The sequence below is a fragment of the Bacteroides salyersiae WAL 10018 = DSM 18765 = JCM 12988 genome (assembly GCF_000381365.1).
GTDB lineage: Bacteria > Bacteroidota > Bacteroidia > Bacteroidales > Bacteroidaceae > Bacteroides > Bacteroides salyersiae.
On sequence record NZ_KB905466.1, the window covers coordinates 1509207 to 1566877 of the forward strand.

Genomic DNA, 57671 nt, shown 5'->3' on the forward strand with positions numbered 1-57671 from the left:
AATCAGATTTTAATATTACCTTTACAGTTGGTTTGATCGTTACCTCCTGTGTCTGCATTCCGATGTAAGAAATCTGCAAAGTCTTTGCAGAACTAATCTTATTTTAAATTGCTTATAATTAGTTGTTTATAGAAAAACATCAGTACTTTGCTGTATTTATTAATCCATATATTATTTTATTATAAATCAGTGTATTATATATAAAATATATGAATATTATTGTACAATATGTATACCTTATTTTCGCCTAAATAGAGATTTAATCATCTTATAATCAATAATTAATAATGTATATATATATTATACAGAAATACCACTTTGATACTATTTAGTTATTAACACATCGTAAAGTCAATAATTATTATAGTATTTAATATAATTAGTTATAGTAATTTATGAAACCATTGCGCTGAATCAATATTTCAAAATCCTGTAAGAATATAGCGAATGTATCTGATATTTTCCCGGTCAAACTATCTGTCGATTGAAAGGTCATCTGATGATGTTGAAATAACAACCTTTTATAAACAGAATTATGTATAAATTAAATAAATGAAAAAATCAATAGTATATATAATAATCTTAGTAATCGCAAAAAATAAGTTGTGACAGCGTCAACCCAAACCCATATACATCAGTACCTCCTGTCTGCTTGAAAAGACGTAACATCTTTTTCAAAAAGACATAGCACCTTTCAAAAAAAGACGTAGTATCTCTCAAAAAAAGATGTAACAGGTTGCAACGGAAAGATGTGCAGGTTTCAAAAAAAGATGTAGCATCTTTTTTCTGATGAATGTTTTTATTCTTCAGGATATCTTTTCTGTCTATTTTTTCCCCTTTCACCGGCTTTACCTTTTTTGCTTCACTGCTTTGTTCATCGGCGATACAGGGTGAAGGGGCCCTGCTGCTTTCCAGTCTCTGTACAAATACCCCCCCCAAGTATCGGGCATACGGGGCGTAAGCACCGAGCATACGGATGGTGATTACCGGGCATACGGACGGTGGGCACGATACCCGGAAAGGATATTTCCTGATTTTACACCGGAGAACGTTTGGTACTTTTAGCTTTTTCCAGATCTCTGACAATAGTCATATCCATAACATTCGTATATACTTGTGTTGTTTTTACGCTCTTATGTCCCAATAGTTTTTGTACAGTAGTAATGTTCACTCCATTGTATATTAATAAGGTGGCATTAGTATGTCTTGCGGTATGAAAAGATATTTTTTTATGTATTCCTGCAAGCCTTGATATAATAATCAGTTCTTTATTCACATTCGAATTATCTCTGAGATTAAAAAAATCCGAAAGATTATTCTGATATTTATTCAATATTTCAAGACCTTTTCCTTTAAATAATAGATAGAGAGGGAGTCTCACTTCTATTCTGGTTTTTATTGTTTTATATATCAACCAAGTGTCTTTTTGAATTATGACGATATTTTCGGAAGACAGATTCACAAAATCTGAATAACGTAGCCCCGCATAACAGCAAAACAAAAAAGCATCTTTAGTCTTTTCCAGCCTGGTATATCTATCTCCCAAATCAAGTTTCTCTATTTTATTAAGTTCATCCGGCGAAAGGTGAGTATGGTTATTTTCTACACTTTTAATTTTATATTTCCTAAAAGCGTATTTTTGTATTTCCATATACTCCTTGTTTATTGCTGTATTTATATGACGTTTCAGGTGTTTCATGTGTTTGGCTATGGTATTCACATGATATCCTTTGGCTTGCAAGTATTGATCAAAAGAAGATATGAACTCAAAAGTCAGTTCGGTAAATGAAACATTTTTCTTATACTCCCTCAGTAATTCAAGCGTTGAAAGATGATTTTGCTTTGTACTCTCCTTCAATCTGGAATTGATGATTTCCTTACGGAAAAAAGCCAGAAAAGACTCCTCCTCCTCTTGCACGCTTACCAATGCCTCTTTTAAAGCATCCAATGTAACCGTTTTCCTTTGCTGCCATAACCCCAATTCTTTCTTTTCTATCTCAGCCATATACTCATAAATCATCCGATTTATTGCATCTGCATTCGGATGATTCCTTACTCTTCTTCTTTTTGCATCCCACTGTTCCGGTTTCAAATAGACCTTAGTCGAAAAGTACTTTTTCTTTCTATTCAAATAGGCTTCTATTTGAACTAAAGCCATGCCTTTTTTATTCAGGCTTTTTTTTCTGTTGAATACTAAATTGTAGATAATTTTTTCCATTAGGTTAATTTTGAATTAATACTATAAACAAATAAGACGTATATATGGCCTATATAAGAACTGAATAAGTTTTAATATCTGCTAAAAGCGTAAAAACATATATTATAACTAATGAATTTCTTTTAAAAAAAATGCGGAATTTTTGTTTATAAAGCTTTTCCATTAGTCAAAATGGAGAGCTTTTTGCCAAAATTTGCAGTGAAAAACAGAAAATGAACGATAAAATCGTACTTTTCGTCAATACAACATGTTATTATTTGATACTCTGTTTAGGTTTTTTAAGCTATGATTATATGCTGTTGAGCATAAACAAGCTCATTTTGATAACAATTTGTTATTAACACAAGCTTTTTTCGCAAAAATAATTGCTCGTTTCATATTTATTAATATATTTGCATTTTGTTAGAGTAAAGAAACAATTAATGTAAAGTTAAACTTTAAGAGAGAATTTATGAAAAGAAAATTAATGCTGTTATTGACCTGCCTTTTTGTAAGTATAGGTCTAGTAACTGCCCAGACTCAGAAGGTTACAGGTGTTGTGATTTCTGAAGAAGATGGGCAACCAGTTGTTGGGGCCTCTGTATTAGTAAAAGGTACCAATTTAGGTACTATAACTGATGTAGATGGTAATTTTACTTTGTCGAGCGTACCAAGTTCTGCAAAGACTTTGCAGATTTCTTACATCGGAATGCAGACACAGGAAGTGGCGATCAAACCGACTGTAAAGGTGATATTAAAGTCTGATTCACAAGTAATTGACGAAGTAATGGTAGTAGCTTACGGTACTGCCAAAAAATCTTCATTCACAGGTTCTGCCGGTACTGTGAAAAAAGACAAGATCGAAAAGATGCAAGTTTCCAACCTTTCTAAAGCATTAGAAGGCGCTGTAGCTGGCGTACAGACCACTTCATCTTCGGGTCAGCCCGGATCTTCATCTTCAATTTATGTACGTGGAGTAGGCTCCATATCAGCATCCAAGGCCCCGCTTATCGTAGTAGACGGTGTTCCTTATGAAGGCTCTCTAAACTCCATAAATAATCAGGATATCGAGTCCATGACTGTATTGAAAGATGCAGCAGCAAACTCTATGTATGGTGCTCGTGGTGCCAACGGAGTTATCATTGTCACAACAAAAAAAGGTAATTCTGGTAAAACAAAAATATCATTAGAAGCTAAATGGGGTATTAATTCAAGAGCCGTAAAACCATATAACACTATCAGGGATGAAGGTGAGTATTATGAGATGTTTTGGGAAGCTATCAAGCATGAAGCAATGTACGGAACCTTAGGATTAGAGCCACTCCAAGCTGGTATCTACGCATCAAAAACTCTTATAGATCGTTTAGGATACAATAGTTATAATGTAGCCAATGATATGTTAATAGATCCGGTGACAGGACGTTTGAATCCAAGTGCCCAACTACTATATCATGACGACTGGCAGAAAGATCCATTCAAAAATGGCTTACGCCAAGAGTACAATCTATCACTTAGCGGAGGTAATGAGAAAACAACATTCTTTGCTTCATTAAACTATTTGGATGACGAATCATATCTTCGTAATTCCGATTTCAGACGTTATTCAGGACGTATCAACTTAGACCATCAGGCTAACGACTGGTTAAAAACAGGATTTAATGTAGCTTATGGTCAAACATCAACGAATGCAACTATTGCAAGCTCATACGCTTCAAGCATGTTTTCTTTTGCACAAGGTATTGCACCTATTTATCCGATCTGGGAACGTGATGCGCAGGGAAATATCATGACCAACCCAACGACGGGAGAAAACCTGTTAGACTGGGGTGACGGAGATCGTAAAAGACCGTACAATACAGGTACAAACCCGTATAATACGATGATAAACGATATTCGTGAAACAACTGTAGACAATTTAAGCGCACGTGTATATGGCGAGGTTAAATTCCTCAAAGATTTCAAATTCACAGCCAATTTGAGTATTGATAATTTCACTACTAATAAAATTGTATTCCAAACACCGATTGCAGGTGATGCAAAAGATGTAAACGGACGTTCCACAAAAGAATCTCAAAGATATTTTGTACTCAATACCAATCAATTATTGTCTTGGATTCATAGATTTAACAGCCACAATGTAGACGTGTTGCTGGGACATGAAGTTAAAGCAGATAACGTAAATTATCTTGGAGCCAGAAAAGAACAATTTTATATGCCCGGAAATCCGGAGTTAAACAACGGTGCGGATATAAAATCAGCCTCTTCATATAAAAACGATTATCGTCTGGAAGGTTTCTTCGGTCGCGTTCAATATGACTATAATGATAAATATTATCTAAGTGGAAGTTACCGCCGTGATGGTTCTTCTAAATTTCATCCGGACAATCGTTGGGGAAACTTCTGGTCAGCCGGCGCCTCTTGGAGAATGAAAGAAGAGAGTTGGTTGGCAGATGTGGATTTCCTGACAGATCTGAAATTAAAAGCAAGTTATGGTACACAAGGAAATGATAATATCGGTAATAATACGCCTTATATGGATCAATACGAAGTTGTTGCACAAGATGGAAAACCTGGTGGTGTAAAAGTATGGAGAGGAAATAAAGAAATCACTTGGGAAAAGAGTAACAACTTTAATATCGGCGCAGAATTCGGCTTTTTAGATCGCATTACAGGAAGCGTGGAATTCTTCATCAAAAAAACGACCGATTTGCTTTACGGCAAACCGCTTGCTCCATCAGAAGGTTCTCCTAATGTATTATGGGTAAATGATATGGACATGAAAAACACCGGTGTCGAAGTAGAACTGAATGCTAATATTATCAAGTCAAATAATATAAAATGGGACGTTAGCTTAAATCTTACTCATTATAAAAATGAAATTACTAAGTTAGCAACCGGCAAGGATCCCAATGGATATGCAACAGGAAATATCTGGAGAAAAAAAGGAGGTACAATCTATGACTGGTACATGTACAAATATGCAGGTGTGGATTCTAACACAGGTGAAGCATTGTACTATCGTGATGTAACAGACAAAGATGGGAATGTAAGCACTACAACAACAGCCAACCCTAATGATGCAACACGTTACGAAACCGGCAAATCGTCCCTACCCGATGTATACGGCGGTCTATCAACTTCTTTAACAGCCTATGGATTTGACTTGAATATCAACACAGCTTTCTCTATCGGAGGTTATGTATATGATAGCGGCTACTCTTCATTGATGGGCGGTGGACAAGAAGGTTCAAACTGGTCAACTGACATCTTTGGAAGATGGACTCCGGAAAATCCACAAGCAACTGTTCCAAGAGTACAATTGAGTACTCAGAATCTTTCGGCTATGTCCGACCGATTCTTGACAAGAGGTGATTATTTCAATATCAAAAATATATCATTAGGATATAGTTTCCCAAAAATGTATACACAAAAATTGGGAATCGAATCATTAAGACTTTTTGCTGTAGCTGATAACGTTTGGCTTTTATCAAAACGTACAGGGCTTGATCCCAGACAGAATCTGGACGGTACTATTGATTACGGAGTTTATGCAGCAATCCGTACTGTATCTTTTGGCTTCAACATTAACTTTTAAATAAATGCAGGATATGAAGATTATAAAATCATTAATAATAGCCTTATTCGCTGCCACAGTTGTATCTTGTGGAGAGGACTACCTAACAACTAATCCGACGGATGTAGCAACCGGAGATGCAATGAATGAACTGGCGAAAAATAATCCGGATAAATTAGTAACCATAGTAGAACCCTTACTAAAAGGATTATATGCAGACTTTCAAACCAAATCGGGTACAGACGGACAATATCAACATTGTGATTATGGTTTTCAAAGTTTCTTTTTGATGAGCGATATCATGAGCGACGATATGGCTCTGCACGTAAACGGATGGTTTAAATTCGATCACTTGTTCGATTATCGCGACGAACCTTATGTGCGCACATTCGGATATTGGAATTTCTTTTATACGATGGTTAATAATGCCAACGCGATAATTGAAAAAATTCCGGATGAAAGCCTTGATGCGGAATTACATGCGATTAAAGGACAAGCGTTGACATTCAGAGCCTTATCATACAGTTATTTGATTCAGATGTATCAACAGACTTACAAAGGTAATGAAAATCAACCGGGTGTACCCTTGATCATCACTACATCCGAAGGGGAAAGCCGTAGAGGTCGTGTCCCTGTGGCAGACGTGTACGATCAAATAGAGAAAGACTATCTGAAAGCCATCAATTTCTTGGATGGATGGGATAGAGGTACAGATAAAGGAAGGATTGATAAAAGTGTGGCACAAGGTCTACTTTCGCGTACATATTTAGTAATGAATGAATGGCAAAAAGCAATTGATATGGCAAAAGCTGCCAGAAGTGGGTATTCTTTGATGAATACAACTGAAATTGCCACCGACGGTTTTAATGAAATTAATAACAAAGAATGGATGTGGGGAATGGATGTAACAACAGCAAATGACAATATTTTGGGATTTGCATCATTCTCTTCATGGATTTGCACTACTGGTATAGGCTACGGTGGCAAAAGTGGTTATTATATAAAGATGGATGCAAAACTGTATAGTAACTTCTCTTCGACAGATGCCCGTCTGGCTCAATTCGTTAGTCCCGAAGACGCAACGGCAGTATATCCTCCTTATACTAACTTGAAATTTAAATATGCTGCCAGTTGGATGGCCGATAATGTATTTATGCGCGTGTCCGAAATGTATCTTACAGAAGCAGAAGCTCTCGCGCACTTGAATAAAGGAACAGAAGCCGCCATTGTATTGAAAGACTTAATGGTAAACCGTGACCCGTCATGGAATAAAGCATCTGTCACAGTAGACGATGTATATACCCAAAGACGCCTGGAACTTTGGGGCGAAGGCTTTGCGCTATATGACCATTTACGCTTGAAAAAAGGAGTGGACCGTACTTATGCAGGATCTAACTATTTTGATGCAGCCAAGTTAAAAATAGAAGCCGGCGATTGGAAATTCTTATACCAGATTCCATTAAGAGAAATTCAAGAGAACGAATCTATCTCAGAAGCCGATCAAAATCCTTAAATAAGGAAAAATGAGAAAATTGTATAATGATAAAAACAAGATTATGAAAAATAAGATATATAATATATTCTTTTCCTTTGCTTGTGTCTCTATTTTGTTTGCTGCATGTAGCGAAGAAAAGAAAGAAGACTATAATCCGGTTTTCGACTCCAGTAAATTGGCAATAGTTGAAACGGGTGAAGCATTAGGTAACTATGGCACAGCACTAAAGCTGAGTATGAAAACAACGAGTAACAATGCACTGGATACCGTCATACAGCAAGGTATAGTACTGGCCACCTCACAAGATCAGTTAGATTTAATTCATGGAGTAGTTTATCCATCGAATTCACGCAAAGTAGGAGAAACAAACGTGGTAACTATAAAAGAACTGGAAGCACAAAAAGAATACTATTATTGTGCATATGCACAGAACCGTGAAGGGGTAGCTTTTGGAGAAGCTAAGAAACTGACAACAGATAAGGCTTGGGATAGAGCCCCGGTTGTATATGAAAACTTTAGTACTACCAGCTTCCTCCAAAATTTGGCATTTATAAATCTCGGTGCCGATGATGGTTTTCAAGCCGGAAACGTAAGTTCTTGGGAGTTGGGATTAGTTAATGACGCATCTTTTGCAATGCTTCTTTGGTCAATAGATGGCAATACTGGCGCTCTCTTAGCTGCTGATGACTTGATAGAATGTACTGCCGATTTTACAGACGGTGTATTTCCGGAATTTACGTTTTTACCCTATTCGTACGGAGCAATGCCGGTTCAAACGAGTGATATCTATTTTGACTCTTTTGAAATTATCGCATCCGAATCACCTATCGAAACAAAAGAGCAGGCCGATGCAGCTAAAATTTATTACAAAGCTACTCTAAATAAAGATACTGTAAACAAAATGCACACTGTGGACTTATCTGATTTCGAGAATAAAGTATGTTATATCTATATCAGGCATAAAGCTGAAAAAACGGGTTATGCTCTTATGATTTCACATGTAGAAGCCAATGCGTTATTCGCACCGATAGAATAACAATAGTAGAGCTATTCAAATTTAATAATAGGGCAGGCAAAGAGGCCTGCCTTATTTTATTTCCCTAAATCGCAAAACACACCTATTTATTATGAAGAATTTCCGTAATATATTAAATTGGGTTCTTATCTGTTTCCTCATCACACAGGTAGGAAATATCTGGGCAATACCTGCTGATCCGACGCCTTTTAAGCTACAACAACCGGACGGAAAAGAATTTCATGCAAAATTGCATGGAGATGAATTCTTACATTTTATAACAACAACAGATGGATATACAATTATAAAATCTCCAGATGGTTTTTACAAATATGCAGTACAAAATCATGATGAAAATATCCTTCCCGGAAAATATACAGCGAAAGATCCGACTGAACGTAGCAATGATGAAGTTCTCTTCTTAAATTCCGTCAAACGGTATTTACACTCCAGGCAATCAAAGCCCAAGCTCAGCCGTTCTCTGGCAAATTCTTTGATAAGAGAGAACAGTTTAAAACGAATTTCTTCAACACAATTTAAAGGAATTATTATTCTGGCTCAATTTACCGACCGCTCATTCTTGCCCAATAATTCAAGAGAATTATTCGATGCGACCATCAATCAACCCAATTATCGAGAAGATGATTTTACCGGTAGCGTAAGAGATTACTTCTATGATACTTCAAGAGGAATATTCGAACCGCAGTTTGATATTGTGGGTCCTGTAACCTTAGACTATAAACAAACAGATGCATTGGGATCAGACAATGGACAGGCTTTAGTTCGTGATGCTTGCATAAAAGCAGACCAATTTGTAGATTTCTCTAATTATGATTTAAATGATGATGGAGAAGTGGATATGATATATGTAATTTTTGCAGGAGGAGGATCTCATGCAGGAAATAATGCTGATTTCATTTGGCCTCATGCTTATGCTTTAAATTACAGTCGTGTAAAATTGGACGGAGTTTATTGTAATCGCTATGCATGCTCTACAGAACTGGCCGGAAGAGAGAATAATAAGATCAGAGACGGTATAGGCACTATCTGTCATGAGTTTAGCCACGTATTAGGGTTACCGGATTTTTACGATACCGACTATGAAGAAAATGGTTCTGCACCGCATCCGGGCGATTGGTCTTTAATGGCAAGCGGAGGATATCTGAATAATGGAAGAACCCCCTGTAGCTACTCTGCTTTCGAACGTTATGCCATTGGTTGGGCATCGCCTGAATTAATAAAAGAATCGGGAAATTATACTTTACCTCCATTGACTACCTCTAATGAAAGTTTCCGCATAAATTCAGCAGTACCCAAAGAGTTTTTTATTCTGGAAAACAGAATTCAGGAGGGATGGGACAAATACTTGCCAGGAAAAGGTATGTTGGTTTTTCGAGTAGATTCAACTAATCCGAATGTATGGATACAGAATACCATTAACAATAACCCCAATCACGTATATTATGAACTTATAAGAGCCAATAATTCATTGGCAGATGGAGGAGGGAACACTTTTCCCGGAACAACTCAGCGTGAATCATTGACAGATGACACAACCCCTTCCTTAAGAAGCTGGACCGGTACTCCTACGGAAACCTCCCTTTTGAATATTAAAGAAGAAAATAATATAATATCTTTCACTGTCAACAAAACCTCATACAATCGATTGGTAGAAACTTTTGAAAGTATCTCCAAACCTAACTGGAATCAAGAAAACGTAAGCGGAATACTGGGCAGTTGGAACTTCTCAAATGCAATAACTTACGCCACTACAGAAACCAATATGGGAAACGGATTACGGGTAGCTTCTATCAAAAGAGGAAAAATAGAAATGGAATTCAATACTCTTGAAGATATAAAATCCGTTAGCCTCATTGCCGGGAAAAAGACAGCCACTTCCCCCCCGCAAACAATTAAAATAGAGATATCCAAAGACAATGGCAGCAATTGGGTAACATATGGATCAACTATTACCCTGACAGAGAATAAAATGAATACCTATATCATAGATGAAGAAATCACGGCACCTGTCAGATTCAGAATTGTAAACATTGGTACTTCAGAAGCTTTGGTAGATGATTTTACAATAACCGAAAAACGAACATCTACAACGATCACTCGCCAACAAGAAGATTCCATAAAATTCTATACTTCAGAAAGAAACCTCTATGTACAGAGTGATAAAGACAAGCAATTGGTTGAAATCTTCAGTATTGAAGGACGACAAATTTTGAGTATACTCTGTGATAAAGGCTGGAACGAGATTCCAATAAAATCTCCCGGAATATATATAATAAAAATAGATAATCATATTTCTAAACTGATATGTAATTAGATATAAAACGCTGTCTCAAAGTAAAAAAGATAAGACAGCCCTTATATTTTGTAAGTCATAGTATAAAAATCTCCCTGTTCTTGCCTTAATTCATTACAATACAAGACTAAAACAGGGAGATTTTCTCTTCTAAAGTTTCAATTTATAAACTTTTCAACTTTCAAATCCCATTTTGAGACAGTCTCTGAAGTTTTAACATGAACACTACCATATCGGAGGAAGTTAATTCCGCAAAAATTGATCACTTTTTAAATACAGCTTGTTTGAGATAAAATAACACATAAGCTACATCCGATTACAAAGTCTGTTTTATCACATCATCCCCTCTTTTAATATTCCTACCAAAATCGGTTTCAGACCGCTGACAAAACACTCTACGGCAATTACCATCAATATCAATCCCATTAAGCGCATCATCACATTATTACCAGTCTCTCCCAAAATCTTAACCAGACGAGTAGAAGCACGAAGAATAAGAAAAGTTATAAAGTAAATTAATGCAATCATCCCAATCAAAGTACTTTTCATCTCAATTGTATGGGCATCCTGCATTAATACAATAGCATTGGCAATCGCTCCCGGACCGCATAACATAGGAATAGCCAAAGGGGTAATTGAAATATCATCGGCATAGGTTTTAATTTCTTCATCTTTCAACTTCATAGGTGTATATCGAGCCTGCAACATATCAAAGCCAATCTTAAAAATAATAACTCCACCTGCTATACGAAACCCATTAGTGGATATTCCGAAGAACTTAAATAAGAATTGCCCGGCAAAGACAAAAACCATCAAAGTAATAAAAGAAACAATAGTAGCACGCTTAACCACGGATTGCCGCTCTTTGTCTGTCATTCCATGCGTCATCGTAAGAAACACAGGCATGGTACCCAATGGATTTGTCAATGTGAAAAAGGAAGTAAAACAAAGTAAAGCAAAAGGCAATATAGTATCCATAGCAGTGATAACTTTATACGTTATTTTTCACCGCAAAAGTACGACTTATTCACAAATACTACAATATTTGCATCAACTCTTTCAAGTCTTTCAAAAGATAAGTAGGTTTAAAAGGAAATTCGGTGCGACCGGACACATTATAAAAAGCATGATGCATCCCTACTCCATTGGCCCCTACCATATCAGCCTCCCAACTATCGCCTATCATCAATGAATCACGCAGTTCAGATTGAGTAGCCGAAAGAGCAAAATAAAACAATTGCGGAGCAGGTTTCAAAAGTCCGATATCATCCGAAAGAATTACTTTTTTAAAATAGTGATCTATTCCCGCAGAATGCATCTTACGGGACTGGAGTTCATGAAAACCGTTCGACAGAATAAAGAGATTATAACGGGAAACTAAATACTCAAGTACTTCTTTCGCGTGAGGCATCAGCCGGCTCTTGGTGGGAATAACGGAAAAGAAACCCTCCGAATATGCTACCGCCAAAGCAGAATCGCCAGCACCTACTGCCTCAAGAGGATACAGAAAGCGTTGGCGATTGAGTTCCTCTTTTGTGATCCGACCATTACCGTATTCTATCCAAAGTTCCGTATTTCGCTGTTGATAAAGCGAATAGAAATGTTCGAAAGAATCAAAGAAAGCACCCAGTCCGTACTTATCATACATTTCTTCAAATGTATCACGCGCATTCGCTGAAAATGCCCATAATGTATCGTCTAAATCAAAAAAGAGATTTTTATATTTCATTATTTAACCTGGATAACCAAATATTTCGACACACTCCAAAACTCTTTTGGATTTGTAATCTTCAAAGTAAGTTGTCCTTTGTCATCTTTCACTAATTCGTAAGAACCAGCCGGATGAGTAGTCAATAACTCTGCACGTTTTGAATACAATTTAATCTCTTTAGTTGTACGAATATCGATCTGAGTGAAATAGTCCTTATTGAAATCAGCATTCTTCAAGACATCTCCACTCTGAAGAATCTTTTGCGACTTCAATTCTGACTTCGTGCCAAATACGAACCAGGCAGCATTAATAGCCTTATCCTGTTCAGCCACGGTTCTGGCTTTTGCTTCATTTTCTGCTGCAAGAGACTCTTTATCAGCAGACAATCCGCTGACGGCAGCATCCAATTCCTGAATACGAATATTCTTAGATGCAAGTTCGGCTTGCAACTCTTCAATACGTTGTTGTTTGGTAACCAGTTCCTGAGTCAGAGATTCCACCGCTTTTTTCAACTGAGCAGAATTGTTCTTACTACTCTTCAACATAGCCTGCAACTTTGCAATCTGAGCTTTGTTCTCTTCCATTTGTTTGGTAATAAACTCAATATCAGAAGCAATTTGCTGTTTGGCTGATGCCGAATTCTCGGTTATTGTGCCACGCTGTAAGTCTACACGACTCTCAGCATCATTAATTTGACGGAAACCTTCTTGAATTTCATTAAATGTTCCCATCATTTCGTCCAACTCAGCATTACGCTGTGACAATTCTATCAATAAGGAGTCATTTTCAGCCTTAAGATCTTTGCTACCACCTTTAAAGCCATCACACGAAGCCAACATGGCTGCGCATACAATTAAAACTGCTAACTTTTTCATACGTTTACGTTTTACGTTTTTAAATGAAGTTATTTAATCGTCTATTCCTGTAATTACAATCACTATTTCTCCACGGGGTTCCGTTTCGGTAAAGTGTTCTATCAATTCACTTAAACTACCACGAATGGTTTCTTCATGAAGTTTAGATATCTCTCTGGATACGCTTGCCAAACGTTCTGCCCCAAAATATTCGGCAAACTGTGTCAAGGTTTTCAGCAAACGATGGGGAGATTCGTAAAACACCATCGTACGCCGTTCTTCTATCAAAGACTTGAGTTTCGTCATGCGCCCCTTCTTTTGAGGAAGAAATCCTTCGAAACAAAATTTCTCATTAGGCAATCCCGAAGCTACCAATGCAGGAACAAAAGCCGTTGCTCCCGGTAAGCATTGCACTTCAATACCATTGCGCACACACTCGCGTACCACCAAAAAGCCAGGATCCGAAATACCCGGTGTACCGGCATCCGAGATCAAAGCAACCGTTTCACCGGCCTTTATTCTATTAACAACGCTCTCCACCGTTTTATGTTCATTAAATTTATGGTGAGATTGCATTGCATTCTTTATTTCAAAGTGTTTCAGCAAAATTCCGGAAGTACGGGTATCTTCTGCCAAAATAAGATCAACCTCTTTCAAAATTCGGATAGCCCGAAAGGTCATATCTTCCAAATTCCCTACCGGTGTGGGCACTACATATAATTTTCCCATACGACTAATGGTATCAGATTAATTAAAATACTTTTTCAGAATCTCCATAAAGTCTGCCATAGCTTCATTTTCTTCATTGACATCTACTTTGGAGCCAAGAAAAGCAACAGCAGTTTCCAAGGAGCTCATCTCCGATATCTGCTCTATCACCCGATTCATCTGTTCATTATCACCATTAAACAATTCGCGTGAGAAACGAAAAGAATCATTCAAGCTAATCGAACGCCGTAAATCCGCGGCAGGCCTAATACGTTCACCCAAAATCGGGGTAGAAGGTATTTGCACCTTTTCATCTATCTGGATATTCACCGGGGATACAGGGTCCATTTCTGGCAAAACTTCTTCTTCAATATCCATCGGCACCTGCTTCTCCAGAATCTGTTCTTCCAACCGAACCGATTCCACTTTTTCTTCAAAAGACTTCTGTTCCGCATCCAGCTCTAACAACAATTGATCCAGCCGGGCACGCATTTGCAAGATACTCCGTTTCAATACCTCACGTAAGGCAGCATTCGGCTCACGCGAAAAAGCATCCATCAAATACTTCAACTCTTGAATATCCAGTTCTATATTGGTCAATAGTGCTTGCATACTATTCTTATTTTCCTTTTTGTAGATGCCACAAATGTAGAAATAAATAATGAAAAAACATCAGAAAGCGAACAAAAGTGTTATTTTTGCAACCAAATATAACACACTAAATCATGGTATTATTTTCAGAAGATCACATACAGGAAACCAGAAGAAGAGGAAGAATTGAAGTTATTTGCGGTTCCATGTTTTCAGGAAAAACAGAAGAACTGATCCGTCGTTTGAAACGTGCCAAATTTGCCCGTCAACGTGTAGAAATATTCAAGCCGGCTATCGATGTCCGTTACTCCGAAGCAGATGTAGTATCGCATGACAGTAACACAATATCCTCCACTCCTATTGATTCATCAGCCAGTATCTTATTATTCACTTCCGAAATAGATGTAGTAGGTATTGATGAAGCACAATTTTTCGACAGTAGTTTAATCGAAGTATGTAATCAACTGGCAAATAATGGTATAAGAGTGATTATAGCCGGCTTAGATATGGATTTTAAAGGTAATCCATTTGGTCCGATGCCGGGTTTATGTGCCATAGCCGATGAAGTATCAAAAGTGCATGCGATTTGTGTGAAGTGCGGGCAACTTGCTTCTTTTTCCCATCGAACAGTAAAAAATGACAAACAAGTGCTATTGGGAGAAACTACAGAATACGAACCACTATGCCGGGAATGCTATTTACGGGCATTGGAAGAAGATAAAGAAAAAGGATAAAAACATCTATAAATATGGAAAGAAAGAAAATAACATTCGACAGTTTTATACGTGGTACTATTTGTTGTGTCCTTATAATCGGACTATTAATGCTGGTCGAAAGGCTCAGCGGAGTGTTATTACCTTTCTTTTTGGCATGGCTTATCGCCTATATGATTTATCCGTTAGTTAAATTGTTCCAATATAAACTACGTTTCAAAAGTCGGGTACTTTCCATTTTTTGCGCATTAATATCCATTACCATAATAGGAATCACTGCCTTTTATTTCTTAGTACCACCAATGTTAGAAGAGTTCGGGAAAGTAAAAGACCTCTTGGTGCTGTACTTCACTAATGGCATATCCCACAATTCCAATGTGCCCCAAAGTCTTTCAGATTTTATTCATGAAAACATAGACATGAATACACTGAACCGCATCTTAAGTGAAGAGAATATAATTAACACGATAAAAAACACAGTACCTAAACTATGGATGTTATTATCCGAATCTATAAACTTCCTATTCAGTATTTTAGCATCTTTCATCATTTTATTATATGTCTTTTTCATATTACTGGATTACGAAGCAATAGCAGAAGGATGGATTCATTTATTACCCGCCAAATATCGCACTTTCACAACCAATCTCGTTAAAGATGTGCAAAACGGCATGAATACTTATTTTCGCGGACAAGCACTTGTAGCCCTTTGTGTCGGTATATTATTCAGCATCGGCTTTCTCATTATAGACTTTCCAATGGCCATCGGCTTAGGGCTTTTCATCGGTGCTTTGAATATGGTTCCCTATCTTCAGATCATCGGTTTTCTTCCTACTATCTTGTTGGCTATCCTCAAAGCTGCCGATACGGGACAAAACTTCTGGATTATCATTGCTTCTGCTTTAGCCGTCTTTGCCATCGTCCAAATCATCCAAGATACGATAATCGTTCCTAAAATCATGGGAAAAATAACCGGTCTGAATCCTGCTATCATCCTCCTATCTCTTTCGGTCTGGGGCTCACTTATGGGAGTATTAGGTATGATTATAGCACTTCCATTAACAACACTGATGCTGTCATACTATCAACGTTTCATTATTAATAGAGAAAAGATAAGCGATTCTGAAACAAAATCCACTGATGATCAATACGATTAGAAAGAAAGCATAAAATAATACGATTTTTTTTACTCACTTTACTTGCAAATAAAAAAAAAGTCACTACCTTTGCACCCGCAATCAGGAAATAACTGATTTGCAATAAGGATTGATTCGCTAGCTCAGCAGGTAGAGCACAACACTTTTAATGTTGGGGTCCTGGGTTCGAGCCCCAGGCGGATCACATAGGAACAAAGCCAAACGGCGACAAAAAAGAGACAAGTCCTACAATATCAACGTATTGTAGGACTTTTTTTATGTTTCCGTCTTGCCTGAAAGACAAAAAAGGGGCACGAAAAGACACACTTTAGTATCCAAATCGTACCCCCTTCCCCAAAAAACGATTAGGGGGTACGATTGTCGGAAAATGGCTTACTTTTGACGTGATTTGTCTATACTCTATTCATCTCATTTACAGTGATTAAAATTAGTTTTGCAATCTAAAAAAAGTGAGATTATGAAGAATGAAAAGAGTACATTCAGCGTATTGTTTTACCTGAAAAAAGACAAGATGAAAAAGAATGGTTTAGTACCCATTCATGCCCGTATCACGATTAACGGCAAACAAACCCAATTCAATACCAAGTTAGAAGTCCTTGAAACGAACTGGAAATCCGGCAGAGCCGTAGGTAAATCAATGGAGATACAAAGGCTTAACTCCATGCTGGACGATATTAAGGCAAATATTCGTTCCCACTTCCACAACCAATTAATGCGGGACAGTTATGTTACCCCCGAAAGCGTGAAAAATGCACTATTGGGAAAAGAGGAAGAAGCAAATACCATCATTTCTTTTTTCATCCAGCACAACGACCAATACAAGAAAAAGGTCGCAGCAGGTGAAGCAACCCCCAAAACGTACAGCCGATATGAACTGACAAAGTTACGCCTGATAGAATACATGAAAGATGAATATCGTGTATCAGACTTACCGATACGTCAAATTAATAAGGTATTTATTGAGAACTTCTACCTATATATAATAAAGAACCACGATTGTTCACCCAATACAACAATGAAGTTTATCCAACGTTTCCGTACAGTGGTAAACTTTGCACAAGCTACCGGATTAATTACTGCTGACCCGTTCGCTCATTACAAACTTAAATTCGAGTATATCGAAAGAGGGTATCTTGACAAGGACGAAATAAGCAGGTTATGCAATAAAGAATTTGCTTCAAAGAGATTGGAACAGGTACGGGATATTTTTATTTTTAGCTGTTATACCGGACTTTCATACGTGGATATATGCGAATTAACCCGCAGCGACATCCGTATGGCATTCGATGATAATTTGTGGATTATAAAGAAACGTCACAAGACAAAAGTAACATCAAACATCCGTTTACTGGATATTCCGAAAGCTATCCTGAACAAATACGAGGGAAAACTTAAAAACGGTCAATTGCTACCTGTTATCAGCAATCAAAAAATGAATGATTATTTGAAAGAAATTGCAACGGTATGCGGTATTGACAAGAACGTCACATTTCACCTTGCAAGGCACACTTTTGCAACGACCATAACTTTAGCAAATGGTGTACCCATCGAAAGTGTATCTAAGATGTTGGGACACACCGACATTCGCACTACTCAAATCTACAATTGTGCGTCAAAGGTGTAATCTTAACTTTTATTTATATTTATCTATGATTTGCAGCCAAGTCATTTAATCTCCTCAAAGCCCAATTCTTCAAAGAATATTCTAAATTCTTATAACGTCCTCTAAATACCTCTGCTAATGAATCTTTCTGCAAAAGCAAATTAACTGATATTTGCTGACAGAAAGACTATTTAATAATCACATTTAGCCATCTAACATTCTCATATATGCCAAAAATTCAGTAACTTTGCATCTGTCAAGCTGATTGCTTGACTGGTCTTCTGCAAAGACTAAATGCGGTCTTTGAAATGTTGTGATTCTGTTTCACTGCAAGCGTCTTGCAGTTATTATAAGAAGACGAACAGCACGACTACAATCATTTTCTAATTGTTTAATTTAATTTTTTCAGATTATGAATATTGAAAAATATTTATTAGAGAATGAAGCAAGCATAGAACTTGCTACTGTAACCGTGTTAATTAACAATGAATCAAAGGATATTATTCCTGCGTTCACCAAGTTTTCAATCAAGCGCAAAGACCTCTCAAAGAGTAAAATCTTAGAGAATCTTGACAAGGGTAAAATCTTGCCAACTATCTTTGCGTTTACAAGCACAAAGCCATTCAGAGATGAAAATATCATCCTGTTTGACTACAATGGGGTAGAAATACCCCAAGAGTTAGACAATGATGTTTTGGTTAGTCTTGACAAACCTGACACTATCAATTTGTTAGGCTTGCTTGATACCCCTCTCACTTCTGCTGTGGTAAAGTGCAAATCCGTTGCCGAAGCCTATTCTTATGTTGCTACAACTTGCGCCATTGCACAACTCCCTACAAAGGATGAGTGGATTGGAATAGGTGCAGCTACAACCAAAGAAAATGTCCTAAGCCAAATTCTTCAATTTGCAAAGGAAAGAAGAATGAACGGAACGGCAGCACAAGCCTATTTCGGGCTTTCTTGCCGCGTAGCTTCATTACAGAAAGCCGCCATAACAATGGTAACCCCATTTGAAGATTTTAAGTTTCGTACTTTGGAAGAGGCAACAAGATTGTTTCAAGCGACAGAGAAAGCCTTTGGAGCAAGATGTGCTGTGCAAACTCGCTATATCAAAGCATTAAACACAAGCATTAAAATCAATACTTTGGATGAAGTTATTGAAGCTCTGAGTGCTATTGATGAAGTGACGAGACAAACAATCATAGACGCCCGTTGTGAGGACAAACGTCAATACATACAAGACTTTGTTACAAAGCAAATTGGAGTGCACAGAAATGCTGCATAAATAAAAGAAATATGAATCACAACAAACATTTAGAGGGCATTCCGCATTACACGGTTTGCCCTCTATTCGTTTATTCTATTTCATACAAATAACCACGCTCGCCATTTGTGGAAACTGGTCTGTGCCGCATAACTTTCAATCCGTACAAGTCTGACAAGTCAGAAACCTTGCCTTTCTTTTTGACACCATATCTTGAATACACCTCATTCATTGCAGCTTTTATCTTATCCGCACTTATTGTCCGCTTAGAGAAAATCCGTACAAATTCATTTCTAAGCCTGTTCCTCATATTACGCAAAGCCACTTCATTTTTCAACTCACACTCTTTATAGCCAAGTGCCTTAATCCGCTCACTGCCCAATTCATCATAGAACAGCCGAAGTTCCGGGTACTTCTATTCAATAAGCATGGCTGCCAAATTAAACATCGCACCGCCTCTATAATCGCAGTAGCTTTTCATCCTGTCCGCAAACGATTCCTTTCTGATAATATGCCCTAACTGTTCCTCATATTCCTTATAGCATTGCGGCTCATTATAAACTTGCGGTGCTGACACATCAAATCCGCTTTCTACCAACTGATTTTTGACTACTATGCCGTTCTCATAATTATATCTCTGCAAGTCGTAAGAATAACGCTCGTTCAACATAGCCATTTCGTTTGTCACGAACTTGTCCTGCAAAGAATCATACATGATAAACGATTCATCATATTTCAGCATCTTTTGAAGCCGACAAACATCCCTTATACGTTTTTGCCTTAATGCCTTGTCGCTTATAAGATTGTTGCTTTCCACTTCCGCATAAGTCAGCCGTAGTTTGTCCTGCAACTCTTTTTCAAACATTTCTTCCGACTTGTCAAACATACTCATATTATAGACGAACACGATATGTTTTCTAAACGGATTTTCCGCCAACCGTTGCCGACCTGCAATCTATACCAAGTCAGTAGCAATGTCTATCGCAGTGTTTACACGCTTGCTGTCACTTATAACAAAGGAAGTGGCATTCGTGGAATAAAAGTCGCACCCTGCAAAAGCTGTCGAAGTACAGAAAGTGAACATCTTGTGCTTTTCTCCTTTTAATGGAATCCTGCCATTCATGAAATCTGCCCCCAACTTCTTTATCTGTGAATCGTTGTCCGTAGAATTGCCGACTATGATATTCACCTCATCGGGCTTTAACCCTGTCTGCTTTATGATATTTAGAATGTTGTTCACACTATTCAAGAAGATAACACACTCTTTGGAATATACAGCAGTTCCGTCTATCTCCATTCGTGGAAATGCCCCCTGCTGATAAGAGCGGACTATTTCAACAGCCGCATCAATAGGGCGTGGAGTACGCACTCGAATCACTTTTATTTTCTCAACATCCTACCACTTCATTTGATAATACGGCATATTCTTGAAGTCGTTTATCTGTCCGATATACTTGTCTAAAATGGGAGTTGCTGAAAGAAATGTCACATATTTAAATTGTTTCAAATATGCCATAAAACGGTGTTCCACCTCCGACTTGAAACCGCTGTCCGATAACAGATATTGAAATTCGTCTGCAACCACACGCCAATCCGATTTATCCTCTATGCACCCTGCCACTTTCGGCAAAGAATCATACGACACCAATATCTTAGGTGTTTCCGCACATCTGACATACTCTTTAATCTCTGATTCTGTAACACCACCGACAACGAGCAAAGTGTTTCTGTACTGCTCATGCTTGTTTACAAGCAAGTTGTTCCGAGGACTGCATACAATGGCCTTGTGCCTGTCCGTAAGTGCCAATGTGGTAGCCCCACAATTCGGAATGCCTTTGTTCAGAATACCATTCGGCAATTCAAAATCTTTAATTTCACTGACATACTTTGTGCCTTTCGGCACGACAATTCTAATTTTCCTCATACTACTTTCTTTTAATTCAATTACAATGATTTATCTGCTTGTTCTCCGTCCACTGTTCAGAAGTGGTCTATCTTCTTTATTAAGAGAACGAGGAAGATTTTTTGGACTGCCCGACCGAAATAAAACCGAAATCAGAAGTTTCGGCTCTATTGCTAAAAGAAAGTAATTGATATGTTGAAATTACTGCAATAATTATGTCAGACAGTAATGCTTTCTCTTCTTAATTTTCTTACATTCAAATATATACAACTTTTCGGACATCTCCAAACGGAAACAGCTCCAACCACAAAAACAGCACCTGACAGCTTGTTCTACTCAAAATTTCATGCTTGAGGTCTATTGCAGAGCGGTTTACTGCCTATCCCCAATTTTTCAGAAATTGCGAAAATTGAAAATTCCCGGCTACTATATGGCTACATATAACATCATACAATCTTATTGTAGCACTCAATCAACAAGACCCTATAAGAAGATATAACCTATTCCTGCAAAAGAACCTATCCTATAAATAGACATACGCACTGTTATAAGCCGATAATATCAAAATACCCCCTCCGTCTATACTGTTGTCCTGTCTTTCAAAAAGGAGAATGCCATATACAAGCGAGCATACTACACTTCAAGTCCCCCCACCAATGATTGAATAAAAACAAAGAATAAACAAAATCATTCACCAATTAAATTTTTCGTTTATGGAAAACTTAGTTTTATTGCCAACTATGGCACAGAAAAGACGTGGTAACTTTGGGCAGTTTGCAGAAGATGCGACTATCATTTCAGAAGAAACCACAAGAGTGAAGAAAGTAAACCACTTCATAGAGGCAAACACTATGGAGATTGATTTACAACACTTGCAGAGTGATTGCATCGTACCCGTTTTCAGTAAGGACAACGAACTGACAATTTCACACAATGCCTTTATTGAAACAGTTTGGGAAGCTGCAAACACTTTCTTTACAGGTGAAACGATTGATAAACCTGACATTCGTGTTTCGCACATCGTGAAAGGTCGCATTCCTGAAGCGATACACAAGCCAGCAAACCAACTATTAGAGAGTGACAAGACACAGTATTTTGAGCGCATGATGTTCTGTTTTGAAGTACCTACCATTTATGAAACGGTAGAGGGAAACAAGCTCACTCTTTCAATAGGTGGTGTCAGAGCCTACAATCAGATGAATCTTTACAGCAAGAAAACAGTTGAGAGATTCAAGGTTTTTGTGGGCTTTAAGAACATGGTTTGCTGCAACTTGTGTGTTTATACGGACGGTTATCTTGGCAACTTGGAAGTTTCAAGTACAAATGACTTGTTCCGTTCTGTCTTGGATATGTTTTACCATTACGACCCTGCAAAGCACATTCACTTGATGCAGACATTTGGAAACAGCTATCTGACAGAGCATCAGTTTGCACAGATACTTGGCAAGATGCGTCTTTATCAATGTCTGCCACAAGGCTATCAGAAAAGCATACCCCGATTGTTAATCACTGACACACAGATTAACAGCGTGGCAAAGGCTTACATTCAGGATGAGAACTTTGGTGGATTTGGTGGTGACTTGTCTATGTGGAGATTTTACAATCTTCTGACAGGTGCTAACAAGTCAAGCTACATAGATTCTTTCTTGGATAGAAGTCTGAATGCAACGGAAGTTGCACAGGGCATTAACATGGCTTTGCACGGTGACGAGCGTTATTCATGGTTTATTGATTGATTCACTTTACAACGGTGGGGGATATTCAGTAATTGGATATTTCCCACTTTTTTACCAACTTCTAAAATCTGAATTTTATGGCACAGAAAAATAATGAAAATTGGAATTTTTATGGAGCAATATTCGTTGTGGTCTTTATCGTGTTCCTTTGCATCAGTCCGCTTTATACGATAGGAATCTTTTGGATATTGGCTACAATTTACTCTATGTTGATTCACTAATTAGCAAAGTGAATGTTCCGTTGATGTTCAGTTAGTTAGCTAATTAGAACATACACCGGACATTCACTTTTATTGTTTAACCCTCAAAAATGAACATTATGAGCTTGAAATACAGCAACACAACGGCGGACTTTCTGCAATGGGATGAAGCAATGAACTTGATAAGAAAGTTATTCAAGGACGGCAATTATAACATGAGTTTGCTTGTGGCTTTGGGCTGTTTCTTTGGCTTGCGGATAAGTGACATACTCGCACTAAGGTGGAATCAGATACTTAATGTGAGTGAGTTTACTATCATAGAACACAAGACAGGGAAGAAAAGGACTATCCGCATTAACCCACAACTGCAAAGGCATATTGCGGAATGTTACAAGGCTATCAAGCCATTAGGCAAAAGTTCCCCTATTTTGGTTAGTCAGAAAGGCACAGTCTATTCAATCCAACGGATAAACATTATTCTGAAAGAACTGAAACAGAAGTACAAACTGCATATAGGTAATTTCAGTTGCCATTCGCTTAGAAAGACTTTTGGCAGGCAGGTTTATAACGTGAATAGTGAAAACTCTGAATTGGCTTTGGTCAAACTTATGGAGCTTTTCAATCATAGTTCTGTTGCCATAACCAAACGCTATCTTGGACTAAGGCAGGAAGAACTTTTGAATACATACGACTGCCTTAGCTTCTAAATTCTCAGTAGGTAGAAAATTTGAAAAATGGCTCTTTTATGGGTACAAATGGATTTTCTACCTACTTGATTTTCATTTTAATATACTCAATCCTTGCATTTGAAAAGGTAAATTCGTAATTTTGTGTCGTAAATTTAAGAAGAACTGCCTATGTAACATTACAGACAATAGACATAAAGATAAAGAAGCGTTAGCTTTATTCTTGCACTCTGAAAATTGGGGAATTGGACGAATGCTGCAAAGAGTAAAAGTTGATGCTCACGCTTATGGCGTGGGCTTTTACTCGTATATTGCAGCAAAAGGTTATCCCCAATACCGACAGAGTGCATAGACGAAGTTATTAGTCCACGTTTTTTTATTGTCTTACCCCAGCTTTTGGACTACCCCCTAATTAACAACATTTTCAAGCAATAACAAATAAAAGAAGAAAAGACAATGAAAACATTACGTTATATCGGCATTGCTATTTTAGCCGTAATTTTGAGTGTGAATTTCATCGCTTGCTCCGATGATGATGAAGATGAACCACAAACCACTCCTGCAACTTTGGCAGGCACAACTTGGAAGATTGCCACTTCTGACGAAAACGGCATGGAAGGTGCAACCTTTACTTTCAATGAAGATAAAACTGTTACAGTTAATCCGTCCATGTGGTCAAAGGTTACATATTCGGTTAATGGCAGCAACTTGAAAATCGTCTTTAATGATGATGATTATATTGAAGGTGCAATCGCTATCAACGGCAATTCCGCTACTTATCAATACAAGTGGTACGATATAGACGGAACTGTGCAAGGTGACGGCACACAGCATAACATGACTTTGCAAAAGCAATAATTATATTTGATAACCTCACACGTTGGCGGCATTTGATAGAGTAATCATTTGCCGCTCTTTATGAATCTTATTCAGATGAAAGCAATACGGATTTTTAAGGCAGCTATGATAGCTGTTGTGGCACTTGCGAGCATAACATCTTGCAGTAGCGATGATGAGCAAGAAAACGAAATTTCTACTTATCCGGCTAATGCAAAAGGTGTTTGTGTTTATTGGGGTGATAACTTCATAGACACAGATGAAAGTTACTATTTGTGGATAAACGATTATATTGTCAAATACATTGCACGTGAAGAAAACATAGATATAACTCAAAGGGCAGAAAAGGACATCACTTATCACCCTTTAACTATGGATATTGTCTATGAGTTACTTACTGATTTTTACGGTACAGAGATTACTGCCAATACAGATTTCAGTGAATTGTCACCAAATCCCCAAACACTAATACAATACATACAATCCAACAAATCAAGATACAGATACATAATATCATACAACAGCGATTATATCTTATTCAACAGAACATCCGATAAGAATTATTAAAGCATACCCACAAACGGCATTTGTGCAACAAAGCATGAGTGCCGTTTGTGTTCCCGTCCAATTTTTCTTCCTGACGCTCTTGATAAAAACAAGTGAAAGTGTCTGAAAAATAGACATGAATCATTCAAAATAAGGTTGGTTTGCAATGCCCTCAATCCAATATTCCTTTTGATATATCAGCATATCCATAACCTCTTTTGCAGTGTAAGGAGTGTCCTTTATTGTTGGAAGTGCAAACTTGCTGTCTGAAACACGATGGGGAATCGGCACCAAAATTGACCGATTTTGCTCGTCAAATTGAAACGAATGCGGCAACTCAACCACTTCTGCTGATTTTGCCTTGATATGGATGCAGACTATTTTTCTTGTACCATTCTTGAAGTCAACAACAAATGTGCCCCTTTTCTGTGTTTCCGAATAATATACGACACGGTTAAGGTACTTTTTGAACAGACGTGCCTTATCCTCTATGGAAAAATTATCGAGTGTTTCAATGGCAACATCGTTGGCTAATTCTGCCTTTGAGACTTCTTTTTGATATCGTTCTGCTTTCAACTGTTTTATTTCATCCTCTGCATCTGAAATAAACTTCTCCTTGCTCTCATATTGCTGTTGCTGATGAAGAAGCAAGGCCGGGTTGGTCAGTATCTTGATACTCTCCAAAATGGATGCCTGCTCTGATTTTGCAGTGGAGATGTCAGTATTAAGCGATTGGATTTTACTCGTAAGATTGTCTATTTCCCTGATTATCTTGGCAATTTTCTCATTGCTCATTTCCATGAACTCATCTTTGGCAATGGCAGTCTTTACGATTACCCATATTGTTTTTAATGCAATATCTGCATTGACACCACCATTGGCGCAAATGGTTTCATCATATTTGTTCTTTTTGACTGCACAGCGATAATAACGTAGCCCCGTACCCGTCTGTCTTACAATATACATATTCTTCCCACAAGGACATTTCAGGATATATCTCAAAGCATTGTAGTTCACTCCATTGTTTGGAACATCTACAATCCTATTCTGATTGAGGATGGCTTGCACCTTATCCCATGTTTCTTCTGTAACCAACGCATCACCCTTGCGTTCTATCGGCTCTCGCCTTGTCTGCTCTGTCTTGTTCTTGCCGTCACGGTTTGGCATAATACGCCACACACCCTTGTAGCATGGATTATGCAATATGCGGTAAATATTCTCTGAAAAGAAATCATTGCCCTTTACTGTCTTTATTCCACGTGAAATCATTTCATGCTGAATCTCTTTTGCAGTCAAACCGTTAATACACATCTGAAATATCTCTTGAACAATAGGAGCATTCTCATCACGTACCAATATGGATTTTGGTGTTTTCCCTCTGACATAGTTCGGATTAGGCACAGCCGAATAGCCAAAAGGCACAACGCTACCCTTGCACATCAATTCCTCCGATTGGAGAAAGCAGCGTACTTTACCACTTCTCATACGCTCGGTTATCTTCAAACGTTCAGCCCTTGCATATTCTGCGGCAATGGCTATTCTCATAATATCCACAAGGTCTAATACCTTGCCACCCTTATAATGTGCTTTGGTATCAATGAATATTACATCCAATCCATTCTGCAACAGGCTGTTCACATCATTCATTACCGACAAAATTTCCGTTTGCCTTGATAAACGGCTCAATTCGCTGACAACAACCACATCTGCATCTTCAGCAGTCAAAGTCAGGAGTTTCAGGTAACTTGGTCTGTTCTTGACAGCACCACTTATGCCCTCATCTTTGAGAACATCATTCAAACTATAGCCATTATCCCTGCAAAAATCCTCAATCTGCAAACGTTGCCGTGCTGCATCTTGCGCTGTCGTGGAGACACGAATATATCCTATGGCTCGTTTCTTCTTTTCCATAACCATTGTAGCGGTCAGCAACGGATAGCGGAATTGCTACCCTCGTAACCACACTGCAAAGATAAAAATAAATAGTTACACCCACAAATCATAGTTGTATGCTAAAGTTATAGATGCGAAATTAAGTAACGATATGGAATTACTGGCACAGAAAATTAATACGAAAAAGGTAACTGCTGCCATATAAAAGATTAGGAACTGGTCACGATTTGTGACCAGTTCTAAAGATAACTTATCACTTAACAACTTAAAATATTGAATTATGGATTTACAAATCATTCAAAACAAGATTTATGAAATTAGGGGTTGCAGGGTTATGCTCGATAGCGACCTTGCGGCACTTTATCAGGTGGAAACAAAAGCGTTGAAACAGGCTGTTAAACGTAATATAGAACGTTTCCCCGAAGATTTTATGTTTGAACTGACAAAGGAAGAAGTGGAATGTTTAAGGTCACAAATTGTGACCTTAAAGAATAATCCCGATGAAATGGAAGCAGCAGCCGGTTCAAAACGTGGCAAACATACCAAGTATTTGCCTTATGTTTTCACGCAGGAAGGTGTAGCGGCTTTATCGGGTGTGTTACGTAGTCCTATTGCCATACAGGTGAATATTTCCATCATGCGGGCATTCGTAGCCTTGCGTCAAATGATAACAGGCTATCAGGAACTACTAAAGCGTATTGAAGAACTGGAAGAAAGTACGGATGCACAATTCAGCGAGATATACCAAGCACTGACCCAATTACTAAGCAAGCCCGAACCGAAGCCACGCAAACCGATAGGATATAGAACCTATGACGAATAACGGTTTAAGGTATTCGGTTGTCTAAGGGGTGCCACCAGTGATACCCCTTTTTCAGTTCCCTAAAGTAATGTATCTCAATCACAAATTTTAGCAAAGTTACAGCCCGGTGGGGACAAATACCAAATCCGAGCCGTTCCGGTTTTCTAAAAAATCTCCACACCTACGGGTCGTATTTTTTGAAAAGATATGGTTGAAGTCCCCGCCAAACTGTGGGTGTCCGGCAAAATTTCTTATTGTTTAATTTAAATTTCAGTAGTCATGAAAACAACAGAATTTACCATGCCGGAAATCACTATCTCTTATAAAGACAATGTAAAAGCATCCGAAAGGGTGAAAATACTCTCATCCGAAACGTCCTGTTCTTACCTGAAACCGTTCTATGCGGAATGTATGGAACACCACGAAGAAAGTTATGTAATGTTCCTCAACCGGGCTAACAAGGCTTTAGGCGTTTCCCTTATCTCTAAAGGTGGCATGGCTGAAACTTTTATGGACGTGAAAATCATCCTGCAAACCGCCCTAAAAGTCCACGCTTCGGGGATAATCCTCTCACATAACCACCCATCGGGCAACCTGCGTTCGAGCGAACCGGACAAACAAATCACCTCAAAAATAAAAGAAGCCTGCAATGTCTTGGATTTACACCTGTTAGACCATATCATCCTGACAGAAGAAAGCTATTACAGTTTTGCAGACGAGGGGCTTTTATAAGCCCTTTTTTTACTCTCTCATTACCCAATACAAAAAGCCTGATGGCTTTTACTTCTATCCTCTTAAACAAGAGAAAAATTTTCCCTAAAACTGATTGGAACATTGTCAAAGGTATATCCGTGCCTGTTACTGTTCAAATTATTTTTTAGAAATCTCCACACCTGCGGGTAGTATTTCATAAATAATAATTTGCCCTGTACCATTCCCGAACCTTTGAAAAGACAATGCTCCCATTCAGTTAAAGGAAAAATTTATGTGGTGGGCGACAAGCGATGTAAACAATTAAAATACAAAAGTCATGGAAGCAGTAACATTATCAGAAGCAAGAGTTTATGTAGGTACGTATGCCAAGTATAACAACGGTTCACTTTTCGGCAAGTGGTTAGACCTTTCCGACTATTCGGATAAGGACAAATTTTTGGAAGCGTGCCGGGAACTCCACGAGGACGAGCAAGACCCGGAATTTATGTTTCAGGACATCGAGGACATACCCGAAGCCCTGATTTCCGAAAGTTGGCTTTCTAATAAGTTCTTTGAGCTACGGGATGCCATCGAAAAACTAAGCGAAACCGAGCAGGAAGCGTTTTTCGTATGGTGCGACCATCACAACAGTGATATAAGCGAAGAGGATGCAGACGACCTTGTTTCTTCCTTTGAGGACGAATATCAGGGAGAATATAAAGACGAGGAAGATTACGCCTATGAAATCGTAGAGGAATGTTACGAACTGCCGGAGTTCGCAAAGACCTACTTTGATTATTCGGCTTTTGCCCGTGACCTGTTTATGACTGATTACTGGATGGAAGACGGTTTTGTTTTCCGTTGTGCCTGATTACTAACCGGGTGGAGCAATCCACCCGCAACACACCAAGACAGTGAAAGTAAATAATAAGATAGCGACTTTTTTACGATGGTTCATACTTGCTTTTATCATCTATCAGGCAGCCACCAGCACCGCCGGAATGTGGATAGCCCTAATCATAGGCTTTTATATAGTTCGGTTCTTTCTCTGGCTGTTTATCTCTGCCGTTTACTTGTTTTGTATGGCGATTATTTTCATTGTGTTGCTCTCATTTTTGATTATCTGATAACTCTTGTAAATTATAACGATATGGAAACTTTAAACAAAAACGGGGTAAGCATTCCCCAAATACTGGGAGAAGAAAAATATATAAAATGCTGTTTAGGCGCATTCAGAGGTCAAATTCTTCTAATATAACTATCGGCATATAAATAATACTTTTTTCTAAAATGGAGAAATGCCTGAAATATGTTACCAAATGCTGGACGAGTGGATAAAACGCCAAAAGTAACCATTTGTTTACATCCTATTTTCAGATGGACGTATATGAAATTAAATTGAGCCGAGGTTATTTCGGAGGTTGTTTCTATGAAGAAAGAAACATTGAAGTGGTATAGAAAATGACCTTAATCCTCATTAAGAGGAAGTTGTTATGTTGGAATGTTATATTGATGATTTTTCAAAATTGTAATTTATATTAAACCAAACTCTCCCCAGTTATTTTATTTTGTGAGCTTATGCGGGAAAGAAAGTTGTAAATAAACTATTAATATAAATCTAGTGATTAGAGTAACTCCATTAATTTTCTTCTTAAATCCATCTTGAATTCATTTGTAAAAAAAAGACTATCAAATAAATCCATGTTTTTTATATAGAAGTATGAACTCGTTTTGATTATTTTTACATTTATTTCTTTAGAATCAATCTTTGCAAGTTTATTTATCTCAAATTGTTTTCCATTGAAAAAACATTGATAGAATCTATCTTGAATATTATTATTGAGCAATAAATCAAAAATAATAAACCCCTTTGATACTTTTTTAGATAATAATTCAATTTCAACATCATGTATGTAATCATCAAGTCGAGACATACTAGTTGTCAATAATAAATATGAATATTTATTATCAGTAGTCTTTTTTAATATATAATTACTTTCCTTCATGTCAATCTAAACAAACTTTTGCTCCCTCAATTAATTCCAATGTTTTCTTGATAATATCATCAGATTCTTGTTTTGAAATTGTTTTTGTTGTTACCACTCCTCCATCTACATGGAACAAGGCATGTCGATGAATATTATAGTACTTATATAAATTACAAATTTTGTTCTGAATTTCACTGTTTGAAATTTTTCCTTTGCCATCATCTGTAAAAATATAGTTATTCCCACTTTTTACTATGTATTCACCAAAACCTTCTTTGGGAATTATAACATCGTTTTTTTTGAATATTTGTTTTAACACTCCTTCAAGTGCTCTTAAAACGGGGAATGCATATGCAGAATAATCCTGAAGTTCTATTCCTATCTTTGATAATGCTAAGCTAGGCGTTAAAATTACTTTTATTTTATCTTCAATTAATCCATGTGTAGTAGGTAATTTATTTTCTAATTCACCTAAAATATCACTTGTGGTTAAATTGGTTTCATAAAAAGCTAATTGTTGCTCAATAACATCTTTAAATGGCATTAATTCTGATAACAATTCTATTACTTCATTAAATAATAACATTGGTTTTCCTTGAACTTGAAATGCATTATTTGAATGTTTTGTAATAGTGATAGAATCACCTTGCTTCCCTTTTATACTAACAATTCTTTTTCCTTTTTGTTCAGTGTTATCATTTTTGATAGTATTACCTCCATCAACTAAAAAGGACAGCATAGCTTCAAAATCTTCATCTCTAATACTTTTTATATAAAAGCTATTAGATTTAAACTCTTTTATCTGACAAATACTTACCAATTGCTCTGCAATCTTCTTAGACAAATCTTGGTTTGCCCCAACTTTATAATTCAGAGTTGTTGTTCCATCCTGATTCTCGTAGATATTTAACATTGCTACGGGAGAGCCTGTAACTATAAACTTAAATATGGTTAGATTATTAGGTTTTATATCTTTAGTTACCTGGTAATTTTTAGAAAGCTCCGTATCTATGTGATTATGTAGTTTCTCTCTATTTAATTTAAGACCTTTCATTCATTTAAATTTTGTGCAAAGATACACATAAAAGTACACCCAGCAATATTGTACTGGGTGTTTCTCAACATATTAATATAAAATGGTTTATTCTTTTTCTTTGCTATTGTTACTATTGAAAGAAAACGTCAGTTGTTCCAACTGCCCGAAACTATCCTGAAAATACACATCTATCGTCTGTTGGTCGGCTGATGCAGAGGTATAGTAAAGCCGGAATGTTTCACCCGGAAGCGGGTACAGGTCATTCGGCAGTAAGACCGTACCATCCGACATTTTTAAACTTCCTGCCCCGTTCGGTTGGAAATAGCGGATGAAATACACTGTTTCCTCATAGTGTCCATCCCGGTGAAGCTGACACCTGATTTCTGCCGTTTCACCGACTTTTAATTTCTTCGGTACTGGCATCGTTTCGATACGGAACGGGTAAGACTGCTGTATATCCACGTTGTCATTACAGGCACTCACTAATAACAAGGTGGCCACCATGTAGCACCCTGTTAGTATCTTATAAATTACATTTCTCATATACATTATATATAATAGGTTAGTTTATCACATTATTATCTTTAGACCGATACCGAACTGTGTATGGAACTTTCCGACTGAAGAACCGAACAGGCATCTTTCCCGTGCGTTAATCAGGAACACCACCCGGTCGGTAATATAACTTTCCAGTTCCAGCGTCAGCGCACCGCCATAGACAAAACCGTCCTTATCCGTCAGCATCGAGCCATCGGGCAGCTGCTTGTCACCCCAGTTGCTTGTTTCGTATCCGGCAAGGGCAGACAATCCGAGCGAAAGGAAAAAGGTTTTCTTCCGGTCTGAAAGGAAGTTCATATAGTAACCGCCCTCACCTGTGAACTGGCTTACGGGTATCTGTAAATCCTTATAGGGGTAATGCTTTTCGAGGTATTCCCCGCCGATAACCCACCTGTTCCCGTTTTTGGTATAGGTGGAAAGAGCCGCCCCGAAGTAATAGGCAAAATCACTTTTACTGTTCCAGTGAACACCGTCCGCCATGCCGCCCGTGACCTGCAAACCTTTCATTCCCGGCAGACATCTTTGTGCGTGTGCCTGGTTAAAAGTCAGGCACAGCGCAAAAAGGAACATCATACAGAATATCCTTTTCATGTTCATTTGATTTTAAGTTCATTAATCACTTTGGCTGCCACTATATCCGAATTTTCCACCCGGATAGTTTGGTGCCTGCCCCCGTTCTTTTCCACCAGTTCGATAACCAATATCTTATCGTCAGGGATAGTGAACTGTGGAACGGTGTACACGGTGCGGACAGTACTCTTGCCACCGATAACCAGTATCTCGTTATAGCTCCGCACCGGGTCGATAACGGTTTCCTGAATAGCCGTTCTTTTGGCTACTTTCTTATCCACAATCTTGAAACGGATAAAATCGGTATCAAACGGTACGTTTGAACTGTTCCTTATTTGTGTGTGGTAGTAGAACAGTCCGTTATGCGAATAAATGCCCTTTACCAAGAACTGCACCCCGAAACGCTTGCATCCCAAATGTTTTATTTCCCGGTCATTGTTCTTGTAGATGGACTGCATAATCAGCTTTACCAAAAGCGGGCTTTCGTTACCCAGTTCACGGAAATAGATGTTCATCCGGGTATGGCTGAAATCTGTCGTGTCCTCATTCTCCAAGAAATCTTTCATTTCGATGTTCAGCATTTCCGGTTCGTGTGCGTATTTCGCATTAAAGGAATAAAAGCTGCCATCCTCACAGATAACGGAGAAATTGGTTTCACCGGGAAAGCCCTCTGTCGTAGCCTTGACCCTGACAACATTTTCCGCCCCGTCCGCTTTTCCGGCGATAATGTAGTTACTGCCTAAATCCACGTACTTAACGGCAGACGGGAAAATAATGTGTACCGTTTTTGCAAACGTCACCTGTACACCGTAAGGTGTCACCATTTGGCGGTAAGGCAGCTTCTTTGTAATGCCCTGATACAAATCGTTACTTTGTGCTTTCACTGAAACCACGCCCAAAAGCAGGGCGAACATGATAATTAACTTTTTCATTTTGGATTGAAATTTTTATGGTTGATAAATAAATTACTGTTGTTTGGCGTAAAGCATCACCTGATAGTTCGCTTTCAGGTGTACTTTTACCGTTCTGAACTTCTTGGCAAGGTATTGCGACCCGCCCTGCATCAAGCCCCTTGTAATATCCATTGCGACCTGCTGCCCGGCACTTTGCGCAAAGGAAATGCTCGTACCCAGTCCCGCACCGATGTTCGCCATCGCTTCTTTGGCTGCTTCCTGTTCCAGTGACGAGGGTACGGAAAGCCCCTTTTGCCCGTCACTGTCATAAACGGCAAGTTCCACCGGAATGATGTTACCTGCATATTCGAGCGAGGACACCAGTATGTCGAGCCGTTCCCCCTGCACTTTGGCACTTCCCGATACAAGGCTGTTTTTCGGGACAATCACATTACCTGCCTGTAACGGTTCTAACAGCCGGAGTTTAACGGTCTGCCCGTCCATAAGTGTTTGGTCGTTATGAACACACGCCCGGATAGTATTCTTTCCCATCGAATAACCACTGCCGACCGCCGTATTAAACCCGTAATTGCGTGGCTTACTGTATTCGGTGATAAATTCGCTGTTGCTCATGGGTTGCTGCAATCCTGAAACCGTCCTGTCCGATACCGATTTTACAGGTGTGGCGTTTCCTTTGCCCTGAACGGTTGCGGACGATGCGACCTGTGCAATCTGTTCCGGTTGCGGTGGTACGCTTTGCCCGTTCTGTCCGTTCATGTATTTTGCCGCCAGTTCGTATGACTTTTCCATAAGAGCCACCTGTTCATCTATGCTGCCCGCCCCGTTTTCTTTGGCATCGAGCCGGGCAGTAAGTTCTTCCACCTGACGTTTCAGTTCCTCTTTTTCCTTGTCCTCTTTCGGCGTTTCATAGAAACTGCCTAACTGACGGTTCATGTCCCGGTAAGCCGCCGCCGAAGACTGGATAGAGGAACGGCTATTGTTCGGCGCACCCGCCCCGAAGTCTATTACATTGGTTTTCGGCTTTTCCGCCGGAGCATCATCTATCAGGGTCAAATCTTCCCCGTTCCCGTTTTCCTCTCCGAGCGAAAAGGCAAAATCCTGTAAGGAGCGCATCTTGTCCGCCTGTTTGTTCTCCATCTGTTCCTGTTCGTAAGCTGTCTTTTTATCGCTGATTATCCCGTCCCCTTTGGGTTGCGGAATATCGGCGTTAAATCCGCCCACGCTTTCCGCCTTTGTTTCGTCCTTATCGGACGGTGCAAAAATCAGGTACATAGACCCCAAGAATACCAGTCCCATAAGCGGGTAAACCAGCATCTTCTTTCGCTGCTGTATCTGCTGGGGTGTCAGTTCCTTTTTCTCTTTTTTCTGTTTTTCAGGTTCTTTTCCCCTTGCCGTTTCCGGTGCGGGAGTTTCATTCTTCACTTCTTTTTCTTCCATTGTCTGACTGATTAAAAATATTCGTACTGTCTTTACTTTGAAGTTGTAACTGCCTGATATGTTCTATCCGTATGGTTTCGCCATCCTCTTTGCCTATCCGATAAATGGATGATACCGTAAAGTAGATGGATAGCCCGCCGAAGAACAGGAGCATAAGCAGGATTACCGCCAGCCTTATTTCCGGTGTCATGCGCCCGCACAGGTGGCGAAGTTTTTCATCCGCCCAATCTTGTATACAGGTAATTACCTGATTAACCGGAGAGAGAATTTTCCGTATCATGGCTTACCGCTTTATGGTGTTCAAGTCCTTGTTTTCCGTTATCTCGAAACTTTCCATCATAAAACCGTGCGGGTTATTATCACTTCTAACGGCGTTCAATAACCGGCAACGGGTGACAAGGCTTCTTTCGGTCACGCTGCTTTCACGGATAATCATTTGCCGGGCATAGGTAGCCACCGCATACGGGTACACATCGAAATTGCATGAAACGCTGTCTATCCGTATCGTTTGGCTGATATTGCCCGATATGATACGGTTGTAATACCCTTTTTCCGAGAGGTCACGGTAATAGTTAAATGCGCTCTTATCGGCAAGGAACAGCGACCGTTTGATATTGCTTTCGATAGCGTTCTTATCGGGTGATAACGTGAAAAAGAGTTCGTGGAAACGCTTCACGTGTTCCCTTGCTTCGACCGGACGGTTTTGCGAGAGGTCTTGCGAAAGCGCAAGCATCAACGATTTACCGCCATCCAAGACGTAAATCTTCTGCCGTTGCGCTTCGGCAAACGTATAGGAGTTCCAAACGGCATAACCTGTTATCAGGGTGCACATCACGACAAACACAATACCGAAAAGCCGTATCTGTTTGAAACTGGTTTCAATGTTCTTTAAACTTTTAAATTCCATCTTGATTTTTAATTATTGATTACCTTTGATTAGTTTACCGCCGACCCTGCCGCCAGCGTTTCCGGTTGCTGCCCCGGCTACCGCACCGACACCGCTACCCGCTTTGTTAGCCGCACTGTTTATATTCCGGCTCATGTTACCCATTCCGCCCGCCTGAATAATCCAGTTCGATACGGTGGGGATGGTGAAGTAACCGACAATGCCGATTATCATAAAAATTATGTACACGCTATTGCTGCTGTCTGGTATGAAATTGGGGTCTGATAGCTCTTGAATATCCTTTTGCAGCATAAGCACCTGTATTCGGGCAAGAATGGAACTAAACAGGTCGGAAACGGGCAACCACAGGTAAACGGAAATGTACCTTGTTATCCATTGGGTCAGTGTCGCCTGAAAACCATCATACACGCTGATGGCAAAGGCTATCGGACCCAGTATGGCAAGGACAATCAAGAAAAAGGTTCGGATAGTGTCTATCACAAGGGCTGCCGCCTGAAAGAGCAGTTCCAAAAGTTCCCTGAACCAGTCCCGGACGGATTGCTTGATATTATGTACCGCCCTATCCATATACATGCCGCCCATCGTGGCTATGTCTTTGGCAGACCACCCCAGTTCATCTATCTGCTTGTCAAACGCTTCATCCGAAACAAGATAAGCCGTTTCCGGATTACGTACCATCGCTTCATATTCCAGCTTGTCCTTTTGTTCCCGGTAAGCGTTCATATCGAAAGTTTGCGTTTCGAGCATATTGTTACAGCCCTTGACTACTGGCGACATCACGCTGTTAATCGTACCCAGTACGAATGTGGGAAAGAACATAATACAGAAGCCAATCACAAAAGGACGGAGCAAAGGGTAAACGTCTATCGGTTCGGCACTGGCGAGCGACTGCCATACTTTGGCAGCCACATAGAACAATGCGCCCAGTCCCGCTATTCCTTTGGCTACCCCCGCCATGTTCCCGCATAACGGCATCATGTCCGTGTACAGACTTCGTAAAATCTGATGCAGGTTATCAAATTCGATAGCTAATAACATACTTGTCTGTTTTTAGAGGTTACCAGTAACGTTCATCCGCCGAGCCGTAAAGAGCCATTACCCGGTCGGTGTCCTTTTTCTTTTTCGCCCGCAGGTAGGAAACGGAAATATTCTTGCGGGTATAATAACTCACCAAGTCCCGATAGTTCCTGATGGCGTTATACGTCCGGTCGATTACGTCCATCCGTTCCTTGTCCGACATGGAAAGCCCGTTGATGTTCACTACGCTTTTCATTTCTTCCAGTACATCGGAACTTTCCTGCAACAGTTGGGTATAGCCGTAAGCAATCGCCGAAAGTTCGTCCGGTGTATAGTTTTCATCCGAAAGCATCTTCTGAAAACTGTTCACGTATATATCGGAAATCTCCCCGATAAGCAGGATGGACTTTTGTACTTTCCGGGCATCTTTGACAAGGTTATGCACTGATTTTAAGGCATCGTAATATTCTTTACCTTGTTGATAAATCTTTACCGTTTCCTGAAAATTCTTTATCATGTTCTGTGCGGTGGATGATGTCTGTACGATGTTCTTTGACGCATTGATAATCCCTTGCGCCAAATTACCGGGGTCACTCACCACCCACTGTGCACTGACCTTTCCAGCAAACAGGCTGCATACTACGAGCAGCATTATAATCTTTGTTCTCATACGCTTATTTCTTTATTGGTTGTTTACTCCGTTTGTATTCTCCACCGGGTGAAAGTAGAATCCGGTCGTTCTCTTTGTCGTAGGTCAGCAAGACGGAAAGCCCCGTTTCGATGAACAGGTTTCCGTCCTGTTCTGAAATCTGATAGGTTTCCGTTTGGATAGTTCCCCGGTAGGTCTTTCGATAGGTCGTTACCCGGTAATGTCCGTTTTCCTCAAAGAGAGTAAACGCCGGACGGTTTTTCACGCTTTCCCAGTCACCACGCATCGCCCTAAGACGGTCGGCGTTCGTTTCCTTACAGAAGGAAAGCCCCAGTAACAGGGTGCATAACAGCACCGGAAACAAATATTTTAAATGTTTCATACTGATTGATTTTTAAATTGTTGATTGATTATTTTTCAGGATTGCGCTTGCTTTCGGCAAGCCGTTTGATAGCCAGTTCGAGGTTGCCGCCCAACTTTTCGGACAAGGCGAAAAGTTCCATCTTTTCCGTTTCTTCCGTTGTGAACGTATAATATTCTTCCAAACTTACTTCTGTGGCGTAAACGGCTGATTGTGTACCGCCTAAGCCTATCCAAACTTCCTTATATTTCCGGTTGGGATGGTTGGCAAGGTTGATGGAAAGCACCTGTGAACGTTCCTTGTCGGTCAGCCCTAAAAGGTTCTGTATGCTGTCGAACTTGTTCAGGTACTTTCTTTGGTCGAGTAGTATCTTGCAATCCGAATTGTTTATAATGCTCTCTTTTACAATGGGGGAAGATATAATATCTTCCACTTCCTGTGTGACTACAATCGCTTCGCCGAAATACTTTCTGACGGTTTTATAGAGGTACTTAATATAATCCGCCATATTCGCCGATGCAATCGCTTTCCACGCTTCCTCAATTAATATTAATTTCCTGATACCCTTTAGTTTACGCATCTTGTTGATAAATACTTCCATGATGATAATCGTAGTAATCGGAAATAAAATTTTGTGGTCTTTGATATTATCCAACTCAAAGACAATGAAGCGTTTATATAGTAAATCAAGCTCTTTATCGGAGTTCAGCAGGTAATCGTATTCGCCCCCTTTGTAGTAAGGTTCTAATACATTCAGGAAGTTGTCTATATCGAAATCCTTTTCCCGGACGTTCTTTTCTTGCAGGTGCACCCGGTAGCCATTCCTCACATACTCGTAGAACGTATTGAAGCAGGGAGTAACCGAACTGTCTTTGGTAATCAGTTCGATATAGGAACTAACAGCGTTCGACAAAGCCACTTCTTCCGCCCGTGTAGGTGCTTCATCGTCCCTTTTCCACAGGGTCAAGATAAGGGTTTTGATACTCTCTTTTTTTTCAATATCGAATACCCCATCTTCAACGTAGAAAGGATTAAACGCTATCGGGTTATCGGTGGTATAGGTAAAATAAATCCCATCTTCCCCGTGCGTTTTCCGGTTTATCATTTCACACAGACCTAAATAACTGTTTCCGGTATCAACCAGCAGGACGTGCGCATTCTGTTCGTAATACTGGCGCACCATGTGATTGGTGAAGAATGATTTACCGCTACCACTCGGCCCAAGTATAAACTTGTTGCGGTTGGTAATAATACCCCGCTTCATGGGTAAATCTGAAATATCAATGTACAACGGCTTTCCCGTGACCCTATCCACCATCTTGATACCAAAGGGGGAAAGCGAACTTTTATAGTTCGTTTCTTCGGTGAACAGGCAAAGAGCCTGTTCAATGAATGTGTAGAAACTTTCTTCCGCCGGAAAGTCCGCCTGATTGCCGGGTATTCCCGCCCAAAACAGGGTCGGCGTGTCGGTGGTGTTATGGCGTGGCTTGCATTCCATAAGTGCGAGCTGTGACCCCACATCATTTTTAATGTGCTTTAATTCGTCCCGGTCGTCACTCCAAGCCATGATATTACAATGGCATCGCACGGAGATAAGCCCCTGTGAATGTGCTTCATTCAAATATTCCTCTATCCAAGACTTGTTTATCTGATTGGCACGGCTGTATTTGGAAAGGGAGTGCATATTGCGAGCCATCTTTTCAAACTGTTTCAAGTTCTCCGTATGGTCGTCAATGAAGATATACTGGTTATAAATATGGTTACAGGAGAGCAGCACACCCACCGGGGAAGCAAACGACAAACGGCAATCGCTCCGGTCAGTGGATAGCTTTTCATAGCGGGTATCTGTTCCTACCTTGCCCGGCATATCTTCTGTATCCGAAAGGGTATGCAGGCAAAGGATATTGTCGCCAATCTTCATTTCGTCAGCACCCAGTGAAATATCTTTCAGTGTGGTGGTGTCGGTCTGTGAGAGTGAAAAGTATTTCTCCACGATACCCGCCGTTTCCCTTGTTCCGGTGATTTCGTCCGAGTTCAGGCGGGTAAGGGTAATAAAACCACTATCGTTCATAATGCTTTCAAACTGCCCCACCGCTTCGAGGAACTTTGTAACCGTTTCCTTGTCCTTAATCTCTTTGGGGACAAGGAAACCCCGGCAAAGGGTGGAGAAGTTACTCTGCATCCGGCTACGTTCCTTTGTGGTTTTCGTCAGGAACAAATAGCAGGTATGGTTTAAGAACGGTCGTTCATTGAAATGCCGTTCAAAGGAACGGGAAAGGAAACTCAAATCATCCTTTTGGATGTCGGGCGCATAGTTCTCTTTGATGAACCAGTCCTGTTTGTGTACGATGCTATAATCGGGCAGCACCTTTACCGCCTTGTTCCAAGCGGAATGTATCGCTTCGTATTCGGCTGTCGTGACGGTAAACAGTTCGGGCAGTTCAACCCGGAACGCCACCGTTATGTCGGCATCTTTGGAAACGATGCACCCGTTTTCCACAGTGAACAGTGGAAACTTGTTTTCCAGCGTGGTAGCTTTCAATATATTTCTCATTTTGATGCTTGTTTTAAATGGAATAATCTGGATATGGCTTTGCGGTTGATGATATGGAAAGGGTGGCTTCTGCGTGCGGACAATTTCATTAAACCGTGTGTCCCGTACTTCTCGTTCAGCCGGAATGTCTGCCATACAAGCAGCGTTGCCGAAGTAACGCCGAAGATGATGCACACCCACTGGTTGATACCTACCATGTACATGATGATGAAAAGCACGAACAGGGCTAACAGCCCGCCCGCAAAAATGAAAAGATATTGACTTTTCAACCCTTTAAACTCAACTGGCTTGCCTATCCCCCTGTTAATCGGATAGTCTGCCATAGTCCGTTCTTTTAGAGGAAGAATGAACGTAAGATGGTGGCAGCCACAATCAAAAAGATACACGCACCGAACCATGAAGCCGCCGTTTTACTGGTATCAGGGTCGCCACTGCTGAACTTTCCATATACTTTCACGCCGCCAATCAAGCCGACCACCGCACCGATAGCGTAAATTAACTTTGTCGCCGGGTCGAAATAACTGGTTACCATGTTGGTAGCTTCGGTAATACCCGCCATGCCGTTACCCTGTGCAAAAGCGGAGGATGCAGCCAAAAGAACGGCTGCCGAAAAGAGAACTTTCTTTTTCATTATAAATACATTGATTTTTAAATTGCCGGACGGTTGGATAGTCCGCCCGGCGGAGTGATTAATAATTGAATTTTTGTGGTTGCGGGGAATGTTCCCCATGTTCTAAAAGGTTTGTCTTAACCGTACTCTCTTTGTTTCATTATCTTGTTATTTAAAGTTTACTATTAAAGAAAATCGTTCATATCAAAGGCTGCCATTTCATCATTTCCGGCAGCCGGAACGGTGGCGGGTACGGATATCTCATGCTTTTGTAAAAGTTCCGCTACCCGTGACCTGCCCCCGTTAATCTGTTCCACCAGCGAATGAAACAGGTTTGTTTCCGTCCGGCAGATGGTCTGCACCGCTTGCCGTTCTTCCGTGTCGGGTGCTTGTTTAACCTGAATGACCTGTACCATTTGCCCCAGTTCACCCAGTGTGATACCCTGTGCCATTTCCGGCTCACCGTCACCCATGTAACAGGCGATTTCTTCCGCTTCAATTTCATCTGGCGAAACGTCCGTTTCTTCCGCATCTTCTGTTTCAAACTCCATCTCAAACTCGGTTTCAATCGCTTGCGGGGTATCAGCGTTTTTTTCATCTGCCAGCTCGTTATCAAGCGTTTTCGTTACCGTTTCCTCGCTTTGCGGGACAAATATAGAAGCATTATCAACCCCTTTTGAAAGGTGTCCTAAGATGTCCCCGCTTGTCCTCATTTGTCCCATCCGGTAACGGCTTGCACCTACAAGAGAATCACCGTTTCCGGTTTTCACAGTCGTTTTACTTTCCGGTTGTTCCGGCTGCTTTTTCCTATCCGTGAACCATGTTCCCAAGCTATCCCGGTATCGCCATAAGAGAACGGCGTAATACAGGAGCGTTCCGATAATAAACCATTTCAACATATCAGAACGGCTTTTCAAATTTGCTTTCGTACAGTTCGTTTATCTCGTCCTGAAACTGGTCGAAATGCCGGAGCAGGATATTTTCTACATAGCTGCTGACGGTTGCCTTGCGTCCGCCAATAACGGTTACTATCTTCATCAACTTTTCGTGTGTGGCACGGCTGACATATAACGGCTGGCGGTCGGTCAAGTCCACCCGCATGAAGTAGGTTTCCCGGTAATCGCCCGGAGTGTTCTTTTTCCGGCGTGCAGGTTCTTTCACCGCTTTTTCTTCCTTTGGTTCTGCCTTGATTTCCGGTTTATCTCCCGTTTCCACTGCACCCGTTTTATCTTCCGGTTTATCCGATGTTTCTATTTCCGTTTTCACCGTCACCGATGGCGTTTCCTGTTTCTTCACGGGCAAGCCCTGTGAAATAATCTCTTTCATAAAATCCTCGTCAATTTGTGGTTTCCCGCCGCTTTGCTTTGCCATATCGTTACAGTTTTATAAGGTATGCGATTTCGGTTATCAGTTCTTCCATGTTGCTGCCCTTTACCAGCCGTTTGTCCGCCGGGAACAGCGTGGAACGGAACACGGTTTTACGCTGTGCGTCCAGTTCCTTTTTGAATCGTTTCGTGTCCGGGATAAATACTTTCATAAGGGGTAGTTCCAATTCCCCGATAGTCTGTTCATACAGGGTGTAGAGGTCGGTTTTTTCCCGTCCATCTACCATGTTCCAAAACAGGTGCAACCCTTTCAGTCGGCACGCTTCATTCTTTACCAGTAGTTTATGTATAGCTACCGCAAAGGAAAGGCTGCTTTCCAATACCACCCGGTCGGCGGCTATGGGGGTGAAAATATAATCCACCCCTGAAAGGGAGTTGATAACGCCCTCACTGTTCACCGTTCCGGGCAGGTCGAAAAAGACTACATCGTAGTCCATCCCGGCAGACGTAAGAAATTCATCCGCCGTTTTTATCGCTTCGTCCGGTGAACTGCACAGCACCGGGTACGCTTTCTTTCCCAGTGTTTTGAACTGGCTGAAAGCAAGCCGTTTGTAATACTCATCACTGTTCACCTGTTCGGCATCCCGTTTGCGCATGGCGGAAATGGAATGTTGCGGGTAGTCGCAATCCACGACTGCCACATTATACCCTTTGAGGTAATACAGGTAACTCGCCACCAAGACGGTGAACGTTGTTTTGCCGACCCCGCCCTTTTGGGTGGAGAAAGCCACATACAAGGTTTCTTTCTTCATTGTCATTTTGAATTATTGTGATACATCTTTATTTCATTACATCCGTACAGATTGACGGATGGTTTTCTTTTGTTCCATGTTGAAAGCCCGAAAGCCGGAATGATTGTTTTCTTTCTGCAAAGACAGCCTGTTTTCTTTCTTGCTTCTTTGTTTTCATTCATTCCACAAAGACAGCTTGTTTTCTTTACAGACAGTCTGCTTTCCCGATTGAATGACTGTTTCCTTTCAATCATTCCATCCGGTTTGCTTTCCTGCTTTCTTGAAAGATTGCAATCTTGAAATCTTGTTTTCAAGTTTTCAAAACCGTTTTCTTTCCGCACGCTTTTCAAGCTATATTTCCATCTATCCATATTGCTTTCTTTCTTAAATCCGGGACAAATAAACGTAGAAAAACAACCCCTTTCGAGATGTGTCCTCAAATGTCCCCGTTTGTCCTCATTTGTCCTATAACCCGCTATTTCACAGCATTTTTAATACCCGTTACTTTGCAACCGAAAGGTATCGGTCAGGCTAACCAAGCCCCCGCCGCCGGGAGCGTTCCAATATCCGCTAACCCCAATCCGTCCGTAGGCGGATTTTTATTTGCACTGGCAAATAGCAAGGTGTGTTCTGCGCTGCTTGAAATTCTTTCAGCAGCTTTGAACGCCTTGCCCGGACGAAGCCGGGATAGGGTCACTCCGAAATCGTAACCCTTAAAAAAATGTAGCATGAAACAGAAAAATGAAAATGCGCCCCGTCCGGGTGGCGCAGGACGAAAGCCCAAAGCAGACCCGGCAGTGTTCAGGTACTCTATCAGCTTCAATGCGATAGACCACGCCCGCTTTTTGGCATTGTTCGACCAATCCGGTATGCGCACGAAAGCGCATTTTATCACCGCCCGCATCTTCGGCGAACCGTTCAAAGTGATTAAAATAGACAAGGCGGCAGTAGAATATTATACCCGGCTGACCGCTTTATATTCCCAGTACAGGGGTATCGCTGTGAATTATAATCAGGTAGTAAAGGCTCTCAATACCAATTTTTCAGAGAAGAAAGCACTCGCATTTCTCTATAAACTGGAAAAGGCAACGATGGAACTTGCCGACCTGAACCGCCAAATTATAGAACTGACCCGTGAATTTGAAACAAGATGGTTGCAAAGATAAGCGTAGGCAGTTCCCTGTTTGGTGCGCTCGCTTACAACCAAAACAAGGTGGATGAACAGCAGGGAAAGGTACTTTTAAGTAACCGTATGTTTGAAAGCGAGGACGGGAATTTCAGCATCCGGCGATGTATGGAATGTTTCGATATGCACCTGCCCGCAGACCTGAAAACGGAAAAACCGATTATCCATATCTCCCTGAACCCGCACCCGGACGATGTGCTTTCTGACAGCCAGCTTGCGGATATTGCCAAAGAGTATATGGATAAGTTAGGGTATGGCAATCAGCCGTATATGGTTTACAAGCACGAAGATATTGCAAGGCATCATATACATATCGTTTCCATCCGGGTAGATGATACGGGCAAAAAGATAAACGACAAGTTCGAGCATATCCGCAGCAAACAAATCACCCGTGAACTGGAACAGAAGTACGGGCTGCATCCGGCAGAGAAGAAACAAGCAACCGAACGCCCCGAACTTAAAAAGGTGGACTACCGGGCAGGGGACGTAAAGCACCAGTTATCCAATACGGTGAAAGCCCTTGTCGGCAGTTACCGTTTCCAAAGTTTCACGGAGTACAAAGCCCTGCTATCTATATATAATGTACAGGCGGAAGAAGTGAAAGGGGAAGTGAACGGTAAACCTTATAACGGTATTGTCTATTCGGTAACCAATGACAAAGGAGAAAAGCAGGGAAACCCGTTAAAATCTTCCTCTTTGGGAAAGTCGGTAGGTTACGAAGCCATCCAACGACACATCAAGAAATCCGCAAAGGACATTCAGGACAAAAAACTGAAAGAGCGCACCCGCCGGACAGTCGGCGCAGTGATGAAATCCGCCCGAAGCCGGGAACTGTTGGTTACAGACTTGAAAGCGAAAGGCATAGATGTACTTTTCCGGCAGAACGATACGGGCAGGATATACGGCGTAACATTCATCGACCACGAAAACCGTACCGTCCTGAACGGGTCACGGTTGGGAAAAGACTTTTCCACCAATGTGTTCAACGACCTGTTTTCCGGCTCCCGTACTTTGACGGGAAACAGCAAACAGAAAACGCAGGAACGCACGCCGGAATTTAACTCTACCGGACACCTTGAAAATACAGGCAAAACCATTGCGGGACTGTTCAGCCTGTTATCCGGTGGGAACGATACGCCACCCGACAACAGCCAAGTTCCACCATCCAAGAAAAGGAAGAAGAAGAAACAAAGACGTATTTAATAACTATAAAAATTTCAATTATGCAGAATGAAGATGATTTAAGAGGACTTGCAAAGGTTATGGACTTTATGCGGGCAATCAGTATTTTATTTGTAGTGATAAACATTTACTGGTTTTGTTACCAGTCGTTCCGGGAGTGGGGTATCAATATCGGGGTAGTCGATAAAATCCTGCTGAACTTCCAGCGTACCGCCGGGCTGTTCTCCAATATCCTGTACACCAAACTTTTTTCGGTGGTGTTCCTTGCGCTTTCCTGTTTGGGTACAAAAGGAGTGAAAGAGGAAAAAATCACATGGAATAAGATTTATGTGTTCCTGACAATCGGTTTTATCCTGTTTTTTCTGAACTGGTGGTTGTTGGCTCTTCCGTTACCATTAGCTGCAAATATAGGTTTGTATATCTTTACCATGACCGCCGGGTATCTTTCCCTGTTAGCTGCCGGAGTATGGATTTCACGTTTGCTGAAAAATAACCTGATGGATGATGTGTTTAATACCGAGAATGAAAGTTTTGCACAAGAAACACGCTTGATAGAAAACGAGTATTCCATCAACCTGCCGACACGGTTCTACTATAAAAAGAAATGGAATGACGGATGGATAAACGTTGTAAACCCGTTCAGGGCAAGCATGGTATTGGGTACGCCCGGTTCGGGAAAATCGTATGCGATAGTCAATAACTACATCAAACAGCAAATCGAAAAAGGTTTTGCTGTTTATATTTATGACTACAAATTCCCTGACCTTTCGGAGATAGCTTACAATCACTTAATCAGCCATTTAGACGGGTATAAGGTGAAGCCTAAATTTTATATGATTAACTTTGACGACCCACGTAAAAGTCACCGATGCAACCCGATAAATCCGGCGTTTATGACGGACATATCGGACGCATACGAAGCCAGTTATACCATCATGTTAAATTTAAACCGCAGTTGGATAACCAAGCAGGGGGACTTCTTTGTGGAAAGTCCGATTATCCTGCTTGCTTCTATCATTTGGTTTTTGAAAATCTATCAGGGTGGAAAGTATTGTACATTCCCGCACGCCATCGAATTTCTGAACAAGAAATATACCGATACGTTCACAATTTTAACGAGTTATCCCGAACTGGAAAACTACCTTTCACCATTTATGGACGCATGGGAATCGAATGCCCAAGACCAGTTACAGGGGCAGCTTGCAAGTGCAAAAATCCCGCTTTCAAGGATGATTTCACCCGCCCTATATTGGGTAATGACAGGTGATGATTTTTCACTGGATATAAACAATCCGGAAGAACCTAAAATATTGGTGGTAGGCAATAATCCCGACCGCCAAAATATCTATTCCTGTGCTTTGGGACTGTATAATTCCCGTATTGTGAAGCTGATAAACAAGAAGCACCAACTGAAAAGTTCCGTGATAATTGACGAGTTGCCAACCATTTATTTTAGAGGATTGGATAACCTGATAGCAACGGCACGAAGCAACAAGGTAGCGGTCTGTTTGGGCTTTCAGGATTTCAGCCAGTTACGCCGGGATTATGGGGACAAGGAAAGCAAAGTAATCGAAAATACGGTTGGTAATATCTTTTCCGGTCAGGTGGTTTCTGAAACGGCTAAAACGCTTTCAGACCGTTTCGGAAAGGTACTACAAAAGCGGCAAAGCATGACTATCAACCGGAATGACAAATCAACCTCAATCAGTACGCAGATGGATAGTTTGATACCGCCCAGTAAAATTTCCAATTTAACGCAGGGTATGTTTGTGGGTGCGGTCAGCGACAATTTCGATGAACGCATCGAGCAGAAGATTTTTCATTGCGAAATTGTGGTGGATAACGAGAAAGTGAAGCGGGAAACAGCCAGTTACAAGAAACTTCCCCAAATCATAGATTTTAGGGACGAGAACGGGAATGACTGGATGCAGGAAGAAATACACGCAAATTACAACCGGGTCAGGCAAGAAGTCCAGCAGATTGTCACGGACGAAATGGAACGGATAAAAAATGACCCGGACTTACGATATTTGTTAAAAAAAGTAGAAGAGTAAAGTTAATTGGAAGTTAAAAAATAAACTCCACCTCTACTATAGTTATCTAAAGCAGAGGTGGAGTTGCTAAAAATATTTTAAGAGAATATAATGGATAGTTCCAAAAATTACTTTATATATTATTTGATAAAAAGTCCTCTAATTCTTTTAAATTCATTATAATCCTCTATGAACTCTGATAATTTTGGTTCGTTGTCTATTTCCGTTGGGTTACTATGTCCTTTTATATAGCCACAACTCCTTTCAAATATTTCATTCAACTTATCTTTGCATTGGTTAAGCAATTCTCCATTAATTTTCACAAAAGAAGTTAATGCTATGTTTTTTTGATAACGTTTTACTGTTCCTTGAAATATTTCTTGTTCAACACATAATTCTATAGCTGAACGCAAATATCCATATCCATCTGAAGCAACGTCACTTTCACTTCTTCCTTTAGGCGTATTATTTATTAAAGGGTTAATTTTTGACATATATTTATTCACACTATTTATTTCTTCTTCCGCTTCTGTAATAACCCCTGTTTCTCCGAATTCACTTTTAGAGTTGAGGAAAATGCATGTAGTATTTTTAAATAAAGGCTGTTTACTAAAATACAATATACTATTAAAAAGTAGTACACTATGTGTAAAGATAACAACTTGTCTTTCATTAGAAAGCCTTATTAATCTCCTTGCCACATCATCTATTATATTGTGATCTAAACTATTAACAGGGTCGTCAAACACTACAGGAGCTACATTTTTGTCTAATTGCAGCTCAGTGAGAAATTCAGCGAGAGCAATAGCTTTTTGTTCTCCTTCACTCAAAATATCTGATAGAAAATATTTAGTATTTAGTTTTTGCTGTATTTTTGAGACACCTTTTGTTGTACCAAAATTTAATTCGACATTAATATATGTTTTTCTTAGAGACCTTAATTCCTGATTGAAATTTTCTATAAAATGACTTTTTATCAATTCTTCTCTTGCATCTGTAGTTTTTTTACTAATAGAGGTTGTATTAAAGCAACTACGCTTTTTATCCAATAATTCTTTTTTCTTTAAAACTTCGATTGCATTTATTATGTCTCTGTAATGTTTTGAAAATATTTGTCTGTCTTTTAATTCATTGATTACGGTTTGTATCTTACTTTCTTGGTTTTCAATATTTTGAAGTATTTCTTTCTTTTTAGAAACAATATCACTTATTGTTTCTTTTGTGGATAGTAAAAAAGATTTTATAGCTTCATAGTTTACATCAAATACTTTATCAAATATATTCTCATTATCTTCAATTATTAAGTTGATTAAGGAGAGTATTTTTTCACGAAATTGAACAATTTCACTGGGCTGTTTGCTACTACTATCTTCATTTGTACCGAATGTAGGCTGATGGAAGATAAAGTCTATGTTTATATTTTTCAGACTCTCAATTAACTCATCTTTCTGTTTTTTTAAAGAACGGAGCTCATCCTGCGTGGTGTCATTCAGTAATTGATGGTAATTTTTGAGCAAATTTCTTGCTTCATTTGTCATTAAAGGTTGCCGACAATATATACATATATCATCATGTGAAGGATAATCGTCTTTTCCCAATATTTTTATATATTCTTCTGCTGAATTTATAAAATTTTCAAATTCTTTTGTTTGATAAAAATCAACACCATTAGATTCTGCAATATCTTTTATCCCTAATTTTGATTTCTTGTTAAGTTCAATGATTTTCTTTTTTGTATTTACGAAATTTTCAAAAATAGAAGAATTTATTTTTTTATTTACACTTTCCAAATTTGCAATAAATTCATTTAATTCAGAAATTTGCAAGGTAAAATTTTTAAGTTCTGTTTCTAATAGCGTTTTATTAAGTCGTTTTAACTCCTCTTCTTTTATTTCAATTTCTTTTTCCTGTTCTGTACTAAACATCCTTAATTCATCTAATTTCACTTTTGATGATTTAGAACTAAGTGTTTGTATATATGTAAAATGGGGCGTATTTTCATGTAAATCTTTAGTCCACTCTAAAGGACATTGAAGTTTATTAATTTTTTCATTTAACATTTTATTTAGTTCGCCTAATTCCTCTGAAACCAAGTTAAACAAATGGAACCCAATTGGCGACACAATCAATTGCCTACCATCGTTAAGTGAAATATTTACACAACTATTATTGAATACTGATATTGTTTGTAAATCCATATTCAATGTTACACCATCCCAATTGAAAGTATATTCATTTTCTTCTGCTTTGTATTTTATACAAGCTGTCATTGGGGTAGGTTCAGCGTAAATATTGGGTAAAATTTTAGTCGTATTATCATAGCTGAAACCCAAAGATCTTAATATCCTACTATATCCAGTTTTTCCTGTTCCATTTTCTCCATAAATAACAGTTATATTTTTGCTGAATTTTATACACTGATTTTGAGCTAATTTATTAACACCTTGAATATCAGACAAGGATAACAATTCTATTTTCTTAGAAACAGGTATATAGGTAGGTTTAGCTTTTGAAATTGCAGGAAGCCCATTTCTTAATCCTACATCTTGTAAAAAATACTCAAAAATCGTATCTCGTTCAGATTGAATAAGAGGCTTTTCAGACGCAACAATACTACTTACAAGTAGTTTACTCCATTGTCCATAGCTTTCTGCCCAATCCCATAAAAAATCTATTAAGTTTCTTTTTGTTCCTGTTGTTGAACTCATAATTTCTTAAATTTAATGTGTTATTCACAAATGTATGATAATTTTATATACCAATCAAGTTTTAACCAATTTAGTTATGACAAATGAAGCCAAACGAGGACTAATGAAGCCACCCATTCCCAAATCCTTAAATATACTCCATTTCATCCTTACTTTTACTTCCGAAATATTTATTTACTCACTAAAATTCAAAAAGTTATGGATGTAAACACAGCCAACCAATCCACCACTGACGAACAGATGATGGATATTCTTCTTGTACTGGATAAGGAGAAAAAGACAATCAGCGCAGTGAAAGGCGTGGATGAAAACGGGGAACTCCAAACCGTACCGCCGGAGAACAACAGCGAACTTCTGAAATTCGACCGTCACGGTGATTTCTTTTCCAACTTCTTTTCCAACATGATAAACCAGTTGAAGAACCCGACCCGTTTTAACTTCTTCAAAATCCCTAAGATTGAACTTCCCAAAATCGAGCCGATAATCAGGGATAACTTCAACAATCCGACACCTGAAAACGAAGCGGGCATAGAGCGTTACCGGGTAACACCTGAAACCGTGAAGCAGGAAGCGAAGAAAGAACAGCAGGAAACCCAAGCCCAACCACAACCACAGCAGCCAGCCAAAGAAGCGGGAGCAACGGCACAAGCACCGCAGCAACCCGACAAAAGCAAGTATGTGATTGACCCAGATAAAGTGGACTGGGAAGCCTTGAAGAATTTTGGTCTATCCAAAGAACAGCTTGAAAAGGAAAAGGCTTTAGAACCCATGTTAAGGGGGTACAAGTCGCCCGGTGCGTTCTCCATCGCAGGAAACTACAATTCCGCCATTATGAAGCTGGACGCACGCCTATCTTTCCGGCATGATAAGGACGGGAATGTGGTTTTGGCGATACACGGCATCCGCCAAAAGCCGGAACTTGAACATCCGTTCTTCGGGCATGAATTTTCCAAAGAGGATAAAGCCAATCTTCTTGAAACGGGCAATATGGGACGGATTGTAAACCTGAAAAACTATATCACGGGGGAAATGATACCTTCTTTCGTCAGTGTGGATAAGGTGACGAACGAACTGGTTTCCATGCGTGCAAGTAGCGTCCAAATCCCCGATGAAATAAAGGGTGTCAAACTTAGTAAGGAACAGCAGCAAGCCTTACGGGAGGGAAAGGGTGTATTCCTTGAAAATATGATTTCCAACCGTAAAAATCCTTTTTCCGCTACCGTTCAGGTCAATGCCGACAAGAAAAGTCTGGAATTTATTTATCCCAATGCCAAACAATCACAGGAGCAACGGCAGAAACAGGAGCGGCAGAACAACCTTGTCACCAGTGACGGTGTAACCATCCCCAAGAGCATTTCAGGAATAGAACTGACACGCCAGCAACAGCAGGATTTAGTCAATGACAAGACCATCTTTGTTGCCGGGCTGAAAGACAAGAGAGGGGTCGAATACGATGCTTATATACAGGTGAATCATGACAAGAAGAAACTCGGCTTTTACAGCGATAATCCCAGTTTTGACCGTTCCGCCGTGAAAGAGATTACCCCGGCAAGCAAGAACCGCACACAGGTAGCGGTCAATTCGGAGGGCAAGACCAACGAAGCTACCAAGAAAGTGAAAGAACCTTTGAAAAAGGGTCAGGACAAGCCTACTGAAAAACAGAAAACCAAGCAGGATAAAAAGGAGAAGCAAGAGCAGACGGATAAACCCAAACAAAGCAGGGGACACAAAAGATGATAGCGGTATTAATCCTTATCCCGGTTATCGGTTTCGTCCTGTTTCTCTTTGCCTGTTACAAAACGGACTGGAAAACCATAGACGAGCAGAACCGACAATATTATATAGATGGCTATCACATCTATTATGACCGGAAAATCCTAAGACAAAAAGAGGTGGAACAATTAAAATCAAAATTAGAATGATTGCAGTAATCGGAGAAAAACCAAGCGTGGCAAGGGATATTGCCCGCATTTTAGGAGCGAGTGAAAAACAGGATGGCTACCTTTCAGGTAACGGGTATCTCGTTACCTGGGCGTTCGGCCATCTTGTAGGATTGGCAATGCCGGAAGCATACGGCATACAGAGTTTCCGTCGGGAAAGTCTGCCTATTATCCCGGATAGTTTTCAACTTACACCCCGACAAGTAAAAGCGGAAAAAGGGTACAAGGCAGACCCCGGAGCGTTGAAACAGTTAAAGGTAATCAAAGAAGTATTCGACCAGTCGGATAAGATAATTGTCGCTACCGATGCAGGGAGAGAGGGAGAACTTATATTCAGGTACATTTACCAGTATATCGGATGCAACAAGCCTTTTGTCCGCTTATGGATAAGCAGCCTTACGGACAAGGCAATCTGTGAGGGACTGCAAAACCTAAAAGACGGTAGCTTGTATGATAACCTTTTCCTTTCGGCACAGGCACGCAGCGAAGCGGATTATTTGATAGGAATTAATGGTACACAGGCTTTAAGCGTGGCAGCCGGACAAGGAATATTCTCTTTGGGACGGGTACAATCACCCACGTTGGCAATGATATGCACCCGCTTTTTGGAGAACAAGAACTTTGTCTCGCAAAAGTATTGGCAACTGAAATTACAGTCGGCAAAGGATAATATAGCTTTTACGGCACTATCCGCAGATAAATACGATACGCAGCAAGCCGCCATCGACACGTTGCAAAGGATAAAGGAAGCGAAAACGGTTCAGGTGAAAACCGTAGAGCGTAAGGAAGTGAACCAAGAACCGCCTTTGCTCTATGATTTAACCACGCTGCAAAAAGAAGCGAATACCAAGCTAAATTTTTCCGCAGATAAAACATTATCCATTGCACAAAAGCTATACGAGGGTAAACTTATCAGTTACCCCCGAACCGGAAGCCGTTATATATCACAGGACGTATTCGAGGAAATCCCGGAACGTCTTGTTAATTTGGAGCAGTACGCCCGTTTTGCCGGATATGCTGCCGGGATGAAAGGCAAAGCCTTAAATTCCCGTTCCGTGAACGATGGCAAGGTAACAGACCACCACGCCCTGATTGTGACGGAAAACCTGCCCGGTAAACTGGAAGCGGACGAACAGGCAATCTATGAACTGATAGCCGGACGGATGTTGGAAGCCTTTTCTGAAAAATGTGTCAAAGACGTTACCAGTGTAATGCTGGAATGTGTAGGCTCACTTTTCACGGTCAAAGGGGCTATAATCAAGTCCGCCGGATGGCGTGCCGTATTCGCAGAAAAAGAGGACGGGGAAGATAACACCACTTTGCCCGCCATGCAGGACGGAGATAGTTTACTGCTTTCCGGCATTGAACTACTGGAGAAACAGACCAAGCCCAAGCCGTTACACACGGAAAGCAGTTTGCTTTCTTCAATGGAAACAGCGGGTAAGGAACTGGAAAACGCCGACCTGAAAGCCAGCATGAAAGATACGGGTATCGGCACGCCCGCAACACGGGCAGCCATCATCGAAACGCTGTTTTCCCGCCAGTACATCATCCGGGAGAAAAAGAACCTTGTCCCGACCGAGAAAGGGCTTGCCGTTTACAATATTATCCGGGATAAAGAAGATAGCAGACGTTGAAATGACGGGAATGTGGGAAAACACGCTTGCCAAAATAGAAAGCGGAGAAATGAACCCCGACACGTTCCGCAAAGGTATCGAAGTGTATGCACGGCAAATCACGGCTGAACTTTTGGGCGTTCAACTTTATTTCGCTTCGGGTAATGATTGTATCTGTCCGAAATGCAAGACCGGACACATCCTTTTCTATCCGAAAGTCGCCAAATGTTCCAATGTGGATTGTTCCGTTACCATCTTTCGCAATAAGAGCGACAAGCAGCTAACGGACAAACAGATTACCGAACTGGTGACGACTGGGAAAACCGGGCTAATCAAAGGCTTTAAAAGCAAGAACGGCAAGGTCTTTGACGCTTCACTTGCTTTTGACGAACAGTTTAATGTTACTTTCGTGTTTCCTGAAAAGAAAGGCAAGCCGAAGAAATAAGCTGGAAATAGCTATATTTGCCACAGAAAGTTTCATTATAGATAGATTTATAATTGAAATTTTTGTGGTTGAAGCACCCGGAGGGACACCGGGTGCTTTTTTAATCATTCTCCTTTATACTGGTAGGTCAGGCAAACGACCTGGTTATCCAGTATCTTGTTTTGGGTCAGTTCCCACTTCGACCCGAAAGTTTTACCTATGAACTTGATACCATTCCCCAGCATGACCGGGATAATATACAGGGTTATTTCATCCAGCAGGGACGCTTCAATCAGGGATGTTATGAATTTACCGCCGCCGATAACCTGAATATCGGTTTCCGAACTTGATTTAAGTTCATTGACTGCACGTAATGGCATATCAGTAAGAAAGGTTACATTCTCCTTTTCCGACACATTGGTATCGTAGTGGGACACTACAAAAGTTTTTTTGCTTTTGTACGGCCATCCGCCCCAATGTTCAAAAATATAGGTATAGGTATTAACTCCGGCAAGCAATACATCCGGCTGTTCATAGGTTGCCGAAATCTCTTTCCTTACGTTTTCAGGCATCCAATCCAATTCATTATCCTTTGTGGCTATGAAGCCATCAAGAGATACGGCAATACAAGTCTTTAAATGTTTCATGATTGAGTATTTAACAGTTGCTTTTTATAAACTGTTCGCCAGTACATCTAAAAAAGAAGCGTGAACTTACACTGCTTCAAAGTAGAGGTACTGGCATACCTTAATGACGAAACAGGCAAGCCCACGCTATGTTAAAACATAGCATAGACATTGCGCTGAAAATCTCGTCATTATTGAAAAGTGCCAGTTTTCTACTTTGAGACGTTCTGCGAACGAATATGTTATATATAAAGGCGAAATCACAGGTTACTATTCAATCGCCGTTATTTTCTTATGTAACTTTTGCAAAGTTAGATAAATCCCTGAAAACTCCTGCATACAATACGAAGAAATCCTGCCTTATCTCACGACAAAACAGGATTGAAAGCCATTAGAAAAGAAAAAATTAATCGGTTTTCTCCCGGATTAATTTGTGTACATCCGTTGCACGGTAATAACACCTGCCATCCAGCATAAGGAAAGGGAGTATTCCCTTTTTCCGGTAACGGGTCAGTGTCCGGGGGGCTACTTTCAAGAGCAGGCACAAGTCCTGATTATCCAGCAGTTCTTCCCCGTCCAAGCAATTACGTCCCTTAATCACCCGGTCTATTTTCTTGTCCTGCATATCGAACCTATCCATGATACGTTCCATCCATGCGGTAAAATCGTCTTTATCTATATACATAAGGCTGTCTGATTAAATTGAACCAATCATAAAATAACTTTGGTTGGACGGGTCTTTGATGATAATATCCTTTTCCCGCATGAAGCGGATATAGCTTTTTGCGGTACGTTCTTTCACGTCCAAGATTTGCTGTATCTGTTCGCATAGGTCTATATAGGTGATATGTTCCTGTCTGCCGAACACGTCACGGGCAACCCCGACCAGTTCCTTTTCCTTGCGCTTCTCTTTTTCCTCACGGGTCTTTTCGCCCCTGTAAAGGTGCATCCCGGCTGCTTTATCCCATGAAAAAAGTATTAAGGGGACATCCAACGGGCTGCCATCCCTTACTTTCAGGGCTTTCACCACTGACAAAGCCGGGTCTTCGTCTTTCTCTATCGAAAGGATGGCAGCCGCTTTGCGTTGCAGTTCCGAGCCTAAATGCCCCCGGAGCTTCAAACCGTTGGGTATGAAATGCAGCACGCAAATAATGCAGGTCTTATATATTCCTGCCAGTCGGTACAGTTCATCTATGATTGCCACGCTTTCCGCTTCGTCATTGGCACACCGCACAAGGTCTGCGATACCGTCTATCACCACCAACTGAATGCCATCGTATTGGTAATAATATCTATCCATGCTCTGAACAATGGCGTGAAGTCGTTCTTTACGGGACATACCCGTAAGGCAGAATGCCTTAAATTCATCCGGTTTGTCTGTCTGTTTCGCCCTCTTTATCAGGTTGGTTACATTCTTGAACAGTTGTACTTCCGATTGCTCCGTATCATAAAGCAGGACGGCTCTATGTTTGGTATTCTCGCTGACATTGATACCCAGCGTATCAACCTGAACATTTGCCGGACGGATTGAACCTGCCACAAGTGCAGCCACATAATTACTTTTCCCTGTTCCCTCTCCGCCTGTGATGCAGCACAAGTTCCCCTGTGTGCCCAGTGGAACGTCACCTGCCGAGATAATTTCCTGCGCTTTTGCCGGGGGATTATTAAAATCAATCTCACATGATTTAAGCATAGTCATTGTTTCATTATAGATTGTATCTAAGAAGTCGATAAATAGCTTGATGAAGTTTTCCCGGCTGTTCCCCGTTCGGAAATAATCGGAAATATCCTTTTCCGTCTTTGTACCGGAAAGTGGTAAGAACAGCCGTTTCACCCCGTATTCACAGAGTTGTTTTTCATGTTTCCTCGCACTCTCTATCCCGGTGGCATCCATATCGTAAAGCAATATGATATGTTTGAAACGGAATGTGAGTTTATAGATGATGTTCGGCGGGACGGTAACTGTTTCACTGTTGAAACAAATCGCATGGAATCCCCTTACAGCCAGTGAAAGGACATCTTTTTCCCCACCTGTTATAAACAGGATGTCGCCTTTGCTGGGTAGTTGTTCCAGTCCGAAACAATAATTCTCGCCGATATTACCACCATACAGGAAACGTGTTCTTGAAAACGGTCGATACAGTTTGATGAAGCGTTTGCTCTTATACCCGTAAATGGGTTCTTCCTTAGTGGAAGTATAGGAAAACGGATTACCCTCTGCATTTTCACTTTGGAACTGGACGACTGAACAGACCTTATACTGTTCCAGTATTTCAGGGGTAATGCCGTACTGTTGCCAGTATTCCAGTTCGGAAGGGGTAAGTTTCCTCTCCTTAAATGTGTAGGGTCTGCCAGTACGTTCTACCGGAGTAGGCACAGGCTTTTCCTGTTCTTTAAACGGTTGGGGTAGAGGCATCGGATTACCCTCTGAAATCCCCAATGACAAATCCCGGTCAATAATCTGCAAAATCTCGATGAAGTCCCCTGAATTGTTACAATCCAGCCCTTTGAGCCTACCTACGAAAAAGAAACAGTCACCGGAATAGCTGTCATTCCCGAAATCTTTCATTTTGTATGTTCCGTTACGGCGGTCAAAATAGATGTTGCAGGATGCTTTGCTGTCCTCATACAACGGATTGAGAAAATTACGCCCCACACGCCATGTACCGGAAATGTAGTGCTTGAACACGTTCAGACCCTTATTTGTCCTCTCTAAGATTTCTTCTTTCCTTAACATACAGTTTGTG

The 57671-nt window shown here is 40.2% G+C and carries 56 protein-coding genes, 1 tRNA gene and 1 pseudogene (1 of these 58 only partly in view); 23 read left to right on the forward strand and 35 right to left on the reverse strand.

The window, feature by feature from the left end; all coding sequences use genetic code 11:
• Window positions 1-582: 582 nt before the first annotated feature.
• Both HMPREF1532_RS05685 and HMPREF1532_RS05690 read right to left on the reverse strand, forming a co-directional pair.
• The gene (locus HMPREF1532_RS05685) at window positions 583-972 is read right to left on the reverse strand and encodes a hypothetical protein (protein WP_005926094.1); all 390 of its coding nucleotides are present in this window, start codon (window positions 970-972) and stop codon (window positions 583-585) included.
• A gap of 64 nt (window positions 973-1036) precedes the next feature.
• Complete coding sequence (locus HMPREF1532_RS05690) at window positions 1037-2218, reverse strand: site-specific integrase (protein ID WP_005926091.1); 1182 nt, start codon at window positions 2216-2218, stop codon at window positions 1037-1039.
• 451 nt (window positions 2219-2669) lie between these two features.
• Between HMPREF1532_RS05690 and HMPREF1532_RS05695 the strand changes: the two genes are divergently transcribed.
• The 4 genes from HMPREF1532_RS05695 (at window position 2670) to HMPREF1532_RS05710 (ending at window position 10616) form a co-directional block, all read left to right on the forward strand.
• On the forward strand, window positions 2670-5792 hold the full coding sequence (locus HMPREF1532_RS05695) for a SusC/RagA family TonB-linked outer membrane protein (RefSeq protein ID WP_005926110.1): 3123 nt from the start codon (window positions 2670-2672) through the stop codon (window positions 5790-5792).
• Between the two features lie 13 nt (window positions 5793-5805).
• Window positions 5806-7284 (forward strand): RagB/SusD family nutrient uptake outer membrane protein, encoded by a 1479-nt coding sequence (locus HMPREF1532_RS05700; protein ID WP_005926113.1) that lies wholly within the window; start codon window positions 5806-5808, stop codon window positions 7282-7284.
• 43 nt (window positions 7285-7327) lie between these two features.
• A complete protein-coding gene (locus HMPREF1532_RS05705) occupies window positions 7328-8302 on the forward strand; it encodes a hypothetical protein (RefSeq protein ID WP_005926116.1) in 975 nt (324 codons plus the stop codon).
• Window positions 8303-8393: 91 nt separating this feature from the next.
• Entirely contained in the window at window positions 8394-10616 is a 2223-nt protein-coding gene (locus HMPREF1532_RS05710) for a M6 family metalloprotease domain-containing protein (RefSeq protein WP_005926119.1), read from the forward strand.
• A gap of 312 nt (window positions 10617-10928) precedes the next feature.
• Here HMPREF1532_RS05710 and HMPREF1532_RS05715 read toward each other — a convergent pair whose 3' ends face one another.
• The 5 genes from HMPREF1532_RS05715 to HMPREF1532_RS05735 are packed head-to-tail and all read right to left on the reverse strand — an operon-like array spanning window position 10929 to window position 14480.
• Window positions 10929-11573 (reverse strand): MarC family protein, encoded by a 645-nt coding sequence (locus tag HMPREF1532_RS05715; protein ID WP_005926121.1) that lies wholly within the window; start codon window positions 11571-11573, stop codon window positions 10929-10931.
• A gap of 58 nt (window positions 11574-11631) precedes the next feature.
• Window positions 11632-12324: a YjjG family noncanonical pyrimidine nucleotidase gene (locus tag HMPREF1532_RS05720; protein ID WP_005926124.1), complete on the reverse strand. Its 693-nt coding sequence runs from the start codon at window positions 12322-12324 to the stop codon at window positions 11632-11634.
• Window positions 12324-13181, reverse strand: a complete 858-nt coding sequence (locus tag HMPREF1532_RS05725; RefSeq protein WP_005926127.1) for a Cbp1 family collagen-binding glycoprotein adhesin — start codon at window positions 13179-13181, stop codon at window positions 12324-12326. Before HMPREF1532_RS05725 ends, HMPREF1532_RS05720 begins: the two co-directional genes overlap by 1 nt.
• Before the next feature lie 33 nt (window positions 13182-13214).
• Window positions 13215-13889 carry a 16S rRNA (cytidine(1402)-2'-O)-methyltransferase gene (gene rsmI, locus HMPREF1532_RS05730; RefSeq protein WP_005926130.1) on the reverse strand — a complete coding sequence of 225 codons (675 nt, stop codon included), beginning with the start codon at window positions 13887-13889 and terminating at the stop codon, window positions 13215-13217.
• Between the two features lie 18 nt (window positions 13890-13907).
• Window positions 13908-14480 (reverse strand): hypothetical protein, encoded by a 573-nt coding sequence (locus tag HMPREF1532_RS05735; protein WP_005926133.1) that lies wholly within the window; start codon window positions 14478-14480, stop codon window positions 13908-13910.
• 113 nt (window positions 14481-14593) lie between these two features.
• Between HMPREF1532_RS05735 and HMPREF1532_RS05740 the strand changes: the two genes are divergently transcribed.
• From HMPREF1532_RS05740 to HMPREF1532_RS05760, 5 genes are all read left to right on the forward strand, one after another.
• Complete coding sequence (locus HMPREF1532_RS05740) at window positions 14594-15193, forward strand: thymidine kinase (protein WP_005926136.1); 600 nt, start codon at window positions 14594-14596, stop codon at window positions 15191-15193.
• Window positions 15194-15207: 14 nt separating this feature from the next.
• On the forward strand, window positions 15208-16329 hold the full coding sequence (locus tag HMPREF1532_RS05745; protein WP_005926139.1) for an AI-2E family transporter: 1122 nt from the start codon (window positions 15208-15210) through the stop codon (window positions 16327-16329).
• Window positions 16330-16440: 111 nt separating this feature from the next.
• Window positions 16441-16513 (forward strand) — tRNA-Lys (locus HMPREF1532_RS05750).
• Window positions 16514-16786: 273 nt separating this feature from the next.
• Window positions 16787-17953 carry a site-specific integrase gene (locus HMPREF1532_RS05755; protein ID WP_005926142.1) on the forward strand — a complete coding sequence of 389 codons (1167 nt, stop codon included), beginning with the start codon at window positions 16787-16789 and terminating at the stop codon, window positions 17951-17953.
• A gap of 391 nt (window positions 17954-18344) precedes the next feature.
• A complete protein-coding gene (locus HMPREF1532_RS05760) occupies window positions 18345-19217 on the forward strand; it encodes a hypothetical protein (protein ID WP_005926145.1) in 873 nt (290 codons plus the stop codon).
• A 394-nt stretch (window positions 19218-19611) separates the two neighbouring features.
• On the opposite strand, the gene HMPREF1532_RS21260 is transcribed toward HMPREF1532_RS05760, so the two are convergent.
• The 3 genes from HMPREF1532_RS21260 to HMPREF1532_RS21270 all read right to left on the reverse strand — a co-directional run bounded on the left by HMPREF1532_RS21260 (window position 19612) and on the right by HMPREF1532_RS21270 (window position 21120).
• A complete protein-coding gene (locus HMPREF1532_RS21260; RefSeq protein ID WP_005926147.1) occupies window positions 19612-20082 on the reverse strand; it encodes a hypothetical protein in 471 nt (156 codons plus the stop codon).
• 69 nt (window positions 20083-20151) lie between these two features.
• Window positions 20152-20574, reverse strand: a complete 423-nt coding sequence (locus HMPREF1532_RS21265) for a hypothetical protein (protein WP_148301687.1) — start codon at window positions 20572-20574, stop codon at window positions 20152-20154.
• An 18-nt stretch (window positions 20575-20592) separates the two neighbouring features.
• Entirely contained in the window at window positions 20593-21120 is a 528-nt protein-coding gene (locus HMPREF1532_RS21270; RefSeq protein ID WP_005926153.1) for a hypothetical protein, read from the reverse strand.
• A gap of 692 nt (window positions 21121-21812) precedes the next feature.
• Between HMPREF1532_RS21270 and HMPREF1532_RS05770 the strand changes: the two genes are divergently transcribed.
• The 4 genes from HMPREF1532_RS05770 to HMPREF1532_RS05785 all read left to right on the forward strand — a co-directional run bounded on the left by HMPREF1532_RS05770 (window position 21813) and on the right by HMPREF1532_RS05785 (window position 25125).
• A complete protein-coding gene (locus HMPREF1532_RS05770; protein WP_005926156.1) occupies window positions 21813-22835 on the forward strand; it encodes a DUF3871 family protein in 1023 nt (340 codons plus the stop codon).
• A 319-nt stretch (window positions 22836-23154) separates the two neighbouring features.
• Window positions 23155-23742, forward strand: coding sequence for a tyrosine-type recombinase/integrase (locus HMPREF1532_RS05775; protein WP_005926160.1), 588 nt, complete (start codon window positions 23155-23157; stop codon window positions 23740-23742).
• 435 nt (window positions 23743-24177) lie between these two features.
• Window positions 24178-24579 carry a hypothetical protein gene (locus HMPREF1532_RS05780; RefSeq protein WP_005926162.1) on the forward strand — a complete coding sequence of 134 codons (402 nt, stop codon included), beginning with the start codon at window positions 24178-24180 and terminating at the stop codon, window positions 24577-24579.
• Window positions 24580-24654: 75 nt separating this feature from the next.
• Window positions 24655-25125: a hypothetical protein gene (locus HMPREF1532_RS05785; protein WP_148301686.1), complete on the forward strand. Its 471-nt coding sequence runs from the start codon at window positions 24655-24657 to the stop codon at window positions 25123-25125.
• Window positions 25126-25245: 120 nt separating this feature from the next.
• On the opposite strand, the gene HMPREF1532_RS05790 is transcribed toward HMPREF1532_RS05785, so the two are convergent.
• The gene (locus HMPREF1532_RS05790) at window positions 25246-27015 is read right to left on the reverse strand and encodes a recombinase family protein (protein ID WP_005926168.1); all 1770 of its coding nucleotides are present in this window, start codon (window positions 27013-27015) and stop codon (window positions 25246-25248) included.
• Window positions 27016-27277: 262 nt separating this feature from the next.
• Here HMPREF1532_RS05790 and HMPREF1532_RS05795 point away from each other — a divergent pair, with 262 nt between their 5' ends.
• From HMPREF1532_RS05795 to HMPREF1532_RS20790, 4 genes are all read left to right on the forward strand, one after another.
• Window positions 27278-27820, forward strand: coding sequence for an ORF6N domain-containing protein (locus HMPREF1532_RS05795; RefSeq protein WP_005926170.1), 543 nt, complete (start codon window positions 27278-27280; stop codon window positions 27818-27820).
• Between the two features lie 258 nt (window positions 27821-28078).
• Complete coding sequence (locus HMPREF1532_RS05800) at window positions 28079-28531, forward strand: JAB domain-containing protein (protein ID WP_005926174.1); 453 nt, start codon at window positions 28079-28081, stop codon at window positions 28529-28531.
• 298 nt (window positions 28532-28829) lie between these two features.
• The gene (locus tag HMPREF1532_RS05805) at window positions 28830-29363 is read left to right on the forward strand and encodes an antirestriction protein ArdA (RefSeq protein WP_005926177.1); all 534 of its coding nucleotides are present in this window, start codon (window positions 28830-28832) and stop codon (window positions 29361-29363) included.
• Window positions 29364-29642: 279 nt separating this feature from the next.
• Window positions 29643-29750 (forward strand): DUF3873 family protein, encoded by a 108-nt coding sequence (locus tag HMPREF1532_RS20790; protein WP_392387712.1) that lies wholly within the window; start codon window positions 29643-29645, stop codon window positions 29748-29750.
• A gap of 367 nt (window positions 29751-30117) precedes the next feature.
• On the opposite strand, the gene HMPREF1532_RS05815 is transcribed toward HMPREF1532_RS20790, so the two are convergent.
• The 19 genes from HMPREF1532_RS05815 to HMPREF1532_RS21595 all read right to left on the reverse strand — a co-directional run bounded on the left by HMPREF1532_RS05815 (window position 30118) and on the right by HMPREF1532_RS21595 (window position 43939).
• A complete protein-coding gene (locus tag HMPREF1532_RS05815; RefSeq protein ID WP_005926180.1) occupies window positions 30118-30498 on the reverse strand; it encodes a type II toxin-antitoxin system RnlB family antitoxin in 381 nt (126 codons plus the stop codon).
• 1 nt (window position 30499) lies between these two features.
• Window positions 30500-31534, reverse strand: a complete 1035-nt coding sequence (locus tag HMPREF1532_RS05820; protein ID WP_005926183.1) for a type II toxin-antitoxin system RnlA family toxin — start codon at window positions 31532-31534, stop codon at window positions 30500-30502.
• An 87-nt stretch (window positions 31535-31621) separates the two neighbouring features.
• A complete protein-coding gene (locus tag HMPREF1532_RS05825; protein ID WP_025819205.1) occupies window positions 31622-32065 on the reverse strand; it encodes a DUF3872 domain-containing protein in 444 nt (147 codons plus the stop codon).
• Window positions 32066-32086: 21 nt separating this feature from the next.
• Window positions 32087-32665, reverse strand: a complete 579-nt coding sequence (locus HMPREF1532_RS05830; protein WP_005926189.1) for a conjugal transfer protein TraO — start codon at window positions 32663-32665, stop codon at window positions 32087-32089.
• A 2-nt stretch (window positions 32666-32667) separates the two neighbouring features.
• Window positions 32668-33576: a conjugative transposon protein TraN gene (gene traN / locus HMPREF1532_RS05835; RefSeq protein ID WP_005926192.1), complete on the reverse strand. Its 909-nt coding sequence runs from the start codon at window positions 33574-33576 to the stop codon at window positions 32668-32670.
• Window positions 33577-33609: 33 nt separating this feature from the next.
• Window positions 33610-34995: a conjugative transposon protein TraM gene (gene traM, locus HMPREF1532_RS05840; RefSeq protein ID WP_005926194.1), complete on the reverse strand. Its 1386-nt coding sequence runs from the start codon at window positions 34993-34995 to the stop codon at window positions 33610-33612.
• Window positions 34970-35275 (reverse strand): TraL conjugative transposon family protein, encoded by a 306-nt coding sequence (locus HMPREF1532_RS05845; RefSeq protein ID WP_005926195.1) that lies wholly within the window; start codon window positions 35273-35275, stop codon window positions 34970-34972. The genes traM and HMPREF1532_RS05845 overlap by 26 nt, the downstream gene beginning before the upstream one ends.
• A gap of 3 nt (window positions 35276-35278) precedes the next feature.
• Window positions 35279-35902: a conjugative transposon protein TraK gene (gene traK / locus HMPREF1532_RS05850; RefSeq protein ID WP_005926197.1), complete on the reverse strand. Its 624-nt coding sequence runs from the start codon at window positions 35900-35902 to the stop codon at window positions 35279-35281.
• 12 nt (window positions 35903-35914) lie between these two features.
• Window positions 35915-36940 (reverse strand): conjugative transposon protein TraJ, encoded by a 1026-nt coding sequence (gene traJ, locus HMPREF1532_RS05855; RefSeq protein ID WP_005926199.1) that lies wholly within the window; start codon window positions 36938-36940, stop codon window positions 35915-35917.
• A 19-nt stretch (window positions 36941-36959) separates the two neighbouring features.
• Window positions 36960-37589 (reverse strand): DUF4141 domain-containing protein, encoded by a 630-nt coding sequence (locus HMPREF1532_RS05860; RefSeq protein WP_005926203.1) that lies wholly within the window; start codon window positions 37587-37589, stop codon window positions 36960-36962.
• Between the two features lie 4 nt (window positions 37590-37593).
• Window positions 37594-37950 carry a DUF3876 domain-containing protein gene (locus HMPREF1532_RS05865; RefSeq protein ID WP_005926206.1) on the reverse strand — a complete coding sequence of 119 codons (357 nt, stop codon included), beginning with the start codon at window positions 37948-37950 and terminating at the stop codon, window positions 37594-37596.
• A gap of 28 nt (window positions 37951-37978) precedes the next feature.
• Window positions 37979-40483, reverse strand: a complete 2505-nt coding sequence (locus HMPREF1532_RS05870) for a TraG family conjugative transposon ATPase (protein WP_005926209.1) — start codon at window positions 40481-40483, stop codon at window positions 37979-37981.
• Complete coding sequence (locus tag HMPREF1532_RS05875) at window positions 40480-40806, reverse strand: DUF4133 domain-containing protein (RefSeq protein ID WP_005926211.1); 327 nt, start codon at window positions 40804-40806, stop codon at window positions 40480-40482. Before HMPREF1532_RS05875 ends, HMPREF1532_RS05870 begins: the two co-directional genes overlap by 4 nt.
• Window positions 40807-40817: 11 nt before the next feature.
• Window positions 40818-41114: a DUF4134 domain-containing protein gene (locus tag HMPREF1532_RS05880; RefSeq protein WP_005926215.1), complete on the reverse strand. Its 297-nt coding sequence runs from the start codon at window positions 41112-41114 to the stop codon at window positions 40818-40820.
• A 164-nt stretch (window positions 41115-41278) separates the two neighbouring features.
• Window positions 41279-41992 (reverse strand): hypothetical protein, encoded by a 714-nt coding sequence (locus HMPREF1532_RS05885; RefSeq protein ID WP_005926218.1) that lies wholly within the window; start codon window positions 41990-41992, stop codon window positions 41279-41281.
• Between the two features lies 1 nt (window position 41993).
• Window positions 41994-42464: a DUF3408 domain-containing protein gene (locus HMPREF1532_RS05890; RefSeq protein ID WP_005926221.1), complete on the reverse strand. Its 471-nt coding sequence runs from the start codon at window positions 42462-42464 to the stop codon at window positions 41994-41996.
• 4 nt (window positions 42465-42468) lie between these two features.
• Window positions 42469-43230 (reverse strand): ParA family protein, encoded by a 762-nt coding sequence (locus HMPREF1532_RS05895; protein ID WP_005926223.1) that lies wholly within the window; start codon window positions 43228-43230, stop codon window positions 42469-42471.
• A gap of 2 nt (window positions 43231-43232) precedes the next feature.
• The gene (locus HMPREF1532_RS05900) at window positions 43233-43580 is read right to left on the reverse strand and encodes a hypothetical protein (RefSeq protein ID WP_025819204.1); all 348 of its coding nucleotides are present in this window, start codon (window positions 43578-43580) and stop codon (window positions 43233-43235) included.
• Window positions 43581-43735: 155 nt separating this feature from the next.
• Window positions 43736-43939: a hypothetical protein gene (locus tag HMPREF1532_RS21595; RefSeq protein ID WP_025819203.1), complete on the reverse strand. Its 204-nt coding sequence runs from the start codon at window positions 43937-43939 to the stop codon at window positions 43736-43738.
• Here HMPREF1532_RS21595 and mobA point away from each other — a divergent pair.
• From mobA to mobC, 3 genes are read left to right on the forward strand one after another with little or no spacing between them, the layout of a single operon-like run.
• Window positions 43938-44375, forward strand: a complete 438-nt coding sequence (mobA, locus tag HMPREF1532_RS05910) for a conjugal transfer protein MobA (protein ID WP_005926230.1) — start codon at window positions 43938-43940, stop codon at window positions 44373-44375. The two genes, HMPREF1532_RS21595 and mobA, sit on opposite strands and share 2 nt — an antisense overlap.
• Window positions 44360-45598: a conjugal transfer protein MobB gene (gene mobB / locus HMPREF1532_RS05915; RefSeq protein ID WP_005926233.1), complete on the forward strand. Its 1239-nt coding sequence runs from the start codon at window positions 44360-44362 to the stop codon at window positions 45596-45598. The genes mobA and mobB overlap by 16 nt, the downstream gene beginning before the upstream one ends.
• 20 nt (window positions 45599-45618) lie before the next feature.
• Complete coding sequence (gene mobC / locus HMPREF1532_RS05920) at window positions 45619-47631, forward strand: conjugal transfer protein MobC (protein WP_005926235.1); 2013 nt, start codon at window positions 45619-45621, stop codon at window positions 47629-47631.
• A 119-nt stretch (window positions 47632-47750) separates the two neighbouring features.
• Here mobC and HMPREF1532_RS05925 read toward each other — a convergent pair whose 3' ends face one another.
• A complete protein-coding gene (locus tag HMPREF1532_RS05925) occupies window positions 47751-50318 on the reverse strand; it encodes an AAA family ATPase (protein WP_005926238.1) in 2568 nt (855 codons plus the stop codon).
• A 198-nt stretch (window positions 50319-50516) separates the two neighbouring features.
• Here HMPREF1532_RS05925 and HMPREF1532_RS05930 point away from each other — a divergent pair, with 198 nt between their 5' ends.
• From HMPREF1532_RS05930 to HMPREF1532_RS05940, 3 genes and pseudogenes are all read left to right on the forward strand, one after another.
• Window positions 50517-52055: a DUF3945 domain-containing protein gene (locus tag HMPREF1532_RS05930; protein WP_005926241.1), complete on the forward strand. Its 1539-nt coding sequence runs from the start codon at window positions 50517-50519 to the stop codon at window positions 52053-52055.
• A complete protein-coding gene (locus HMPREF1532_RS05935; protein WP_005926244.1) occupies window positions 52052-52240 on the forward strand; it encodes a hypothetical protein in 189 nt (62 codons plus the stop codon). Before HMPREF1532_RS05930 ends, HMPREF1532_RS05935 begins: the two co-directional genes overlap by 4 nt.
• Window positions 52237-54319: pseudogene (locus tag HMPREF1532_RS05940) on the forward strand (type IA DNA topoisomerase). Before HMPREF1532_RS05935 ends, HMPREF1532_RS05940 begins: the two are co-directional and overlap by 4 nt.
• 104 nt (window positions 54320-54423) lie before the next feature.
• On the opposite strand, the gene HMPREF1532_RS05945 reads toward HMPREF1532_RS05940, so the two are convergent.
• The 4 genes from HMPREF1532_RS05945 to HMPREF1532_RS05960 all read right to left on the reverse strand — a co-directional run.
• Window positions 54424-54945: a dihydrofolate reductase family protein gene (locus HMPREF1532_RS05945; protein WP_005926252.1), complete on the reverse strand. Its 522-nt coding sequence runs from the start codon at window positions 54943-54945 to the stop codon at window positions 54424-54426.
• Between the two features lie 385 nt (window positions 54946-55330).
• On the reverse strand, window positions 55331-55609 hold the full coding sequence (locus tag HMPREF1532_RS05950; protein WP_005926255.1) for a helix-turn-helix domain-containing protein: 279 nt from the start codon (window positions 55607-55609) through the stop codon (window positions 55331-55333).
• A gap of 12 nt (window positions 55610-55621) precedes the next feature.
• Entirely contained in the window at window positions 55622-57661 is a 2040-nt protein-coding gene (locus HMPREF1532_RS05955) for a bifunctional DNA primase/helicase (protein ID WP_005926258.1), read from the reverse strand.
• Window positions 57624-57671, reverse strand: partial view of a helix-turn-helix domain-containing protein gene (locus HMPREF1532_RS05960; RefSeq protein ID WP_025819202.1) — the 3' portion only. 381 nt of this gene lie beyond the right edge of the window; 48 of the gene's 429 nt are visible here — the last part of the coding sequence; its start codon lies beyond the right edge, outside the window; its stop codon occupies window positions 57624-57626. Before HMPREF1532_RS05960 ends, HMPREF1532_RS05955 begins: the two co-directional genes overlap by 38 nt.

Bases quoted from the DNA above. Each gene is read 5' to 3' on its own strand.
- HMPREF1532_RS05685 (WP_005926094.1), bottom strand. From the start codon at position 972: ATGCTCGGTGCTTACGCCCCGTATGCCCGATACTTGGGGGGGGTATTT.
- HMPREF1532_RS05690 (WP_005926091.1), bottom strand. From the start codon at position 2,218: ATGGAAAAAATTATCTACAATTTAGTATTCAACAGAAAAAAAAGCCTG.
- HMPREF1532_RS05695 (WP_005926110.1), top strand. From the start codon at position 2,670: ATGAAAAGAAAATTAATGCTGTTATTGACCTGCCTTTTTGTAAGTATA.
- HMPREF1532_RS05700 (WP_005926113.1), top strand. From the start codon at position 5,806: ATGAAGATTATAAAATCATTAATAATAGCCTTATTCGCTGCCACAGTT.
- HMPREF1532_RS05705 (WP_005926116.1), top strand. From the start codon at position 7,328: ATGAAAAATAAGATATATAATATATTCTTTTCCTTTGCTTGTGTCTCT.
- HMPREF1532_RS05710 (WP_005926119.1), top strand. From the start codon at position 8,394: ATGAAGAATTTCCGTAATATATTAAATTGGGTTCTTATCTGTTTCCTC.
- HMPREF1532_RS05715 (WP_005926121.1), bottom strand. From the start codon at position 11,573: ATGGATACTATATTGCCTTTTGCTTTACTTTGTTTTACTTCCTTTTTC.
- HMPREF1532_RS05720 (WP_005926124.1), bottom strand. From the start codon at position 12,324: ATGAAATATAAAAATCTCTTTTTTGATTTAGACGATACATTATGGGCA.
- HMPREF1532_RS05725 (WP_005926127.1), bottom strand. From the start codon at position 13,181: ATGAAAAAGTTAGCAGTTTTAATTGTATGCGCAGCCATGTTGGCTTCG.
- rsmI (WP_005926130.1), bottom strand. From the start codon at position 13,889: ATGGGAAAATTATATGTAGTGCCCACACCGGTAGGGAATTTGGAAGAT.
- HMPREF1532_RS05735 (WP_005926133.1), bottom strand. From the start codon at position 14,480: ATGCAAGCACTATTGACCAATATAGAACTGGATATTCAAGAGTTGAAG.
- HMPREF1532_RS05740 (WP_005926136.1), top strand. From the start codon at position 14,594: ATGGTATTATTTTCAGAAGATCACATACAGGAAACCAGAAGAAGAGGA.
- HMPREF1532_RS05745 (WP_005926139.1), top strand. From the start codon at position 15,208: ATGGAAAGAAAGAAAATAACATTCGACAGTTTTATACGTGGTACTATT.
- HMPREF1532_RS05755 (WP_005926142.1), top strand. From the start codon at position 16,787: ATGAAGAATGAAAAGAGTACATTCAGCGTATTGTTTTACCTGAAAAAA.
- HMPREF1532_RS05760 (WP_005926145.1), top strand. From the start codon at position 18,345: ATGAATATTGAAAAATATTTATTAGAGAATGAAGCAAGCATAGAACTT.
- HMPREF1532_RS21260 (WP_005926147.1), bottom strand. From the start codon at position 20,082: ATGTTTGACAAGTCGGAAGAAATGTTTGAAAAAGAGTTGCAGGACAAA.
- HMPREF1532_RS21270 (WP_005926153.1), bottom strand. From the start codon at position 21,120: ATGAGGAAAATTAGAATTGTCGTGCCGAAAGGCACAAAGTATGTCAGT.
- HMPREF1532_RS05770 (WP_005926156.1), top strand. From the start codon at position 21,813: ATGGAAAACTTAGTTTTATTGCCAACTATGGCACAGAAAAGACGTGGT.
- HMPREF1532_RS05775 (WP_005926160.1), top strand. From the start codon at position 23,155: ATGAGCTTGAAATACAGCAACACAACGGCGGACTTTCTGCAATGGGAT.
- HMPREF1532_RS05780 (WP_005926162.1), top strand. From the start codon at position 24,178: ATGAAAACATTACGTTATATCGGCATTGCTATTTTAGCCGTAATTTTG.
- HMPREF1532_RS05785 (WP_148301686.1), top strand. From the start codon at position 24,655: ATGAAAGCAATACGGATTTTTAAGGCAGCTATGATAGCTGTTGTGGCA.
- HMPREF1532_RS05790 (WP_005926168.1), bottom strand. From the start codon at position 27,015: ATGGAAAAGAAGAAACGAGCCATAGGATATATTCGTGTCTCCACGACA.
- HMPREF1532_RS05795 (WP_005926170.1), top strand. From the start codon at position 27,278: ATGGATTTACAAATCATTCAAAACAAGATTTATGAAATTAGGGGTTGC.
- HMPREF1532_RS05800 (WP_005926174.1), top strand. From the start codon at position 28,079: ATGAAAACAACAGAATTTACCATGCCGGAAATCACTATCTCTTATAAA.
- HMPREF1532_RS05805 (WP_005926177.1), top strand. From the start codon at position 28,830: ATGGAAGCAGTAACATTATCAGAAGCAAGAGTTTATGTAGGTACGTAT.
- HMPREF1532_RS20790 (WP_392387712.1), top strand. From the start codon at position 29,643: ATGGAAACTTTAAACAAAAACGGGGTAAGCATTCCCCAAATACTGGGA.
- HMPREF1532_RS05815 (WP_005926180.1), bottom strand. From the start codon at position 30,498: ATGAAGGAAAGTAATTATATATTAAAAAAGACTACTGATAATAAATAT.
- HMPREF1532_RS05820 (WP_005926183.1), bottom strand. From the start codon at position 31,534: ATGAAAGGTCTTAAATTAAATAGAGAGAAACTACATAATCACATAGAT.
- HMPREF1532_RS05825 (WP_025819205.1), bottom strand. From the start codon at position 32,065: ATGTATATGAGAAATGTAATTTATAAGATACTAACAGGGTGCTACATG.
- HMPREF1532_RS05830 (WP_005926189.1), bottom strand. From the start codon at position 32,665: ATGAAAAGGATATTCTGTATGATGTTCCTTTTTGCGCTGTGCCTGACT.
- traN (WP_005926192.1), bottom strand. From the start codon at position 33,576: ATGAAAAAGTTAATTATCATGTTCGCCCTGCTTTTGGGCGTGGTTTCA.
- traM (WP_005926194.1), bottom strand. From the start codon at position 34,995: ATGGAAGAAAAAGAAGTGAAGAATGAAACTCCCGCACCGGAAACGGCA.
- HMPREF1532_RS05845 (WP_005926195.1), bottom strand. From the start codon at position 35,275: ATGATACGGAAAATTCTCTCTCCGGTTAATCAGGTAATTACCTGTATA.
- traK (WP_005926197.1), bottom strand. From the start codon at position 35,902: ATGGAATTTAAAAGTTTAAAGAACATTGAAACCAGTTTCAAACAGATA.
- traJ (WP_005926199.1), bottom strand. From the start codon at position 36,940: ATGTTATTAGCTATCGAATTTGATAACCTGCATCAGATTTTACGAAGT.
- HMPREF1532_RS05860 (WP_005926203.1), bottom strand. From the start codon at position 37,589: ATGAGAACAAAGATTATAATGCTGCTCGTAGTATGCAGCCTGTTTGCT.
- HMPREF1532_RS05865 (WP_005926206.1), bottom strand. From the start codon at position 37,950: ATGAAACATTTAAAATATTTGTTTCCGGTGCTGTTATGCACCCTGTTA.
- HMPREF1532_RS05870 (WP_005926209.1), bottom strand. From the start codon at position 40,483: ATGAGAAATATATTGAAAGCTACCACGCTGGAAAACAAGTTTCCACTG.
- HMPREF1532_RS05875 (WP_005926211.1), bottom strand. From the start codon at position 40,806: ATGGCAGACTATCCGATTAACAGGGGGATAGGCAAGCCAGTTGAGTTT.
- HMPREF1532_RS05880 (WP_005926215.1), bottom strand. From the start codon at position 41,114: ATGAAAAAGAAAGTTCTCTTTTCGGCAGCCGTTCTTTTGGCTGCATCC.
- HMPREF1532_RS05885 (WP_005926218.1), bottom strand. From the start codon at position 41,992: ATGTTGAAATGGTTTATTATCGGAACGCTCCTGTATTACGCCGTTCTC.
- HMPREF1532_RS05890 (WP_005926221.1), bottom strand. From the start codon at position 42,464: ATGGCAAAGCAAAGCGGCGGGAAACCACAAATTGACGAGGATTTTATG.
- HMPREF1532_RS05895 (WP_005926223.1), bottom strand. From the start codon at position 43,230: ATGAAGAAAGAAACCTTGTATGTGGCTTTCTCCACCCAAAAGGGCGGG.
- HMPREF1532_RS05900 (WP_025819204.1), bottom strand. From the start codon at position 43,580: ATGGATAGATGGAAATATAGCTTGAAAAGCGTGCGGAAAGAAAACGGT.
- mobA (WP_005926230.1), top strand. From the start codon at position 43,938: ATGAAACAGAAAAATGAAAATGCGCCCCGTCCGGGTGGCGCAGGACGA.
- HMPREF1532_RS21595 (WP_025819203.1), bottom strand. From the start codon at position 43,939: ATGCTACATTTTTTTAAGGGTTACGATTTCGGAGTGACCCTATCCCGG.
- mobB (WP_005926233.1), top strand. From the start codon at position 44,360: ATGGTTGCAAAGATAAGCGTAGGCAGTTCCCTGTTTGGTGCGCTCGCT.
- mobC (WP_005926235.1), top strand. From the start codon at position 45,619: ATGCAGAATGAAGATGATTTAAGAGGACTTGCAAAGGTTATGGACTTT.
- HMPREF1532_RS05925 (WP_005926238.1), bottom strand. From the start codon at position 50,318: ATGAGTTCAACAACAGGAACAAAAAGAAACTTAATAGATTTTTTATGG.
- HMPREF1532_RS05930 (WP_005926241.1), top strand. From the start codon at position 50,517: ATGGATGTAAACACAGCCAACCAATCCACCACTGACGAACAGATGATG.
- HMPREF1532_RS05935 (WP_005926244.1), top strand. From the start codon at position 52,052: ATGATAGCGGTATTAATCCTTATCCCGGTTATCGGTTTCGTCCTGTTT.
- HMPREF1532_RS05945 (WP_005926252.1), bottom strand. From the start codon at position 54,945: ATGAAACATTTAAAGACTTGTATTGCCGTATCTCTTGATGGCTTCATA.
- HMPREF1532_RS05950 (WP_005926255.1), bottom strand. From the start codon at position 55,609: ATGTATATAGATAAAGACGATTTTACCGCATGGATGGAACGTATCATG.
- HMPREF1532_RS05955 (WP_005926258.1), bottom strand. From the start codon at position 57,661: ATGTTAAGGAAAGAAGAAATCTTAGAGAGGACAAATAAGGGTCTGAAC.